Annotated in this window: 47 protein-coding genes, 1 tRNA gene and 1 pseudogene; 16 read left to right on the forward strand and 33 right to left on the reverse strand. The window is 73.0% G+C overall.

The genetic code is table 11. From position 1 onward, the window contains the following. Positions 1 to 476: 476 nt before the first annotated feature. From ACEPPI_RS20170 to rsmI, 3 genes are all read right to left on the reverse strand, one after another. Positions 477 to 1,364, reverse strand: a complete 888-nt coding sequence (locus ACEPPI_RS20170) for a TatD family hydrolase (protein ID WP_373916627.1) — start codon at positions 1,362 to 1,364, stop codon at positions 477 to 479. A gap of 10 nt (positions 1,365 to 1,374) precedes the next feature. Then, positions 1,375 to 1,764, reverse strand: coding sequence for a hypothetical protein (locus ACEPPI_RS20175; protein ID WP_373916670.1), 390 nt, complete (start codon positions 1,762 to 1,764; stop codon positions 1,375 to 1,377). Between the two features lie 265 nt (positions 1,765 to 2,029). Further along, positions 2,030 to 2,929 carry a 16S rRNA (cytidine(1402)-2'-O)-methyltransferase gene (gene rsmI / locus ACEPPI_RS20180; RefSeq protein ID WP_373916628.1) on the reverse strand — a complete coding sequence of 300 codons (900 nt, stop codon included), beginning with the start codon at positions 2,927 to 2,929 and terminating at the stop codon, positions 2,030 to 2,032. Positions 2,930 to 3,070: 141 nt separating this feature from the next. Here rsmI and ACEPPI_RS20185 point away from each other — a divergent pair, with 141 nt between their 5' ends. Beyond that, on the forward strand, positions 3,071 to 4,837 hold the full coding sequence (locus ACEPPI_RS20185; RefSeq protein ID WP_373916629.1) for a dolichyl-phosphate-mannose--protein mannosyltransferase: 1,767 nt from the start codon (positions 3,071 to 3,073) through the stop codon (positions 4,835 to 4,837). Positions 4,838 to 4,990: 153 nt separating this feature from the next. After that, positions 4,991 to 6,634, forward strand: a complete 1,644-nt coding sequence (locus tag ACEPPI_RS20190; RefSeq protein WP_373916630.1) for a penicillin-binding transpeptidase domain-containing protein — start codon at positions 4,991 to 4,993, stop codon at positions 6,632 to 6,634. A 64-nt stretch (positions 6,635 to 6,698) separates the two neighbouring features. Here the strand turns inward: ACEPPI_RS20190 and ACEPPI_RS20195 are convergent, their stop codons facing one another. Genes ACEPPI_RS20195 through ACEPPI_RS20210 form a run of 4 tightly spaced genes read right to left on the reverse strand, consistent with a single transcriptional unit; the run spans position 6,699 to position 10,500 of the window. Then, complete coding sequence (locus tag ACEPPI_RS20195; RefSeq protein WP_373916631.1) at positions 6,699 to 7,856, reverse strand: serine hydrolase domain-containing protein; 1,158 nt, start codon at positions 7,854 to 7,856, stop codon at positions 6,699 to 6,701. Between the two features lie 28 nt (positions 7,857 to 7,884). Then, positions 7,885 to 8,688 carry an energy-coupling factor ABC transporter ATP-binding protein gene (locus ACEPPI_RS20200; protein WP_373916632.1) on the reverse strand — a complete coding sequence of 268 codons (804 nt, stop codon included), beginning with the start codon at positions 8,686 to 8,688 and terminating at the stop codon, positions 7,885 to 7,887. Then, a complete protein-coding gene (gene cbiQ, locus ACEPPI_RS20205; protein WP_373916633.1) occupies positions 8,676 to 9,437 on the reverse strand; it encodes a cobalt ECF transporter T component CbiQ in 762 nt (253 codons plus the stop codon). Before cbiQ ends, ACEPPI_RS20200 begins: the two co-directional genes overlap by 13 nt. 1 nt (position 9,438) lies before the next feature. Then, positions 9,439 to 10,500, reverse strand: coding sequence for an energy-coupling factor ABC transporter permease (locus tag ACEPPI_RS20210; RefSeq protein ID WP_373916634.1), 1,062 nt, complete (start codon positions 10,498 to 10,500; stop codon positions 9,439 to 9,441). 176 nt (positions 10,501 to 10,676) lie between these two features. On the opposite strand from ACEPPI_RS20210, the gene ACEPPI_RS20215 reads away from it, so the two are divergent. Continuing rightward, positions 10,677 to 11,126 carry an SsgA family sporulation/cell division regulator gene (locus ACEPPI_RS20215; RefSeq protein WP_373916635.1) on the forward strand — a complete coding sequence of 150 codons (450 nt, stop codon included), beginning with the start codon at positions 10,677 to 10,679 and terminating at the stop codon, positions 11,124 to 11,126. 208 nt (positions 11,127 to 11,334) lie between these two features. Here the strand turns inward: ACEPPI_RS20215 and ACEPPI_RS20220 are convergent, their stop codons facing one another. Both ACEPPI_RS20220 and ACEPPI_RS20225 read right to left on the reverse strand, forming a co-directional pair. Continuing rightward, on the reverse strand, positions 11,335 to 13,533 hold the full coding sequence (locus tag ACEPPI_RS20220) for an MMPL family transporter (protein WP_373916636.1): 2,199 nt from the start codon (positions 13,531 to 13,533) through the stop codon (positions 11,335 to 11,337). Between the two features lie 158 nt (positions 13,534 to 13,691). Beyond that, complete coding sequence (locus tag ACEPPI_RS20225) at positions 13,692 to 14,300, reverse strand: TetR/AcrR family transcriptional regulator (RefSeq protein ID WP_373916637.1); 609 nt, start codon at positions 14,298 to 14,300, stop codon at positions 13,692 to 13,694. Between the two features lie 149 nt (positions 14,301 to 14,449). On the opposite strand from ACEPPI_RS20225, the gene ACEPPI_RS20230 reads away from it, so the two are divergent. Next, entirely contained in the window at positions 14,450 to 17,734 is a 3,285-nt protein-coding gene (locus ACEPPI_RS20230) for a S41 family peptidase (RefSeq protein ID WP_373916638.1), read from the forward strand. Positions 17,735 to 17,858: 124 nt separating this feature from the next. Here the strand turns inward: ACEPPI_RS20230 and ACEPPI_RS20235 are convergent, their stop codons facing one another. The 4 genes from ACEPPI_RS20235 to ACEPPI_RS20250 all read right to left on the reverse strand — a co-directional run bounded on the left by ACEPPI_RS20235 (position 17,859) and on the right by ACEPPI_RS20250 (position 21,552). Continuing rightward, complete coding sequence (locus ACEPPI_RS20235) at positions 17,859 to 18,044, reverse strand: hypothetical protein (RefSeq protein WP_373916639.1); 186 nt, start codon at positions 18,042 to 18,044, stop codon at positions 17,859 to 17,861. A 75-nt stretch (positions 18,045 to 18,119) separates the two neighbouring features. Then, positions 18,120 to 19,004 carry an SDR family oxidoreductase gene (locus ACEPPI_RS20240; protein ID WP_373916640.1) on the reverse strand — a complete coding sequence of 295 codons (885 nt, stop codon included), beginning with the start codon at positions 19,002 to 19,004 and terminating at the stop codon, positions 18,120 to 18,122. Next, the gene (locus ACEPPI_RS20245; RefSeq protein ID WP_373916641.1) at positions 19,001 to 19,927 is read right to left on the reverse strand and encodes an alpha/beta fold hydrolase; all 927 of its coding nucleotides are present in this window, start codon (positions 19,925 to 19,927) and stop codon (positions 19,001 to 19,003) included. The genes ACEPPI_RS20240 and ACEPPI_RS20245 overlap by 4 nt, the downstream gene beginning before the upstream one ends. Beyond that, the gene (locus ACEPPI_RS20250) at positions 19,924 to 21,552 is read right to left on the reverse strand and encodes a flavin-containing monooxygenase (protein WP_373916671.1); all 1,629 of its coding nucleotides are present in this window, start codon (positions 21,550 to 21,552) and stop codon (positions 19,924 to 19,926) included. Before ACEPPI_RS20250 ends, ACEPPI_RS20245 begins: the two co-directional genes overlap by 4 nt. Positions 21,553 to 21,734: 182 nt before the next feature. Between ACEPPI_RS20250 and ACEPPI_RS20255 the strand changes: the two genes are divergently transcribed. Then, complete coding sequence (locus ACEPPI_RS20255) at positions 21,735 to 22,502, forward strand: MerR family transcriptional regulator (protein ID WP_373916642.1); 768 nt, start codon at positions 21,735 to 21,737, stop codon at positions 22,500 to 22,502. Here the strand turns inward: ACEPPI_RS20255 and ACEPPI_RS20260 are convergent. Further along, positions 22,484 to 23,287, reverse strand: a complete 804-nt coding sequence (locus tag ACEPPI_RS20260; protein WP_373916643.1) for an exodeoxyribonuclease III — start codon at positions 23,285 to 23,287, stop codon at positions 22,484 to 22,486. The genes ACEPPI_RS20255 and ACEPPI_RS20260 overlap by 19 nt on opposite strands. 38 nt (positions 23,288 to 23,325) lie before the next feature. Between ACEPPI_RS20260 and ACEPPI_RS20265 the strand changes: the two genes are divergently transcribed. Continuing rightward, entirely contained in the window at positions 23,326 to 23,820 is a 495-nt protein-coding gene (locus tag ACEPPI_RS20265) for a GNAT family N-acetyltransferase (protein ID WP_373916644.1), read from the forward strand. 207 nt (positions 23,821 to 24,027) lie between these two features. On the opposite strand, the gene ACEPPI_RS20270 is transcribed toward ACEPPI_RS20265, so the two are convergent. From ACEPPI_RS20270 to galU, 8 genes are all read right to left on the reverse strand, one after another. Beyond that, a complete protein-coding gene (locus tag ACEPPI_RS20270) occupies positions 24,028 to 25,347 on the reverse strand; it encodes a CoA transferase (RefSeq protein WP_373916645.1) in 1,320 nt (439 codons plus the stop codon). Positions 25,348 to 25,538: 191 nt separating this feature from the next. Further along, positions 25,539 to 25,612, reverse strand: a tRNA-Ala gene (locus ACEPPI_RS20275). A gap of 74 nt (positions 25,613 to 25,686) precedes the next feature. Next, the gene (locus ACEPPI_RS20280; RefSeq protein ID WP_373916646.1) at positions 25,687 to 26,715 is read right to left on the reverse strand and encodes a hypothetical protein; all 1,029 of its coding nucleotides are present in this window, start codon (positions 26,713 to 26,715) and stop codon (positions 25,687 to 25,689) included. Positions 26,716 to 26,860: 145 nt separating this feature from the next. After that, positions 26,861 to 27,490: a GNAT family N-acetyltransferase gene (locus tag ACEPPI_RS20285; RefSeq protein ID WP_373916647.1), complete on the reverse strand. Its 630-nt coding sequence runs from the start codon at positions 27,488 to 27,490 to the stop codon at positions 26,861 to 26,863. Between the two features lie 17 nt (positions 27,491 to 27,507). Continuing rightward, complete coding sequence (locus tag ACEPPI_RS20290) at positions 27,508 to 27,999, reverse strand: MogA/MoaB family molybdenum cofactor biosynthesis protein (RefSeq protein WP_266841709.1); 492 nt, start codon at positions 27,997 to 27,999, stop codon at positions 27,508 to 27,510. Positions 28,000 to 28,127: 128 nt separating this feature from the next. Next, a complete protein-coding gene (gene moaC / locus ACEPPI_RS20295; protein WP_266839546.1) occupies positions 28,128 to 28,607 on the reverse strand; it encodes a cyclic pyranopterin monophosphate synthase MoaC in 480 nt (159 codons plus the stop codon). Positions 28,608 to 28,688: 81 nt separating this feature from the next. Then, a complete protein-coding gene (gene glp / locus ACEPPI_RS20300; RefSeq protein ID WP_373916648.1) occupies positions 28,689 to 30,029 on the reverse strand; it encodes a gephyrin-like molybdotransferase Glp in 1,341 nt (446 codons plus the stop codon). A gap of 4 nt (positions 30,030 to 30,033) precedes the next feature. After that, positions 30,034 to 30,936: a UTP--glucose-1-phosphate uridylyltransferase GalU gene (galU, locus tag ACEPPI_RS20305; protein ID WP_373916649.1), complete on the reverse strand. Its 903-nt coding sequence runs from the start codon at positions 30,934 to 30,936 to the stop codon at positions 30,034 to 30,036. A gap of 93 nt (positions 30,937 to 31,029) precedes the next feature. Between galU and ACEPPI_RS20310 the strand changes: the two genes are divergently transcribed. Beyond that, the gene (locus ACEPPI_RS20310; protein ID WP_373916650.1) at positions 31,030 to 31,629 is read left to right on the forward strand and encodes a 5-formyltetrahydrofolate cyclo-ligase; all 600 of its coding nucleotides are present in this window, start codon (positions 31,030 to 31,032) and stop codon (positions 31,627 to 31,629) included. Between the two features lie 65 nt (positions 31,630 to 31,694). On the opposite strand, the gene ACEPPI_RS20315 is transcribed toward ACEPPI_RS20310, so the two are convergent. Beyond that, the gene (locus tag ACEPPI_RS20315; RefSeq protein ID WP_373916651.1) at positions 31,695 to 34,592 is read right to left on the reverse strand and encodes a penicillin acylase family protein; all 2,898 of its coding nucleotides are present in this window, start codon (positions 34,590 to 34,592) and stop codon (positions 31,695 to 31,697) included. A gap of 289 nt (positions 34,593 to 34,881) precedes the next feature. Between ACEPPI_RS20315 and ACEPPI_RS20320 the strand changes: the two genes are divergently transcribed. The 4 genes from ACEPPI_RS20320 (at position 34,882) to ACEPPI_RS20335 (ending at position 39,550) form a co-directional block, all read left to right on the forward strand. Further along, positions 34,882 to 36,342 carry a potassium/proton antiporter gene (locus tag ACEPPI_RS20320; RefSeq protein ID WP_373916652.1) on the forward strand — a complete coding sequence of 487 codons (1,461 nt, stop codon included), beginning with the start codon at positions 34,882 to 34,884 and terminating at the stop codon, positions 36,340 to 36,342. Positions 36,343 to 36,899: 557 nt separating this feature from the next. Then, a complete protein-coding gene (locus ACEPPI_RS20325) occupies positions 36,900 to 38,255 on the forward strand; it encodes an MFS transporter (protein ID WP_373916653.1) in 1,356 nt (451 codons plus the stop codon). A 67-nt stretch (positions 38,256 to 38,322) separates the two neighbouring features. After that, positions 38,323 to 38,634 carry an FmdB family zinc ribbon protein gene (locus ACEPPI_RS20330; RefSeq protein WP_373916654.1) on the forward strand — a complete coding sequence of 104 codons (312 nt, stop codon included), beginning with the start codon at positions 38,323 to 38,325 and terminating at the stop codon, positions 38,632 to 38,634. 82 nt (positions 38,635 to 38,716) lie between these two features. Then, positions 38,717 to 39,550, forward strand: coding sequence for an S-methyl-5'-thioadenosine phosphorylase (locus ACEPPI_RS20335; protein ID WP_373916655.1), 834 nt, complete (start codon positions 38,717 to 38,719; stop codon positions 39,548 to 39,550). Positions 39,551 to 39,621: 71 nt separating this feature from the next. Here ACEPPI_RS20335 and ACEPPI_RS20340 read toward each other — a convergent pair whose 3' ends face one another. Then, positions 39,622 to 39,984 (reverse strand): DUF6086 family protein, encoded by a 363-nt coding sequence (locus ACEPPI_RS20340; protein ID WP_373916656.1) that lies wholly within the window; start codon positions 39,982 to 39,984, stop codon positions 39,622 to 39,624. Positions 39,985 to 40,181: 197 nt separating this feature from the next. On the opposite strand from ACEPPI_RS20340, the gene ACEPPI_RS20345 reads away from it, so the two are divergent. Then, complete coding sequence (locus tag ACEPPI_RS20345; RefSeq protein WP_373916657.1) at positions 40,182 to 40,730, forward strand: hypothetical protein; 549 nt, start codon at positions 40,182 to 40,184, stop codon at positions 40,728 to 40,730. Between the two features lie 123 nt (positions 40,731 to 40,853). Continuing rightward, on the forward strand, positions 40,854 to 41,354 hold the full coding sequence (mscL, locus tag ACEPPI_RS20350; protein ID WP_373916658.1) for a large conductance mechanosensitive channel protein MscL: 501 nt from the start codon (positions 40,854 to 40,856) through the stop codon (positions 41,352 to 41,354). A 13-nt stretch (positions 41,355 to 41,367) separates the two neighbouring features. Here mscL and ACEPPI_RS20355 read toward each other — a convergent pair whose 3' ends face one another. After that, the gene (locus ACEPPI_RS20355; RefSeq protein ID WP_373916659.1) at positions 41,368 to 41,607 is read right to left on the reverse strand and encodes a hypothetical protein; all 240 of its coding nucleotides are present in this window, start codon (positions 41,605 to 41,607) and stop codon (positions 41,368 to 41,370) included. 37 nt (positions 41,608 to 41,644) lie between these two features. Next, on the reverse strand, positions 41,645 to 41,911 hold the full coding sequence (locus tag ACEPPI_RS20360; protein ID WP_373916660.1) for a hypothetical protein: 267 nt from the start codon (positions 41,909 to 41,911) through the stop codon (positions 41,645 to 41,647). Positions 41,912 to 42,365: 454 nt separating this feature from the next. Between ACEPPI_RS20360 and ACEPPI_RS20365 the strand changes: the two genes are divergently transcribed. Both ACEPPI_RS20365 and ACEPPI_RS20370 read left to right on the forward strand, forming a co-directional pair. Further along, positions 42,366 to 43,532, forward strand: coding sequence for a low temperature requirement protein A (locus tag ACEPPI_RS20365; RefSeq protein ID WP_373916661.1), 1,167 nt, complete (start codon positions 42,366 to 42,368; stop codon positions 43,530 to 43,532). A gap of 145 nt (positions 43,533 to 43,677) precedes the next feature. Then, a complete protein-coding gene (locus ACEPPI_RS20370; RefSeq protein ID WP_373916662.1) occupies positions 43,678 to 44,943 on the forward strand; it encodes a cytochrome P450 in 1,266 nt (421 codons plus the stop codon). Between the two features lie 125 nt (positions 44,944 to 45,068). Here ACEPPI_RS20370 and ACEPPI_RS20375 read toward each other — a convergent pair whose 3' ends face one another. Continuing rightward, the gene (locus ACEPPI_RS20375) at positions 45,069 to 45,563 is read right to left on the reverse strand and encodes a DUF5949 family protein (RefSeq protein WP_373916663.1); all 495 of its coding nucleotides are present in this window, start codon (positions 45,561 to 45,563) and stop codon (positions 45,069 to 45,071) included. A 57-nt stretch (positions 45,564 to 45,620) separates the two neighbouring features. Further along, positions 45,621 to 46,232, reverse strand: a complete 612-nt coding sequence (locus ACEPPI_RS20380) for a DUF4352 domain-containing protein (RefSeq protein WP_373916664.1) — start codon at positions 46,230 to 46,232, stop codon at positions 45,621 to 45,623. 170 nt (positions 46,233 to 46,402) lie between these two features. Here ACEPPI_RS20380 and ACEPPI_RS20385 point away from each other — a divergent pair, with 170 nt between their 5' ends. Continuing rightward, positions 46,403 to 46,843, forward strand: a complete 441-nt coding sequence (locus ACEPPI_RS20385) for a DUF6299 family protein (protein WP_373916665.1) — start codon at positions 46,403 to 46,405, stop codon at positions 46,841 to 46,843. A gap of 80 nt (positions 46,844 to 46,923) precedes the next feature. Here the strand turns inward: ACEPPI_RS20385 and ACEPPI_RS20390 are convergent, their stop codons facing one another. From ACEPPI_RS20390 to ACEPPI_RS20410, 5 genes and pseudogenes are all read right to left on the reverse strand, one after another. Then, positions 46,924 to 47,091, reverse strand: a complete 168-nt coding sequence (locus ACEPPI_RS20390) for a hypothetical protein (protein ID WP_373916666.1) — start codon at positions 47,089 to 47,091, stop codon at positions 46,924 to 46,926. Positions 47,092 to 47,176: 85 nt separating this feature from the next. Continuing rightward, the gene (locus ACEPPI_RS20395) at positions 47,177 to 49,267 is read right to left on the reverse strand and encodes a SpoIIE family protein phosphatase (RefSeq protein WP_373916667.1); all 2,091 of its coding nucleotides are present in this window, start codon (positions 49,265 to 49,267) and stop codon (positions 47,177 to 47,179) included. A 12-nt stretch (positions 49,268 to 49,279) separates the two neighbouring features. Next, entirely contained in the window at positions 49,280 to 49,579 is a 300-nt protein-coding gene (locus tag ACEPPI_RS20400; RefSeq protein ID WP_373916668.1) for a hypothetical protein, read from the reverse strand. Positions 49,580 to 49,603: 24 nt separating this feature from the next. Continuing rightward, positions 49,604 to 50,884: an NAD(P)-binding domain-containing protein gene (locus tag ACEPPI_RS20405; RefSeq protein WP_373916669.1), complete on the reverse strand. Its 1,281-nt coding sequence runs from the start codon at positions 50,882 to 50,884 to the stop codon at positions 49,604 to 49,606. 31 nt (positions 50,885 to 50,915) lie between these two features. Next, positions 50,916 to 51,431, reverse strand: a pseudogene (locus ACEPPI_RS20410) (hypothetical protein); the annotation flags it as partial.

Here is a 51,431-nt window from a genome sequence, read left to right on the forward strand (position 1 = left end):
GGCGGGGACCGCGGCGGGTTCCCGGTCGGCCCCCTTGCGCCGGCGCCCGGCCCGCCGCCCCTCACCCCCACCCCGTGGAGCGGGCACCCCGGCCTCGGACCCGGGGGCGGGAGCGGGACCGGAGCCGGGACGGAGGCCGGGACCGGGGCCAGGGCTGCGGCCGTGGCCGTGGCCTGAGTTGTATCCGGAATCGGCCCCGGAGCCGGAGCCTGAGCCCGGGCCGGAGCCGGCGTCGAAGGCCCGGCCGGGCCCCGCTCCGGCCCCCGGCCCCGCCCCCGTGGACCCCCCGGGCGCGCCGGCCGGGGCGGGGTCCGGCCAGGGGGTACGGCGGTGACTGCCCTGCGTATCGCTCACGTCGCTCGCTCCACTGGTCCGGCCCCGGCTGGTTCGGGCACGGCACCCTAGCGGGAGCGGCCGTCACGCACCAAAGCCGTTCGACCACGCAGCGTGTCGAACGAACAGGCGTGTCAGTCGTGTCAGTAGTCGAAGGCGCGCGCCGTGTTGGCGGCCAGCGCGGTGGCCATCGCGTCCTCGTCGATGCCGCGGACCGCCGCCATCGCCCGTACCGTCAGCGGAATGAGGTACGGCGCGTTGGGCCGTCCGCGGTAGGGCGCCGGAGTGAGGTACGGGGCGTCGGTCTCCACCAGCACCAGCTCCAGCGGGGCCACCGCGAGGGCCTCGCGCAGCGGCGCGGCGTTCTTGAAGGTGACGGTTCCGGCGAAGGACATGTAGTACCCGGCGGCCGCGCACTCGCGGGCCATCTCGGCGTCGCCCGAGTAGCAGTGGAAGACGGTCCGCTCGGGCGCGCCCTCCTCCCGCAGCACGCGCAGCACGTCCGCGTGGGCGTCGCGGTCGTGGATGACCAGCGCCTTGCCCTGCCGCTTGGCGATCTCGATGTGGGCCCGGAAGGAACGCTCCTGCGCGGCCATCCCCTCCGGCCCGGTGCGGAAGTGGTCCAGTCCGGTCTCGCCGACCGCCTTGACGTGGTCCAGCGCGGCCAGCGCCTCGATCTCGGCCAGGGCCGCTTCGAGGGCCGCCTCGCCGCCGCCGGACCGCGCGCCCTGGCGGGACCAGCCGTCCGGATCGCCGTGGACGATCCGGGGGGCCTCGTTCGGGTGCAGGGCCACCGCCGCGTGGACGTTCGGGTGGACGGCGGCGGTCTCGGCGGCCCACCGCGAGCCCTTCACGTCGCAGCCCACCTGGATGACCGTGGTCACCCCCACCGAAGCCGCCTTGGCCAGGCCCTCCTCGACCGTGCCGGCCTGCATGTCGAGGTGGGTGTGCGAATCCGCCACCGCCACCCGGAGGGGTTCGGGCAGCGGTGGCGGCGTGTCCTTCGCCCCCGTCTTGTCATCGCGTGTCATACGGCCGATCTTATGACCGGCGCAGGCGCCCCAGCAGACGGGAGAACCAGCTCCGGCGCCGCTCCGGCGCGTCGGCCGCGACCGGCCCGGGGGCGTCGTGCAGCCGTGCGGTCCTGCGCGGCTTCGGGGTCCGCGGGACGTCTGCGCCGGCCGGCACCGGCCCGGCGATCCCGGGTGCGACGCGGTGGTGGTAGAGCTGGTCGAGCATGCCGAGCACCGAGGAGACCTGCCCCGCCCGCATGATCCGTACGACGTGCCCGCCGCAGTTCAGGCAGGTGGGATTGGACAGCGGGGAGGGCACCCGCTCGCCGTTGACCGTGTACATGATGAACGGCTGACCCGTGCCGTCGACGTGGTGTTCTATCGCGTAGGCCTGCTCCCACCCGTACCCGCACTTCATGCACGCGAAGGAGTACGCCTCGTGCACGGTCTGTACGGCAGGTGTGGATACGGCGTCCGATACGGCCAGGGGTGCGGGTACCGGGGTGTCTGCGATCTCACTCATGCCAGCTCCTCTTGTTCCACTGGTGCCATTGCCAGTGGACGCCTCTTCGGGCGGGAGCGCATCAGGCCCTGTCCAGTGTTGGACCGTCTTTGGGCCAGTCATGCCAAAAGACGCCGGTGCACGGTCTGAGCTTTGCTTTTCAGGCCGGCTCTTTACCGACCTACGGCATCTTTCGAGTCGCATTCTTTGCCGCGACGACCGCGTCGAAGACCTCGCGCTTGGGTAGCCCTGCCTCCGCCGCGACGGCGGCGATGGCCTCCTTGCGGCGCTCCCCCGCCTCCTCGCGCACCCGCACCCGCCGCACCAGCTCCTCGGCGTCCACGTCGCCCGGCACGGCCGCCGGGGCGCCCTCGACCACGATGGTGATCTCCCCGCGGACCCCGTCGGCCGCCCACAGCGCGAGGGCGCCGAGCCCGCCGCGCTTGACCTCCTCGTAGGTCTTGGTCAGCTCGCGGCAGACGGCGGCCCGCCGGTCCGCCCCGAACACCTCGGCCATCGCCGCCAGGGTGTCGTCGAGCCGGTGCGGGGCCTCGAAGTAGACGAGCGTGCGCCGCTCGCCCTCGACCTCGCGCAGCCGGCCCAGGCGTTCGCCCGCCTTGCGCGGCAGGAACCCCTCGAAGCAGAAGCGGTCCACCGGCAGCCCGGACAGCGCGAGCGCGGTGAGCACCGCCGACGGCCCGGGCACGGCCGTGACCTTGAGGTCCTTCTCCACGGCGGCGGCCACCAGCCGGTAGCCGGGGTCGGAGACCGAGGGCATCCCGGCGTCCGTCACCAGCAGCACCCGCTTGCCGGCCTCCAGGGCCTCGACGAGCTCCGGGGTCCGGGCGGACTCGTTGCCCTCGAAGTACGACAGCACCCGCCCGGTGGTGTGCACGCCGAGCCCCTGCGTCAGCCGGCGCAGCCGCCGGGTGTCCTCCGCGGCGATCACATCGGCCCGCTCCAGCTCGGCGCCGAGCCGGGGCGGGGCGTCGGCGAGGTCCCCGATGGGAGTCCCGGCGAGGACGAGCACGCCGTCGGTCGGGGAGGTGGCTTCGGTACCGCGGGCCTGTTCAGCTGTCACCCCGCCATCTTCTCATCGGTCCCGGCGCGGCTCCGGGCCCTCCCGTCCGTCCCGCGCGACGCACCCGCTCCGGACCGACTTCGCACGTCCCGACCCACGTGGGGGCTGGGGCTCCACAGGGGCGTTCCCTACGATGACCCGGTGACCAGTACCGCGACGCCGCCGCCCAGCCCCGCGGGGGCCCCGCCCGTCCCGCCGGGCGCGGGCGACTCCGCGCCCGAGCCGTCCCCCTGGCTGCGCCGCCTGCGGGGCTTCGGCTACGCGCCGACCGCGCCGCCCGCCGATGTCCGCACCCGCCTGGTGCCCCCGTACGCCCGCCCGTCCGGGCAGCTCTGGACGGCGCTCGGGGTCCCGGAGGCGAGCCGGCACAGCTGGCAGCGGTTCATGGCGTGGGCCGGGCCGCTGCTGGTGACGCTGGTGGCCGGGGTGCTGCGGTTCGTCCACCTGGGCAGCCCGAAGGCGGTGATATTCGACGAGACGTACTACGCCAAGGACGCCTGGGCGACGATCCGCCAGGGCTACGAAGCCAGTTGGCCCAAGGATGTCGACAAGTCGATTCTTGCGAATCCCGACGCCGTGCCGCTTCCTCTGGACCCCGGCTACGTCGTGCACCCGCCGGTCGGCAAATGGGTGATCGGGCTCGGCGAGTGGATGTTCGGCTTCGATCCCTTCGGCTGGCGGTTCATGACGGCCCTGCTCGGCACCCTGTCGGTGCTGATGCTGTGCCGGATCGGCCGCCGGCTGTTCCGCTCCACGTTCCTCGGCTGCCTGGCCGGCGCGCTGCTCGCGGTGGACGGCCTGCACCTGGTGATGAGCCGCACGGCCCTCCTCGACCTGGTCCTCATGTTCTTCGTACTGGCGGCCTTCGGGGCGCTGGTCATCGACCGCGACAAGGCCCGCGCCCGGCTCGCGGCGGCGCTCCCGCTCGACGAGGAGGGCCGGGCCCGCCCCGACCGGGACATCGCGCAGAACCTGCGGCTGGGCCTGCGCCCGTACCGGCTGCTGGCCGGCGTCTGCCTGGGACTGGCCTTCGGCACCAAGTGGAACGGCCTGGTGGTGCTGGCCTTCTTCGGCGTGCTGACCGTGCTGTGGGACGCGGCCGCCCGCCGCACCGCCGGCGCGGGCACCCCGTACGCGGCGATGCTGCGCCGGGACGCGCTGCCGGCCTTCCTGTCGACGGTGCCGGTGGCGATCGGCGTGTACCTGGCCTCCTGGGCGGGCTGGATCCTGAGCCCGGACAACGGCAAGGGCGGCTACTTCCGCGACTGGGCCGCCAAGTACGACCAGAACAGCCCGCTGTCCTTCCTCCCGGAGTGGCTGCGCAGCCTGTGGCACTACGAGACCGAGGTCTACAAGTTCCACGTGGGCCTGACCTCGGGCCACACCTACGAGTCGAACCCGTGGAGCTGGCTGATCCTGGGCCGGCCCGTCTCCTACTTCTACGAGTCCCCCTCCCCCGGCACCGACGGCTGCCCGGCGACCGAGGCGGGCAAGTGCGCCCGCGAGGTCCTGGCCCTGGGCACCCCGCTGCTGTGGTGGGCGGGCTGCTTCGCGCTGCTGTACGTGCTGTGGCGGTGGTTCTTCCGCCGCGACTGGCGGGCGGGCGCCATCGCGTGCGCGCTGGGCGCCGGCCTGCTGCCCTGGTTCAACTACCAGGAGCGGACCATCTTCTACTTCTACGCGGTGGTCTTCGTCCCGTACCTGTGCCTGGCGGTGGCGATGATGATCGGCGCCCTGCTGGGCCCGGCGGGCTCCACCGAACGCCGCCGCGCCCTGGGCGCGATCGGAGCGGGCGTCCTGGTCCTGCTGATCGTCTGGAACTTCATTTACTTCTGGCCCATCTACACCGGCCAGACCCTCCCGATGGACTCCTGGCGCGGCCGCATGTGGCTGGACACCTGGATCTAGCGCGTTCGCCGTGTTCGCCGTGTTCGCCGTGTGACGCGTGCGACATTCCGTTCCGGTAAACAACAGCGTGGCGACACGCTCGCACAGCGTAAGGTCCACACCAGGAGTTCTTTGAACATGTTCAGAGAACGGGGGTTCCTGGGGAGGGGACGTATGAACGGGGCAGCGAAGGGTGCCATCGTCGGCGGGGTGTTTCTCGCCATGGTCGGCGGCACCGCGTACGGGGTCTACAGCCTGGTCGGAGACGAAGGGGCCGGGGGCGGCGACGCCAAGGGGTCGATGAGCGGCAGCGCCTCCGCCGGGGAGAAGGCGAGCGGGCCCGTCACCGAGAAGGAGACCGCGGAGACCGCGCGGGCCTTCCTGGCCGCGTGGGCGGCCGGCGACGACCAGGCGGCGGCCGCCCTCACGAACAACACGCAGGCCGCGCAGTCGGCGGTGGCCGGCTACAAGACAGCGGCGTACGTCTCCAAGGCCGTCATCACCCCCGGCACCGCCGACGGCGCCACCGTGCCGTTCAAGGTCGAGGCCGAGGTCTCCTACCAGGGCGCGGCCAAGCCCCTCGTCTACGACTCCCGGCTGACCGTCGTACGCGGCGCGACCACCGGCAAGCCGCTCGTCGACTGGCAGCCCTCGGTGATCCACCCGCAGCTCCAGCGCGACGAGCGGCTGCGCGCGGGCACCCCGGCGAGCCCGCCGGTGAAGGCCGTTGACCGGCACGGCAAGGAACTCACGGCGGAGCGCTACCCGTCGCTGGGCCCGGTCCTGGACGCGCTGCGCAAGACGTACGGGGAGAAGACCGGCGGCACCCCCGGCGTCGAGCTGTGGATCGAACCCGCCACCCCCGACGCCCCCAAGCGGACCCTCGTGACGCTGGTCGAGGGGAAGCCCGGACAGATCGAGACCGCCCTGGACGCCGACGTGCAGGCGGCGGCCGAGAAGGCGGTCGCCGCCCACGCCGAGGCCTCGGTCGTCGCGGTCCAGCCGAGCACCGGCGACATCCTGGCGGTGGCCAACCACCGCCGGGACGGCTTCAACGCGGCGATGCTGGGCAAGCGGGCGCCCGGCTCCACCATGAAGATCGTGACGGCGGCAATGCTGCTGGAGAAGGGCCTGGTGGCCGCGGACAGGCCCGCGGCCTGCCCGGCCACGGCCTCCTGGGACGGCAAGGTCTTCCGCAACCAGGGCGGCTTCTCCTCGCAGGGGCAGACCTTCTCGAACAGCTTCGCCCGATCCTGCAACACCGCCTTCATCAGCCTGATCGACGACGTGAAGGACAACGGCGCCCTGCCGGGCGTGGCCCGGGAGGCCTTCGGCATCGGGCTGGACTGGAAGACGGGCGTCCCCTCGCAGGACGGCACGGTGCCGGTGACCTCCGGTCCCGCGGCGGCGGCCGAGTACATCGGCCAGGGCGCGGTCCAGATGAACCCGCTGAACATCGCCTCCATCACGGCCACCGCCCGCACCGGCGTGTTCCGCCAGCCGGTGCTCGTCAAGGCCTCCCTGGACGGACGCACCCTGGCCACGGCCTCCCGCCGGCTGGCGCCCGGGGTCTCGGCGCAGCTGGTCCAGATGATGCGGCAGACCGCCACCGGCGGCACCGCCGCCGGGGCGATGTCCTCGGTCCACGGCTCCGACAAGGGCGCGAAGACCGGCTCGGCGGAGGTCGACGGCGCGGCCGCACCCGACAGCTGGTTCACCGGCTTCAGCGGCGACGTGGCAGCCGCGGCGATGGTCGAGGGCGGCGGCCACGGCGCCGACGCGGCGGGCCCGATCGTCGCCCAGGTGCTCAACTCCTGACGCGCGACCCCGCCCGGGGCAGACGCGGGCGCCCGCGAAGGACAAGCGCGGGCGTCCGCGGAGGTCAGAGGCAGGTGCGCAGCGCGCGGACCAGGGACTGGGCGCGGGGGTCGGCGGTGACCGACTTGGCGTGGGAGTTCGTCACGTAGCCGAAGCCGATGCCCGCCTCCGGGTCCGCGAACGCCAGTGAGCCGCCCCGTCCCGGGTGTCCGAAGGAGGCCGGGGACAGCAGCGGCGAGGCCGGGCCGTGCAGCATGTACCCCGGGCCGAAGCGGGTGCCCACGACCAGCACCCGGTCGGCGCCGGACGCGAACTCCGTACCGGCGAGCGCGGTCGTCGCCGGGGTGAAGACCCTGGCGCCGTCCTCGACCACCCCGATGGTGGCCCCGTAGAAGCGGGCCAGTGCACGGGCCGTGCCGATGCCCGCGGAACCGGGCAGTTCGGCGGCCCGGTACACGGGGTCGTTCTCGTCGGGCTGGGGGTCGATGGCGGCGAAGGCGCGGCGGGTGAGGGACTCCGGGTCCGCGTAGGCCTCCGAAACGTTTCTCCTCGGCCGGGTCTTCAGCAGGCCCGCACTCGCCGGGGGCTCGACCGGGGCCACCCGGCCCACCCGGTGCTCCTGGTCCTCCGGCAGGCCGATCCAGAAGTCCAGTCCCAGCGGCTCGGCGATCTCCTCGGCGAGGATCCCGCCCACCGTGCGGCCGGTCGCCCGCAGCACCAGCTCGGACACCAGCCAGCTGAAGGTCTGGGCGTGGTAGCCGTGCGCGGTGCCGGGTTCCCAGTGGGCCCGCTGCGCGGCGACGGCGCGCGCCCCGGTGACCCCGTCCACCGCCTGCGCGACGGTGAGTCCGCGGTCCAGCGCGGGCACCCCGGCCTGGTGGGCGAGCAGGTGGCGGACCAGGGTCCGCTCCTTGCCGCCCGCCTTGAACTCCGGCCAGTACGAGCCCACGGGCGCGTCCAGGTCCAGCAGTCCGCGCTGGTGCAGGAGCAGTGGCACGGCGGCGGCCACGCCCTTGGTGGCGGAGCGCACGATCTGCGCGGTGTCCTCGGTCCAGGGCTCGGTGCCGTCGGCGTCCTTGGTGCCGCCCCACAGGTCGACGACCTTGTGGCCGTCGCGGTAGACGGCGACGGCCGCGCCCCGGTCCCCCAGCACCTCGAAATTGCGCGCGAAGGCGTCTCTGACGGGCTCGAAGCCCTCGGTCACCACACCCTGGATGTTCACGTCCGGGGCAACAACCGCAGGCCGGCGCTTATGCCACGGTCACCGAGCGCGGGTCGAAGCCGAAGGGCAGCTCCAGCCGGTGGGCGCCCATCAGGGCCTCGTCGCACAGCAGGTCGCGGGTGCGGCCGTCGGCGGCGATGACGCCCTCACTGAGGATCACCGAGCGCGGGCAGAGTTCCAGCGCGTACGGCAGGTCGTGCGTGACCATCAGCACGGTCACGTCCAGCGAGCGCAGGATGTCGGCGAGCTCGCGGCGCGAGGCGGGGTCGAGGTTGGAGGAGGGCTCGTCCAGGACGAGGATCTCGGGGCGCATCGCCAGTACGGTCGCCACCGCCACCCGGCGGCGCTGCCCGAAGGAGAGGTGGTGCGGCGGGCGGTCGGCGAAGTCGGCCATGCCGACCAGTTCGAGGGCCTCGCGGACCCGCTCCTCCAGCTCGGCGCCGCGCAGGCCGGCCGCCGCCGGGCCGAAGGCCACGTCCTCGCGGACGGTCGGCATGAAGAGCTGGTCGTCGGGGTCCTGGAAGACGATGCCGACCCGGCGGCGGATCTCGGCGAGGTTGCGCTTTTCCACGGGCAGCCCGGCGACCGTCACGGTGCCGACCCCGCCCCCGAGGATGCCGTTGAGGTGGAGCACGAGGGTGGTCTTGCCGGCGCCGTTGGGGCCGAGCAGGGCGACCCGCTCCCCGGCGGCGACGGTGAGGTCGACCCCGAAGAGGGCCTGGTGCCCGTCGGGGTAGGCGTAGGCGACGCCGGCCACCTCCAGGGAGGGCGCGGGCGACGCGGGGGCGGCGGAGGAAGCGGAGGGAGCGGAGGGAGCGGTCACAGCGTCCATCCCATCAGACAGACGGCGAGGGCCGTCACCGGGAGCACGGCCGCGTACGCCCACTGGGCGCGGCTGGCCGTGACGTCGTCGATCACCGGCATCGAGCCGGTGTAGCCGCGACTGACCATCGCGAGGTAGACCCGCTCGCCGCGCTCGTAGGAGCGGATGAAGAGGGCGCCCGCCGTTTTGGCGAGGACGCCCCAGTGGCGCACGCCCCGGGCCTCGAAGCCGCGCGAGCGGCGGGCGATGGACATCCGGCGCAGTTCTCCGGTGATCACGTCGCCGTACCGGATCATGAAGGAGGCGATCTGGACCAGCAGCGGCGGGAGCTTCAGGCGCTGGAGGCCCAGCAGCAGGGCGCGCAGTTCGGTCGTCGAGGCGAGCAGGACGGAGGCGGCCACGCCGAGGGTGCCCTTGGCCAGGACGTTCCAGGCGCCCCACAGGCCGGAGACGCTCAGCGAGAGGCCGAGGACGTGGACCTGCTCTCCCTCGGCGACGAAGGGCATGAGGACGGCGAAGGCCACGAAGGGGACCTCGATCAGCAGTCGTCGCAGCAGGAAGCCGGCGGGGACCCGGGCCGCCGCCGCGACGACCGCGAGCAGGACGGCGTAGAGGCCGAAGGCCCACATCGCCTCGCGCGGGGTGGAGACGACGACGACCACGAACGCGAAGGTCGCGGCGATCTTGCAGTGCGGCGGCAGCCCGTGGACGGGCGAGTGCCCGTGCCGGTACAGCCTGTGCGCGTGGCCGGCCCCCATCTCAGTGGGCCGAGGGGGCGGCCGTGGCGGTGGCGGTGAGGTCTTCCGCGCGGCGCCGGCGCACGGACCAGAAGATGCCGGTGCCGACGACGACGGTCACGCCGACGCCGATGATCCCGGCGAGGCCGCCGGAGAGGCGGGCGTCGGAGACGTCCTTGACGCTGTAGTCGGCGAGCGGAGAGTCGGCGGTGGCGTGTTCGCGGGCCTTGGCGTCGATGCCCTGGTCGGCGGCCACCTTCTCCAGGCCGTCGGGGCTGGAGGAGGCGTAGTAGGAGACGAACCCGGCGAGGACGAGGGCGGTGACCAGGCCGCTGATCCACAGCGGGCGGGTGGAACGGGCGGCGGCGGGCACGGGTGCGGCGGCCGCCGCGGGCGCGTCGACAAGTCGACCGTCGACGCGCAGCTTCAGCGGGGCGGCCAGTCCGCGCGCCCCGTGCACCAGGTCGGGCCGTACGGCGATGACGGCGCCCACTGTCGCGGCGGTGATGACGGCCTCGCCGATGCCGATGAGGACGTGCACGCCCACCATCGCGGTGAACACCTTGCCGATCGGGACGTCGGTGGTGCCGCCGAGGGCGTAGAAGAGGGTGAACATGACGGCCGCGCCGGGCACCGAGAGCAGGGCTCCGGCGAAGGCGGCGGCGGTGACCGAGCGGCGGCCGGCCGGCAGCACCTTGAGCAGCCCGCGGAAGACGGCGTAGGCGACGACCACGGTGACGACGGCCATGGTGGAGATGTTGACGCCGAGGGCGGTCAGGCCGCCGTCGGCGAAGAGGATGCCCTGCATGAGCAGGACGACGGAGACGCACAGCACGCCCGTGTAGGGGCCGACGAGTATGGCGGCAAGCGCCCCTCCCAGCAGGTGGCCGCTGGTGCCGGCGGCGACGGGGAAGTTCAGCATCTGCACGGCGAAGATGAAGGCGGCGACGAGGCCGGCGAGCGGGGCGGTGCGTTCGTCGAGCTCGCGGCGGGCGCCGCGCAGGCTGACGGCGACGGCGGTGGCCGCCACTGCTCCGGCGGCCACCGAGACGGGTGCGTTGATGAATCCGTCGGGCACATGCATGGAGCGGCTCCGCTTCCTCTTCCTCACTAAGTCTTTAACCGTTCAAGAATAGTGCCCAGTTGCAAAGCATTGGCAAGAGCGGCTCCGTCACAAATGGACCCGCGCGCTTTCGTGGGAATGTGCGACGCTGGACGGACAAACGGACTCATTTGCTCCGATTTTGAGGAGTCTTGTCGATGTCAGCCACCGCCGAGAATCCACCGGGCCGCACCGCCGGGGCCGCCGGGGCCGCCACCGCGACGGCGACCGCACCCCCGGCCCCGCCCGCTTCCGCGCAGACCGTCGAGATGCGCGTGCGCGCCCGCGTCATCAGCGACGACCCCCTCTACCGCGCCATCCCCGTGGCCCTGCGCTTCACCTCAGCCGAGCCGCTCGCCGTCCGCGTCGTCTTCCCCGCCGAGCTGTCCCCGGAGGACACCGACAACGAGTGGGTCTTCCCCCGAGCCCTCCTGGAGGCGGGCCTGCTGGCCCCGACCGGGACCGGGGACGTCCGCGTGTGGCCCTGCGGCCGGGTGCAGGCCGTGGTCGAGTTTCACTCCCCCGAGGGAGTGGCCGTCATCCAGTTCGACATCGCGGCACTGCGCCGCTTCCTGCGCCGCACGTACGCCGCCACCGCCACCCGGTAGGCCCAACGCCGCCCGGCGCCGCCCGCCGCGACGACGGCCGCGACGACGGCCGCGACGACGGCCGCGACGACGGCGCGCGACCGGACGGCCGGACGGTTCAGGCGGTTCAGACGGTTCAGACGGCGCGACACGAACGCGACCGGCCCCGCACCTGGAGTCCAGGTACGGGGCCGGGTTCGGCGGCGTCGGGTTCGACGGCGCCGGCAGGTCAGGCGTTGACCAGCTCGCGGTCCTTGTCCGGACCCTCCGCGGAGCCGGCGTCACCGAGGTGCTTGCGCAGGCTCTCGCCCTCCACGTCCACGTTCGGCAGGATCCGGTCGAGCCACTTCGGCAGCCACCAGGCCTTGTGGCCGAGCAGCGCCAGCACCGCCGGGACGATGGCCATCCGGACCACGAAGGCGTCGAAGAGGACGGCGACGGCCAGGCCGAAGCCGATCATCTTGACCATCGCGTCGCTGGCCCCCAGGAAGCCGGAGAAGACGGCGATCATGATCACGGCGGCGGCCACGACCACGCGGGCGCTGTACTGGAAGCCGGTCACCACGGCCTGGCCGGGACGCTCGCCGTGGACGTACGCCTCACGCATGCGGGTGACCAGGAAGACCTCGTAGTCCATGGCCAGGCCGAAGACCACGCCCACCATGAAGATCGGCATCATCGACATGATCGGGCCGGTCTGCTCCACCCCGAACAGCGAGCCGAGCCAGCCCCACTGGAAGACCGCGACGACCGCGCCGAGGGCCGCGACGACCGACAGCAGGAAGCCGAGGGCCGCCTTGAGCGGGACCAGGATCGAGCGGAAGACCAGCATCAGCAGCAGGAAGGCCAGGCCGACCACGAGCGCCAGGTAGGGCAGCAGCGCGTCGTTCATCTTCTGCGAGAAGTCGATGTTCATCGCGGTCTGGCCGCTGACGTACACGCCCTCGGGGGCGCCCTCGCGGATCGAGTGGACCAGGTCCTCGGTCTCGACGGAGGACGGCCGGTCCTTCGGGATGACGCTGACGATCGCCGCGTCCTTGGCCTCGTTCTGGACCGGCGGCATCACGACCGCCACCCCGTCCAGGCCCTTGATCCGGTCGGCGGTCTTGTCGGCGAGCGCCTTGTCGCCGTCGACGACCACCATCAGCGGACCGTTGAAGCCGGGGCCGAAGCCCTCGGAGAGCAGGTCGTACGCCTTGCGCTGGCTGGTGGAGACCGGCTTGGAACCGTCGTCCGGCAGGCCCATCTCCAGCTTGCTCGCCGGGATCGCGACCGCGCCGAGGCCGATCACACCGACCAGCAGGACCATGATCGGGCGGCGCAGCACGAAGCGGGCCCAGCGGGTGCCGCCGTTGGCCTTGGGCTCGGTGCCGGCCGGCTTGCCCTTGCCGAAGAGCTTGCTCTTCGTCCCGGCGGGCAGCACCTTCCTGCCCGCGAAGCCCAGGATGGCGGGGACCAGCGTCAGGGCGACGAGCACCGCGATGACCACCGTTCCGGCGGCCGCGACACCCATCTTCGTCAGCATCGGGATGTTGACGACGGCCAGGCCCACCAGGGCGATGACCACGGTCAGACCGGCGAACACCACGGCGGAACCGGCAGTTCCGGTGGCCCGGCCGGCGGCCTCGTCGCGCTCACGGCCCTCGGCGAGCTCCGCGCGGTAGCGGGAGACGATGAAGAGGGCGTAGTCGATGCCGACCGCGAGGCCGATCATCATCGCGAGGGTGGAGGTGGTGTTGCCCAGGTCCAGCACGTTGGCGAGCGCGGTGATGGAGGAGACGCCGATGCCCACGCCGATCAGCGCGGTCAGCAGCGGCAGCCCGGCCGCGATCAGCGAACCGAAGGTGATGACGAGGACGACCGCGGCGATCAGGATGCCGATGACCTCGCCGGAGCCCGTCTCGGGGGCCTCCATCAGCGCGTCGCCGCCGATCTCGACCTGGAGTCCGGCCTTCTGCGCGGCGTGGCCGGAGTCCTTGAGGGCGTCGCGGGTGTCGTCCTTCAGCTCCATCCCGCTGACCTTGTACTTCACGCTGACGTAGGTGGTGGAGCCGTCCTGGCTCACCGCCTTCGTCTGGTACGGGTCCTCGACACTGGCGATCTGGGCGGCGCCGGCGCCGCCCTTCAGGCCCGAGATGAGCTTCTCGACCTCGGCCTTGGGTGCCGGGTCGGTGACCTTGGCGCCGGCCGGGGCCTTGACGACGATGCGGGCGGTCGCGCCGTCGGCGGACATGCCCGGGAACTTCTTGTCCAGCAGGTCGAAGGCCTTCTGGGCCTCCGTCCCGGGTATCGAGAAGGAGCCGGAGGTGGGCGCCGAAGCGGTCGCGGCGCCGAAGACGGCCGCGAACAGCAGCGCCACCCAGACGAGGGCGACGAGGCCGCGGCGCCTGAAGGCACCTCGGCCGAGCCGGTAGAGGAAGGTGGCCACGTCGTGGTTCTCCCGTTTCAGGTCGTGGGATGGATCCGGGACGGATCAGGGCGTCGAAAGCCGGCCCGACGACGAGAGCGGCGTGTCAGGAGCAGCGGTAAGTGCGTGTACGGGGAAGGGCGGAACGGGCGGAACGGGTGGGCGCGCGGAGCGGGGACTCAGACGCCGAGGGCGGGGAAGACCACGGCGTCGACGAACTCGCCGAGGAAGGCCCGGTCGACGGACCGGTCCTCGATCAGCGGGAGGGCGATGAACGCCCCGATGAGCATGTGCGGTACGAAATCCAGCGCCGGACAGTCCGGCCGGATCTCGCCCCGCGCCACCGCGCGCCGGAGCATCTCCTGGAGACCGTTGATCTCCGGGTCCACCAGCAGGTCGCGCAGCGCCCTGTGGAGCTCCGGGCTCTCGTGCACGGCATGGGCCAGACCCCGCATGAGCGCGGTGTCCTTGGCCATCTGCGCGTCGTCCGAGCGCTCGACCATGAGCGCGAAGTCGCCGCGCAGGGTGCCCGTGTCGATCTCCCGCAGGGAGACCGGCTGGGTGCACCGCAGTGCCTGGGCGACCAGCTCCGGCTTGCTCCCCCACTGGCGGTAGAGGGTGGCCTTGCTGGACTTCGTACGGGCTGCGACCGCGTCCATGGTCAGCGCCTCGTAGCCGACCTCGCGCAGGAGGTCGAGGACCGCCCCGTGGAGTTCGGCCTCGCGTTCGGGGGTGATCCGGCTGCGCCGAACCGACATGGCGTCGGCCACCCGGCAGCTTCCCTTCATCACGACCACCCATCCGAACGAAACCGTTTCGTACTCCACGAAGAGTACCCCCCTCCCTAACGAAACGAAACCGTTCCGTTTCGATCGGGGAGTGAGGTGGATCACCTGTACGAGTTGCCGCACCCCCCTGCCGCGGAAAGCATTGGGGGGTGAGTCACGACGTCGCGTACCTCCGCTTCCCGCACCTGCACGACGACCTGCTGTGTTTCGCCACCGAGGACGACCTCTGGGTCGCCCCCCTGGTCCCCGACGGCCAGAGCCCCGGCCGCGCCTGGCGGATCACCGTCGACCGGACCAGGGTCGGCCATCCCCGCTTCTCCCCGGACGGACGGCACATCGCCTTCACGACCTGGCGCAGCCTCGACCCCGAGATCCACCTCGCCCCCGTCGGCGGCGGACCCGCCCGGCGCCTCACCCACTGGGGTGCCACCGACACCCGCGTCTGCGGCTGGACGCCGCCCGACGAGGAGGGCCGCAGCGACATCCTCGCCGTGTCCTCCCACGGCCAGCCCTTCTCCTACTTCGCCTGGGCCTACAGCCTGCCCACCGACGGCAGCCCCGGCGGCCGCCTCCCCTGGGGCCCCGTCTCGGACATCGCCGTCCACGCCCCCGACGGCCCCGGCGGCGAACGCCGCAGCCTGCTCCTCACCGGGAAGCCCCCGCACGAGCCCGCCGCCTGGAAGCGCTACCGCGGCGGCGCCACCGGCCGCCTGTGGCTGCACGGACAACGGCTGCTGGAGGAGATCGAGGGCCACCTCGACTCACCCATGTTCGTCAACGGCCGCATCGCCTTCCTCTCCGACCACGAGGGCATCGGCAACCTCTACTCCTGCCTCCCCGACGGCACCGGCCTGCGCCGCCACACCGACCACGACGCGTTCTACGCCCGGCACGCCTCCAGCGACGGCACCCGCGTCGTCTACCAGTGCGCGGGCGACCTCTGGCTCGTCGACTCCCTCGACGCCGGCAGCGCGCCCCGCCGGCTGGACGTCCGCCTCGGCGGCCCGCGCGCCGGCCGGCGCGTCTACCAGGTGCCGGCCGCCAGCAACGTCGACTCCCTCTCCGTCGACGCCACCGGCCGGGCCAGCGCCGTCGTCGTGCGCGGCAGCCTGTACTGGCTCACCCACCGCGACGGCCCGGCCCGCACCATCGCCGACACCCCGGGCGTACGGGTCCGGCTGCCCGAGATGCTCGGCAGCGGCGGACAGGTCGCCTACGTCACCGACGCCGAGGGCGAGGACGCGATCGAGATCGCCTACCTCCCCCGCGCCTCCGGGGAACGCGAACCCCGCCGGCTGGCCTCCGGCGAGCTGGGCCGCGTACTGGAACTGCTGTCCGACCCGGACGGCGAGCGCCTCGCCATCGCCTCGAACGACGGACGGCTGCTGCTCCTCGACGCGACGGAGGAGTCCAACGGGGAGGTCACCGAACTCATCCGGTCCATCAACGGACCCGTCACCGACCTCGCCTTCTCCCCCGACGGCTGCTGGCTGACCTGGTCGCACCCGGGCATCGGCCGCTCCCTGCGGCAGATCAAGATGGCCAAGATCGCCGGACCCGGCCCGCGCGCGATCGTCGACGTCACCAACGGCCGCTTCGAGGACGAGAACCCGGTCTTCACCCGCGACGGCCGCTACCTCGCCTTCCTGTCCTGGCGCGGGTTCGACCCCGTCTACGACGTCCACACCGGCGACCTGTCCTTCCCCCTGGGCTGCCGCCCCTACCTGGTGCCGCTCTCCTCGGCCACCCCCTCCCCCTTCGCCCTCTCCGCCGACGGCCGCCCCGCCGCGGGCGGGCTCGACCCCGTCGAGGGGGAGAGCGGCGAGGGCGACGGCTCGGTGACCGTGGAGGTCGAGGGCCTGGAGAGCCGGGTCACCCCCTTCCCCGTGAGCGCGTCGAAGTACTCGGCCCTCCACCCGGTGCACGGCGGCGGACTGGTCTGGCTGCGCTGGCCCATCTCGGGCGCGCTCGGCGAGACCTTCGCCAACCCGGCCGACACCAGCGGCAAGCCGACCCTGGAGCACTTCGACATCACCAAGGCGCGCAAGAGCGAACTGGCCTCCGGACTGGACTGGTTCGCGGCCAGCGGCGACGGCACCCGCCTCGTCGTCAACGACGACGGCGACCTGCGCGCGGTCCCCGCCACCGAGTCCGGGGACAGCGACTCCACCGTCTACCTCGACCTGCGGCGCATCCTGCACGAGGTGGACCCGGCCGCCGAGTGGCGCCAGGCCTTCGAGGAGGCCGGCCGGCTCATCCGCGCCTACTTCTGGGAACCGGACATGTGCGGCATCGACTGGGACGGCGTACTGCGCCAGTACCGTCCCCTGGTCGAACGGGTCGCCTCCCCCGACGAGTTCGCCGACCTGATGCGCGAGGTCCTCGGCGAACTCGGCACCTCCCACGCCTACGTCTCCCCCGCCCGCCGCAACGAGGGCCCGCCCCACTACCAGCGGCCCATCGGACTCCTCGGCGCCAACCTGGTCTGCCGGGACGGGACCTGGGCCGTCTCCCGGATCCTGCCGGGCGAGTCCTCCGACTCCAAGGCCCGCTCCCCGCTCGCCGGAACGGGCATCCGCGAGGGCGCCGTCCTCACCCACATCGACGGCCGGCCCGTGGACCCCGTGGCCGGCCCCTACCCGCTGCTCGCGGCGGCCGGGGGCACCACCGTCGAACTCACCTTCCAGCCCGACGGGGGCGAGGGCCGGGCCCGCCGGGTCGCGATCGTCCCCCTCGTCGACGAACGGCCGCTGCGCTACCAGGACTGGGTCTCCAAACGGCGCGCCGTGGTCCGCGAGATCAGCGGCGGCCGCTGCGGCTACCTGCACATCCCCGACATGGGCGGCTCCGGCTGGGCCCAGTTCAACCGGGACCTGCGCCTGGAGGTCTCCCGGCCCGCCCTGATCGTCGACGTCCGCGGCAACGCGGGCGGGCACATCAGCGAACTGGTGGTGGAGAAGCTCACCCGCTCCATCCTCGGCTGGGACCTGACCCGCAACGCCCAGCCCGTCTCCTACGCCTCCAACGCGCCCCGCGGCCCGATCGTCGCCCTCGCCGACGAGGCGACCTCCTCCGACGGGGACATGATCACCGCCGCCTTCAAACTGCTGGGCCTGGGCCCGGTGGTGGGCCAGCGCACCTGGGGCGGGGTCGTCGGGATGACCGGCCGGCACACCCTGGGCGACGGCACCGTCATCACCGTGCCGATGAACGCCGCGTGGTTCCCGGAGTACGGCTGGTCGGTGGAGAACCACGGCGTGGAGCCGGACCTGGCGATCCTGCGCACCCCGCTCGACTGGGCGGAGGGGCGGTACGCACAGCTGGACGACGCGGTGCACCTGGCACTGGAACTGCTGGAGCAGGACCCGGCCGCGGTACCGCCCGGGTACGCGGACGTACCGGACCTGCGGCGCCCGAAACTGCCGCCCCGCTAGGCCGCGGGACGCACGGCACACGGCACACGGCACACGGCACACGAAGGAGGGGCGCGACCGGCGGCGTTGCCGGGTCGCGCCCCTTCGTGCGTCCTACGTCGTACGCCAGGTCACGTACGTCGGTTCAGATGTCCCAGTCGTCGTCGAGCTCGTCGTGCACCTTGGGCGCCTTCTGCTTGGCACCGGGCTTCTTCTCGCCGGGCTGCTGCCCGCGCTCGGGCGACGGGTCCTTCGCACCCGGCCGGGCGGCCTTCTGCGCCCTGCTATCGAGCTCGTCCGCCTTGTCCTGGAACTGGTCCTTGATAGCCATGCTCTTCACTCCATGAGGGGTGTCGGTGGTGGGCCTCGACCAGACTTTCACGGGCGGACATCACTCGCATTTCGATCAGTGACGCTGTGTGCGCGCCTGCTCGTCGGCGGCCCCGCCCGCACCCACGAGCCCCTTGGAGACCGTGGCGAGCCTCGGTGCGAACCGCCTCATCTCGCGCTGTCCGGACGCCGCGATGATCCCGGGCAGGTAGCCGCGCACGCCCTGCATCCCGCGCAGCCACCCCTGCGCGTACACGTGCGGCGAGCGGCGCTCGATGCCGGCCACGATCCGGTCGACGGCCGGCCCCAGCGGGTAGGTGCGGTTGGCGGGCCACGGCAGCCGTCGGCGCAGTTCCCGCATGACCTCGTTCTGGTCGGCGCCGCGGACCATGTCGGTGTCGGTCCAGGAGAGGTAGCCGACACCCACCTTGACGCCCTGGTAGCCGACTTCGGCGCGCAGGCAGTGGGCGAAGGCCTCGACCCCGGACTTGGAGGCGCAGTACGCCGTCATCATCGGCGCGGGGGTGATCGCGGCGAGCGAGGCGATCTGGAGGAAGTAGCCGCGGCTCTCCACGAGTACGGGGAGGAAGGCGCGGGCGGTGACGGCCCCGCCGATCAGGTTGACCTCGATCACCCGGCGCCAGGCCTCGGGGTCGGAGTCGGCGAACGGCCCGCCGGCGGCGACGCCCGCGTTGGCGACGACGACGTCCACCTTCCCGAAGCGCTCCTTGACCTCCCGCGCCACCCGGGCCATTGCCTCGTGGTCGGTGACGTCGGCGTACCAGTGGTCGCTGTCGGTGTGCAGCCGCTCGGAGACCTCCTTGAGCGCCTCCGGCTCCAGCCCGACCAGCGCCACCTTCGCCCCGCGCGCGGACAGCTTGTGCGCGAGCAGCTCACCGACGCCGCGGGCGGCTCCGGTGACGACGGCGACCTGGCCTTCCAGACTCCTGTGAGCGCTCACGCGGTCTTCTCCTTCTCGGTTTCGAGGTAGCGGGACGTCAGTTCGCGGATGGCACCGGTCACGGCCTCGGGCGCCTCGACCGGGGTCATGTGGCCCATGCCGGTGAGTTCGGTGAGGCCGACGCACCGCGGCAGTGCGGCCGCCAGCCCGCGGGCGTGCGCCACCGGGGTGAGCCGGTCGTCGCGGCCGGCGAGCACGGCGGTGGGCAGGGTCAGCCGGGCGAGTCCCTCGTCCAGGTCCAGTCCGGCCAACACCACCGACCAGGCGTGGCGCACGGCCGTGGGGCAGCCGTGGACGATACGGGCACAGGCCTCGACCCGGTCCGGCGCGGAGCCGGGGCCCATGGTCGCGTACCGGAGCACGGCGCGCGCGGCGGGCGTGACGGGCCCGAGGGGGGCGCGTGAGCCCAGCACCGCGCGGGTCAGCCGGGTCCGCAGGCGCCCGGGGGGCAGCGGCAGCACGGTGGACCCCTCGACCAGCCCGGAGCTCCCGGTGCTGCACAGCAGGGCGGCCGCGGCGTGCTCGGCGAACTCGGGACGCCCGGCGGAGGCCATCACGGTCATGCCGCCCATGGAGTGTCCCGCGACGACGGCCCGCTCGCCGGGGGCGAGGGTGGCCTTCAGCACGGCGGCGAGGTCGTCGGCGAGGGCGGTGGTGCTGTACGTCTTCGCGCCGGCCGGGCTGCGGCCGTGGCCGCGCTGGTCGTAGGCGACGACCCGGTGGTCCCGGGCGAGTTCGCGTATCTGGGCGGCCCAGAAGGCGGTGGAGCAGGTCCAGCCGTGGGACAGCACCACGGCCGGGGCCCCTTCGGCGCCGTGCACCTCGACGTGCAGGCGGGCCCCGTCGGCGGAGACGGCGGTCAGGGTGCGGGCCGGGGCGGGGGGCGCGTACCGCCCGGCGGTGACGTGCGCGGGCCCGCTCATGCCGCCGCCTCCCCGGCGCCGGCCTTCGCGGCGGCGGTCTTCGCGGCGGCGGTCTTCGCGGCGGCGGCATCCCCGGGTCCGGCCTTCGCGGACGCCCGTTCCGCCGCCGGCCCCCTCGCTCCGTCCCTCTCCCGGTCCCTCTCCCGGTCCCTCTCCCGGCCGCGGATGACCTCGTACTCGGACAGATCGACGCTCCGCGTCTCCTTGCGGAACTCGCCCGTCGTCCCCGGCCAGACGGTGGTGTTGCGGCCCTGCGCGTCCAGGTACCAGCTCGTGCAGCCGCCGGTGTTCCACACCGTCCGCTCCATCCGTGCCTGGACGCGCCGGTTCCACTGGTTGACGGCGGACGGCCGGGCCGCGAGCGCGGTCCGCCCGCCCAGGACGCCGAGCTGGCGCATGTAGTCCGCCATGTAGTTCAGCTGCGACTCGATCATCAGGATCATCGAACTGTTCCCGAGGCCGGTGTTGGGTCCGATGATCGTCATCCAGTTCGGGAAGCCGGCGGCGGTCGCCCCGCGCAGCGCCTGCATCCCGTCCTTCCAGGCGTCGGCCAGCGTCTTCCCGTCGGCGCCCACCACCCGGTCGGCGATCGGCATGTCCGTCACGTGGAAACCGGTGCCGAAGATGATCGCGTCGACCTCGGTCTCGGTCCCGTCGGCGGCGACGAGCACCGAGCCCCGGATCTCCTTCAGCCCGGAGGCGACCAGGTCCACGTCCGGCCGGGCGAGCGCCGGATAGTACTCGCTGGAGAGCAGGATCCGCTTGCAGCCGATCCGGTACGAGGGCGTCAGCCTGGCCCGCAGCTGCGGGTCCTTGATCGAGCGCGCCATGTTGGCCTTGGCCAGGGACTCGATCAGCCCGAGCTGATCGGGCCGCTTGGTGAACGCGCTGACCTGGAGTTCACGGATCCCCCACAGCAGCCCCCGCCGCGCCGCCCGGGTGAAGGGGAGCTGCCGGTGGAGCCAGCGCTCCACCGCGGTGATCGCCCGGTCGGTGCGCGGCATCACCCACGGCGGGGTCCGCTGGAAGAGGGTGAGCCGTTCCACCTCGGGCGCGATGGCGGGCACGATCTGGATGGCCGAGGCGCCGGTCCCGATCATGGCGACGCGCTTGCCCCGCAGGTCGTAGTCGTGGTCCCAGCGGGCCGAGTGGAAGACCTTGCCGGGGAACTCCGCGAGTCCCGGTATCTCCGGCATCTTCGGGTCGGACAGCGGCCCGGTGGCCGAGACGACGACGTCGGCCGTCAGGTCCCCGCCGGCCGTCTCGATCTCCCAGCGCAGTTCGTCCGCGTCCCAGCGCATCATCCGGACCTCGTGGTTGAGCCGGATGTGCCGGCGCAGCCCGAAGACGTCCGCGACGTGCTCCAGGTACTCCCGGATCGCCGACTGCCCGGAGAAGGTCCGCGGCCAGTCGGGATTGGGCGCGAAGGAGAAGGAGTACAGGTGGGACGGGACGTCGCAGGCGCATCCCGGATAGCTGTTGTCGCGCCAGGTGCCGCCGACGGAGTCGGCCCGCTCCAGGACGACGAAGTCCGTGATCCCCTCGCGCCGCAGCCGTACGGCGGCCCCGAGCCCTCCGAAACCGGACCCGATCACCGCCACCCGTACGTGCTCGCGTCCGCCCATGCCGTCGATGCCGCCCATGCCCGCCGCCTTCCGCTTCCGCAGTACCAGCCACCACACCGCAACACTGCCAGCAATCACTGGCACAATCGGGAGGGTAGAGCAGCCCCGTACCCATGGGTAGGGGTCGCACCCGGAAAGTTACTGCGGGTACGCCCTAGGCTGCGCGTGTGGCGGAGAACCCTATGGCCGAGTCAGGGAGCACAGTGCGCGAATACCGGACGGAGGAACTGGCCGAGGCGGCCGGCATACCCGTCCGCACCCTGCGCTTCTACCGCGAGCGCAAACTGCTCCCGCCCCCGCGCCGCGAGGGCCGGATCGCCTGGTACGACGACCAGCACCTGGCCCGGCTGCGCACCATCGCCGCCCTGCTGGAGCGCGGCCACACCCTCGGCGGCATAGCGGAGCTGACCGCCGCCTTCGAACAGGGCCGCGACGTCGGCCAGCTCGGCGAGCTGCTCGGCATCGGCTGGTCGGAGGAGACCCCCGTCCGGCTGACCCCCGAGGCCCTGGCCGACTACTTCGAGGGCGAGGTCACCCCGGAGAACCTCGCCGCCTCCCTGGACCTCGGCTACGTCGCCGCCGACGGCGAGGAGATCGTGCACGTCAGCCGCCGCCTGCTGGACGTCTCCTCGGCGCTGGTCCGCGAGGGCGTCCCGCTCGCGGCGGTCCTGGAGACGGGCCGCCGGGTGCGCGAGCACGCGGACGCCCTGGCGGCCCTGTTCACCGACCTGATCTCCACCCACCTCGGCGACGGCGACGGCGCCGACTCCACCGACACCGACACCGCCACCGCCACCGACCCGGTCACGCGCCTGCGCCCGCTGGCGAAGAGCGTGGTGGAGGCGGAACTCACGATGGCGATGGACCGCCTGCACCAGCGCCACTCCCACCCGCCGGCCCTTCGGACACCGGATCCCCGGCCGGCGGCCCCTCAGACGCCGAGCTCGTAGACCACGGTCACGGGCGCGTGGTCGGACCAGCGCTCGGGGTGCGTCTCGGCCCGCTCGACGAAGCCCTTCACGGCCTTGCCGGCCAGCCCCGGGGTCGCGACCTGCAGGTCGATCCGCCAGCCGGCGTCGTTGTCGAAGGCCCGCCCGCGGTAGGACCACCAGGAGTACGGCCCCTCGGCGTCCGGGTGCAGCGCGCGCACCACGTCCACGTAACCGGCCTCCGCGTACACCTTCCCGAGCCACTCCCGCTCCTCGGGCAGGAAGCCCGCGTTCTTCCGGTTCGTCTTCCAGTTCTTGAGGTCGGCCTCCCGGTGGCAGATGTTCCAGTCACCGCAGACCACGACCTCCCGCCCGTCGGCGGCCGCCCGCTCCCTCAGCCCCCGGAGGTAGGGGAGGAACTCCTCCATGAACCGGTACTTCTCGTCCTGCTTCTCGGTCCCGGCCTCCCCGGAGGGCAGGTACAGGCTCGCCACGGTCACGCCGGGGAGATCGATTTCCAGGTACCGGCCGCTGCCGTCGAACTCGTCGCTCCCGAAGCCGACCCGCACCCGCTCCGGCGCCCGCCGCGTGTACAGCGCGACCCCGGCCCGCCCCTTGGCGGCGGCCGGCGCGAACACCGTGTGCCAGCCCTCGGGCTCCCTGGCCTCGGCCGGAATCTGCCCCTCCTCGGCGCGTACCTCCTGAAGGCACACGACGTCGGCGTCGGATCCGGCGAGCCACTCCACGAAGCCCTTCTTGGCGGCGGCGCGGATCCCATTCACATTCACGGAGGTCACAGTGAGCATCCCTGCACCATAGCGGGATGGTTCCGTACGATATTCAAATGTCTCACGGTATAAACCTCCGCGCCGTACCGTACGACCACCCGGACGCGGTCAAACTCGATGCCCAGGTCCAGGTCGAGTACCGGACGCGCTACGAGGGCGAGGGCGACGCCACCTTCCTCGACCCGGCGATGTTCGTCCCGCCGATCGGCCTGTACCTCCTCGCCTACGACGCCTCGGACGCCCCGGTGGCGAGCGGTGGCTGGCGCCGCCAGGACCACAGTGACGAGGGTTACTCGGACGGCGACGCCGAGATCAAGCGCATGTACGTGGTCCCGCAGGCCAGGGGCACGGGCCTGGCCCGCCGCATCCTGGCGGAACTCGAAGCGGACGCCCGCGCGGCGGGCCGCACCCGCATGGTCCTCGAAACGGGCGACCAGCAGCCGGAGGCGATCGCCCTGTACCTCTCGTCGGGGTACTCCCTGTCGGAGAAGTTCGGCTACTACCGCTTCCACGAGAACAGCCGCTGCATGACGAAGCCGCTGCATCCCTGACGGGGATACCCCCCTCCGGCCCCGTCGGCGCTTGAAGCGCGGGGGCTCGGGGGGCCGGGGTCCGGGGGCGGAGCCCCCGAACCGGGGAAAGGGCGGGGCGGGGACCGGCTCCGCGCAGCGGCACCCCCACGCCACCCGCACCCGCACCCGCACCCGCACCCGCACCCGCACCACCCTCAACCCGCCTCAGCCCGGCCCGGACTCCCCCTACCGGCGGAGCCATTCGGCCGTGTCGGTCCCCCACCGCGACGGCCCCCGCCCCCACTCCCCGAAGGGACTGGCGGCGTGCCGCAGCGCCCCGTACCCGGACGCCGTCTCCCGCAGCCACGGCTCCGCCGTGTACCCCGCGGCCCCGCCCCCGCCCTCGCCCCTCGGCACGTCCCGGACCAGCCACGACGCCGTCCCCGCGAGGGAGAACCGCAGCAGCCGCCCGCCGCCCTCCGCGAGCGCCCGCAGCACGCCGGCCGCCATCAGGTATCCCGTCCCGTGGTCCAGCGCCTGCGCCGGCAGCACCCCCGGCCGGCCGTCCTCACCGCACGCGGTGGCGATCCCGTACCCGGCCTGCACCAGCGAGTCGAAGCCGCGCCGCCCCGCCCACGGCCCGTTCCACCCCCACGCGCACAGCTCCGCCACCACCAGGCCGGGCCACCGGGCGAGCAGCTCCGCGCCGCCCAGCCCGTACCGTTCCAGCGCCCCCGGCCGGTACCCGGACACCACCACGTCGGCCTCGCCGAGCAGCCCCTCCAGCACGGCCCGGCCGTCCGCCCGCGCGAGGTCCAGCAGCGCGGACCGCTTCCCGAACCCGGTGTCGGCGTACGCGTCGTCGGACTCGGGCAACCCGGGCGGGTCGATCCGCAGCACGTCCGCTCCGAGCACCCCGAGGGTCCGGGTGGCGACCGGTCCGGCGATGACCCGGGTCAGGTCGAGCACCCGTACCCCGGCCGCCGGCAGCGCCGCCGGCTCCAGCACCCGCCCCCGCCCGGAACCCCGTACGGTCTCCACCAGCGGCAGCGGATCCCCGTACTCCCGCGCCACGGCGACGGCCAGCCCGCCCTCGGCGTGGACCAGTTCCTGCACCTCCACGGCGCTCCGCGCCGCGAGCACCCCGCGCACCGCCTCCGGGGTGCCGGGCACGCCCAGGGCCCGGACGAGGGCGGCTTTGTGGTGGGGGTAGTTGGCATGGGTCCGCACCCACCCGTCGGCGGTCGGCCAGAACCCGGACAACGGCGCGAAGGAGACCGGCGCCCGGCCGTCCACCCGCAGGTGCCTCTCACTGACGAACGCGGTCGCCACGGCCCCCTCGTCCACCACCACCGGCTCCGCGTCCCGGACCGTGCCCCCGGCCCGTACGGCGCCGAGCTCCGCCGCCGCGAGCCCGCACACCCCCACGCAGGCCCGCGCCAACTCCCGTACCGGCAAGGGCCCCTCCCAGCCGCCGGCCCCCCGGTACCGCACCCGCTCCGCCTCGTCGGCCACGCCGCCGAGCGCCGCCCACGCCTGCCCTGTCGCACCGTCAAAACTCCGCATCCGGCCATTGTGGGCCCGGCACGGGACGGAAGATCCGGGAAGCCGCGTCCGAACGCCATCGCCGCCCCCGGCCGGAACGCGGGCGTCACCCTCACGGCCAACGGGCCCCACAAACGCCGAGATCCCGCCCGGTCTTCCGACCGGACGGGATCTCGTGACGTTCACGGGAGCAACCCGCGAACTGTCGTCTGTGGACCTGTGGGGATTTGAACCCCAGACCCCCTCGATGCGAACGAGGTGCGCTACCAGACTGCGCCACAGGCCCTTGCGACGTGTGAAACATTAGCATCCCCGGGCGGGTGCTCCAAAATGCGTTCCGCGCAGGTCACCCGCACCCCGTCACTCGTTGGCGGCGCGGGGCCGGTCCTCGCCCTCGTACTGGTCGAAGAGCGGGGTGCGACCCCGGCCCTGGCCCCGGGGGCGGGGGGTGGACGGCGTCTTCTGGTCCGGGCCCGGGGCCGGCTTCGGGAGGGCCGGCTGAGCGCGCAGGCGCGGGTCGGTCGGCTCCGCGGTGCTGGAGCGGGTGGCGCTCCAGCCGTCGGGGGCCGTCGGGCCGGTGGCGCGGGGGGCGACGGGGGCGGTCACGTAGGTCGGCAGCGGGACCGGTACCGGTTCCCAGCTGTCCCCGCGCGCCGGTCCGCGCTCCCGCTCGCGCTGCTGGTCCACCCACTCGGCGTGGTCGGTCTGCTCGACGAGCGCACGCCGCCCGGCCTCCTGCGGGGAGAGCGGCGGCGCGGGGTCCGGTTCGGCTCCGGCCTCGGGGAGCTCCTCGGCGGGCCGGCGGCGCAGGCGGCTCTCGCGCAGCTGGCGCGCGGCCGCCTCGGCGCGGCGCCGGTCCATCGTGAACTCGTAGCGCCGTCGCTCCTGGATCCGCAGGTGCACGATGTACGCGCTCAGCAGCAGGGCGGGCACGGCCGGGACCCACAGGTACCGCAGGCCGCCGACGGCGGCGGCGATCGCCCCGCCGCTGAAGACGAGGAAGAGGAGCGCGGTGGTGCGCCGACGGCGTGCGAGCACCTGGAGGCGCTGCTGCCGGCGGACCCGCTCGGCCTCGCTCGTTCTCGGCTCGGTCCTGGTCGGGGACATGCCGAAGGCCCGGGCGTCGGCGTCCACGGAATTCACCGTTTCCGTCGCCGCTTCCGGGTCCGCGTCGGGCTCGGGCTCCGCCTGTTCCTCACCGCGCTCACGCAGCCCCTTGGCATAACGGCGCTCCATTCCCGCCCGGCCGGAAAGAAGCCGGATGGCAGTGGAGAAGCGTTCCGTCGGACGGGCTTCGTTCAGCTCGTCCTGCCTGCGGAGCCACATGGGCACCAAGTAGGCGGCCCAGGCCCCGACAATGACTGCGTAGATGAGGCCGCTGCTGCTCACACCCCACACCGTAGAGGGGCGCGGCCGAGGGGATCGGCCAATTGAGCCGGTGTGTCGCACGATCCGGCTGATATCACGGACTTTTTTTGTGATTCTTCGGATCAGGTTATGGGCGAATCGGCCAGAAATTCGAACGCTTTTGCGATTACCTGATTTCGGGCGGCCCGGACGACGATCCCTGCGGCGGCTTCCGCCTGCGGTGCCAGCGGCCCACCAGCCCCTCCGGCACCTCCTCCACCGTCAGCGCGAAGACCAGATGGTCCCGCCACGCGCCGTCGATGTGCAGGTAGCGCGGCCTCATCCCCTCCTCGCGGAAGCCGAGCTTCTCCACGACCCGCCGGCTCGGCACGTTCTCCGGCCGGATGCACACCTCGATCCGGTGCAGCCCGACCTTCCCGAAGCAGTGGTCGACGGCCAGCGCGACCGCCGTCGGCATGACCCCGCGGCCCGCCACGTCCCGGTCCACCCAGTAGCCCACGTGGGCGGCGCACATCGACCCCCAGGTGATCCCGGCGACCGTCAGCTGTCCGGCCAGCCGTCCCTGGTACTCGATGACGAACGGCAGCATCCGGCCCGCGTTGGCCTCCGCCCGCAGGTGGCGGACCATCTGCCGGTACGTCGGCCGCTGGATGACCGGCCCCCACGGCGCGGGCGGCGGGATCGTGGCCTCCCAGGGGCGCAGCCAGTCGCGGTTGCGCCGGTTGACCTCGCGCCAGGCGCGCTGGTCCCGCAGCTTTATCGGCCGGAGCGTGACATCGCCGTCCGCCAGTACCACCGGCCAGGTGGGGCCGTTCAGCTCGGGCTCCCGGGCGTCGGCGCGGGTCTGGGGTGGTCGCCGCCGCGGAGCTGGTCCACGGCGTGCGGCAGGATCCGGGCCAGGACCGCGAGGCCGTCGCGCACCCCGCCCGTGGAGCCGGGCAGGTTGACGATCAGGGTGTGGCCCGCCACGCCCGCCAGGCCCCGCGACAGGGCGGCGGTCGGCACCTTCTCCAGGCCCTCGGCACGGATGGCCTGCGGGATCCCCGGGACCTCGTAGTCCAGCACGCGCGCGGTGGCGTCCGGGGTCCGGTCGGTCGGGGAGATGCCGGTGCCGCCGGTGGTCAGGATGACGTCGTACCCGGCGGCCACGCCCTCGCGCAGCGCCAGCTCCACCGGGTCGCCGTCCGGGACGACGCGCGGGCCGTCCACGGCGAAGCCGAGCCGCTCCAGGGCTTCGGCCAGCAGGGGGCCGCCCCGGTCCTCGTAGACGCCCCGGGAGGCGCGGTTCGAGGCGGTGACGACCAGCCCGCGCGGTGCGGGGGTCCCGGCGGCGGACGGGGCCGCCGCCCCGGGAGCCCCGGACGTCTCGCCGTGACCGTGGCTGTGGCTGTGGCTGTGGCTGTGGCTGTGGACCTCGCCGCCGCGGGGGGCGTTCACGCGCGGGTCCAGTCGCCGGACTTGCCGCCGGTCTTCTCCTCCACCCGGACGTCGGTGATGACCGCGCCCTTGTCGACGGCCTTCACCATGTCGATCACGGTGAGCCCGGCGACCGCGACCGCGGTCAGCGCCTCCATCTCGACGCCCGTACGGTCGGTGGTCTTGACGGTGGCGAGGATCTCCACGGCGTCGTCGGCGACCCTCAGGTCCACCGTCACCCCGGACACCGCCAGCGGATGGCACAGCGGGATCAGGTCCGGGGTCTTCTTGGCACCCATGATCCCCGCGATCCGCGCGGTGGCGAGGGCGTCGCCCTTCGGCACGCCCTCGCCGCGCAGCAGCTCGATCACCCGGGGCGATACGAGGACGCGTCCGCTGGCCCGGGCCGTCCGGGTGGTCACGTCCTTCGCCGAAACGTCCACCATCCGGGCCGCGCCGGCCTCGTCGATGTGCGTCAGCCTGCTCTGCGTACTCATGTCTGCGTGCCACTCCCGCTCCGGGCCCCCTGGAGCCCTGGGGCCTGTGTGGTGCAACACGCTACCCGCACCGGGCGGTGCTCAGCCGAGCAGGATGACTTCCAGCTCGGCCCCCGGCTCCACCGAGGTGACGTCCTCCGGCACCACCATCAGCGAGTCGGCGTGCGCCAGTGCGGCGATCAGGTGGGAGCCCGATCCGCCGACCGGGCTGACCGTCCCGCTCTCGGGGTCGTAGGTGCCGCGCAGGAACTGGCGGCGGGCGGCCGGCGAGCCGATCGGCCGGTCGGCCTTGAGCACGGCGCGCACGCTCGGCCGGCTGACCTCGGACGCGGGCAGGCCCATCAGCGTCCGGATGGCGGGACGCACGAACAGTTCGAAGGAGACGTAGGAGGACACCGGGTTGCCGGGGAGGGCCAGCAGCGGGGTGTGGTCGGGGCCGACCGTGCCGAAGCCCTGCGGCTTCCCGGGCTGCATGGCGAGCTTGCGGAAGTCGACGCGTCCCGCCTCCACGGCCTCGTCGCCCGCCGAGACGGAGGTCAGCGCCTCCTTGACCACGTCGTACGCGCCGACGCTGACCCCGCCCGTGGTGACGAGGAGATCGGCCCGGATCAGCTGGTCCTCGATGACGGCGCGCAGGGTCTCGGCGTCGTCGGCGACCGCGCCGACCCGGTAGGCGATGGCGCCGGCGTCGCGGGCGGCGGCGGCGAGGGCGAAGCTGTTGGAGTCGTAGATGGTCCCGGCGGCCAGCGCCTCACCCGGTTGGACCAGCTCGCTGCCGGTGGACAGGACCACCACCCGGGGGCGCGGCCGCACCCGTACGGTGCCGCGGCCGATGGCGGCCAGCAGGGCGATCTGCGGCGGGCCGAGGACGGTGCCGGCGGCCAGGGCCAGGTCGCCGGCCTGTACGTCGCTCCCGCGCGAGCGCACGTGCGCCCGCGCCTCTGCGGCCCGGTGGACCCGTACCTCGCCGCCCGCGCCCTCGGGCGCGGCGCTGGCCGGGGTCATCCCGGCGGCTGCGCCGCCGCCCGTGCCGCCGTCGGTCCACTCGACCGGCACGACGGCCTCGGCGCCGGGCGGCAGCGGGGCTCCGGTCATGATGCGGGCCGCTTGTCCGGGGCCGACGGTGGGCAGTTCACCGCTGCCCGCCGCGACGTCGCCGATGACGGCGAGCACCGCGGGGAACTCCTCGCTCGCACCCTGGACGTCGGCCACACGGACGGCGTACCCGTCCATGGAGCTGTTGTCGAAGGGCGGGAGGGCGACGGGCACGGTGACGTCCTCGACCAGGACGCAGCCCTGGGCGTCGAGCAGCTGGAGTTCGAGGGGCTCCAGCGGCCGGACGGTGGCGAGGACGTCCGCGAGGTGCTCGTCCACCGACCACAGACGGTGCGGCGCGGTGTCCTGCGGTGCGGAACTGCTCACGTTCCTACATCTCCTCCGTGACGTAACGGTGAAGCCAGGTGCGGAACTCCGGGCCCAGGTCCTCACGTTCGCACGCGAGTCGCACGATGGCCCGCAGGTAGTCCCCGCGGTCCCCGGTGTCGTAGCGGCGGCCGCGGAAGACCACGCCGTGCACCGGGCCGCCCACGCTCTCGTCGGCGGCCAGCTTCTGCAGGGCGTCGGTGAGCTGGATCTCCCCGCCGCGGCCCGGCTCGGTCTCCCGCAGTATGCCGAAGATCGCGGGGTTGAGGACATACCGTCCGATGACCGCGAAGTTGCTGGGGGCCTCGGAGGCGTCCGGCTTCTCGACGAGTCCGGTGACGCGGACGACGTCCGGCTCGCCGGTCGGCTCGACGGCGGCGCAGCCGTAGAGGTGCACGCTGGACGGGTCGACCTCCATCAGCGCGATGACGGTGCCGCCGGTGCGCGCGTGGATGTCGACCATCTGGCGCAGGAGGGGGTCGCGCGGGTCGATGAGGTCGTCGCCGAGCAGGACGGCGAAGGGCTCGCTGCCGACGTGCGGCTCGGCGCAGAGGACGGCGTGTCCCAGGCCGCGCGGGTCGCCCTGGCGGACGTAGTGCATGGTGGCCAGGTCGCTGGACTCCTGGACCTTCTTCAGCCGGTCGTCGTCGCCCTTGGCGATGAGGGCCGACTCCAGCTCGTAGTTGCGGTCGAAGTGGTCTTCGAGGGGCCGCTTGTTACGTCCTGTGATCATGAGGACGTCGTCCAGGCCGGCCGAGACGGCCTCCTCGACCACGTACTGGATGGCCGGCTTGTCCACGACCGGGAGCATTTCCTTCGGGGTCGCCTTGGTCGCCGGGAGGAACCGAGTGCCGAGGCCCGCGGCCGGGATGACGGCCTTCTTGATCACGGGGTGCGACTGAGTCATGGGCAGAACGATAGTGGGTCGCGCCGAACACCCGCCCAGATTCCGGTAATTATGTCCTGATATACACCTATAGCAAAGGTATGTGACCTCATAGTGACGGAGCACCCGGCCGAGAAGGCCGCCCTCCGGCGGCAACTGCTCGCCGCCCGCCGCACCCTGTCCCCCGAGGCGCGCGGCACGGCCGCCCGCGCGCTCGCCCGCTCCGCCCTCACCCTGCCCGAGCTGGCCGGTGCGCGCACGGTGGCCGCGTACGTCTCGGTCGGCGCGGAACCCGGCACCCACGAGCTGCTCGACGCGCTGCGGGCGGCCGGCAAGCGGGTGCTGCTGCCCCTGCTGCTGCCCGACAACGACCTCGACTGGGCCGCCTACGAGGGGCCCGGGAGCCTCGCCGAGGCCGCGCACCCCGGGAAGATGCGCCTGCTGGAACCCTCCGGGCCGGCGCTCGGCCCCGAGGCCGTCACGGCCGCCGACGCCGTCCTGCTGCCCGGCCTGGCGGTCGACGGACGCGGGATGCGGCTCGGGCGCGGCGGGGGCTCCTACGACCGGGTGCTGGCCCGGCTGGAACGCGCCGGGACGCACCCGGCGCTGGTGGTGCTCCTCTACGACGAAGAGGTGGTCGCGCGGGTCCCGGAGGAACCGCACGACCACCCCGTCCGGGCGGTCGCCACCCCGTCGGGGGTGGTGCGCTTCTGAGGCCTCGGCCCCGGGGCTCCGGCTCTCGGCCTTCCGCCCCGGGCTTCGGCGTTACCGCCTCGGCGTCACGGCTTCAGCGTCAGCGTGTCGACCGTCGACTTGTCGACAGCCTCCTTGCCGAAGGGCCAGTCCAGCAGTTCACCCTTGGCCCACATCGTCGTCTGGTCCGTGTACGTGGAGGCGTACGCGTGCCCCGAGGCGCCGGTCAGGTTGATCCAGCGGGACTTGTCCAGGTCGTTGAGGTTCACGACCATCCGCATCGACGGCACCCAGGTGACCCCGTACCCGCTGGAGGCGTTCCAGCCGGTCGCGTTGACGGTGGCCTCGCCGCCGCCCAGGTTCCACGGGCCGCGGTTGAGGAGCCACCGCATGAAGCCGGGGCCCTCGGTACCGATCGTCTGGTTCTTCAGGTTCAGCTGGTGCAGCCGGCCCCAGCTCCAGGTCGACTGGTCCTTGCCGAGCTTGGCCGTCAGCTCCCAGCGCGCGTCGTTCATGGCGCGGGCGAAGAGCTGGTCACGGGTGGTCGTCGCCGGCTTGGTGAGCGTCTTGGGCGAGGACCACCAGGGCGACTTCTCGTCCTTGACCAAGCGGCGCACCACCTCGAACCACCGGTCGCCGCCGTCCGGCTGCGCCGAGTCGGGGCCGCGGGTGCCGCACTCGCGGACCGTCTTGGTGAGGTCGTCGTTGGGACCGCCGCTCTCCTGGACGTTGGCGCAGCTGCCCTCGATCCGCAGCTCCTTGGGCATCTTGTCGCCGAAGGACAGCTTGAGGATGTTGCGCCAGACCGCGTTGAAGTACGCGGCCGCCGCCGAGTCGTTCTCCTGCGTGTAGTTCCAGCCTTCGAGCAGCTTCTGCGCCGAGCGCACGTCCGGGTCCGAGACCTGGATCTTGGCCAGCATCGGGGTCAGCAGCGCGGCGATCTCGCTGCTGTTGTCCATCTGCATGGCGCGCATGTCGTCGGTCGAGATCTTGCCGCTGTCCTTGATCTTCGCCTCGATGAGGTCGTTGATCCGCTGGCTGCGGGCGCCGTAGCCCCAGTCCGTGGTCAGCACGTACGGGTACTTGCCGGCGCCGGTCTCGGTGACGGCCTGGTTGGCGGTGACGATGTAGCCGCGGGCCGGGTTGAGCTCCCAGGGCATCTCGTTCTGCGGGATGTAGCCCGCGTTGCCGTCCTTGCCGCCCTTCCAGGCGAACTTCGGGTCCCAGCCGGGGGCCGGCATGCGGCCGTCGCCCTGGCCCCGCATCGGGATGCGGCCCGGGGCCTGGTAGCCGATGTTGCCGTTGGCGCCCTTGTTGTCGGCGTAGATCAGGTTCTGCGAGGGGACCTCGAAGTCGGCCGCGGCTGCCCGGAAGCTGGCGAAGTCCTTGGCGCGGTCGATCTTGAACACCGCGTCCATCGACTTGCCGGGGTCCAGGGCGGTCCAGCGCAGGGCGACGGCGTAGCCGTTGCCGCGGTCGGGGGCGGAGGTGGGGACGGGGGCGCGGACGCCCACGGTCTCCAGCTCGTCGCTGCGGTCGGAGATCAGCGGTCCGTTGTTGGTGGTCCGGACGGTGATCTTCTTGCTCTTGCCGCCCGCGACCTTGATGACCTCTTCACGGGTGGTGAAGGGGAGCACCTTGTTGTCGTAGACGTAGCCGTCGGGCTTGACCTGCTCCAGGTAGAGGTCGGTCACGTCGGCGCCGAGGTTGGTCATGCCCCAGGCGATGTCGGCGTTGTGGCCGATGACCACGCCGGGCATGCCCGAGAAGGTGTAGCCGGCCACGTCGTACTGGCACTGGGGCGAGACGGCGCGGCAGTGCAGGCCCATCTGGTACCAGACCGAGGGCAGCTGCGGGGAGAGGTGCGGGTCGTTCGCGAGGAGCGGCTTGCCGGTCGTCGTGTACTTGCCACCGATGACCCAGGAGTTGGATCCGATGCCGCTGCCGTTGGGGCCGAGGATGGCCGGGATCTCGTCCAGGGTCTTGGAGAGCGAGGTCAGCTGCGTGCGCAGGCCGACCGTGGCGCCCTGGGCGGTGGCGTTGCCGGCGAGGCCGGTGCTGCCGCCGTTGGGGGTGGCCTGCGAGCCGGTGCCGGTGCCCGTGCCCGTGCCGGTACCCGTACCGGTGCCCGTCGTACCCGTACCCGTACCCGTACCCGTGCCGGTCGATCCGGTGCCGGTGCCGGTGCCGGTACCTGTTCCGGTGCCGGTGCCCGGGGTCCCCTGGGGGACGTACTTGCCGCCCGCGACCGTGCCGCCCTCGACTATCGGCTTGTTCCGGTCGAAGGGGTACGGCGGGTAGAGCTCGTCGATCTGGGCCTGCGAGAGCGTGTTCGCCATCAGCGAGCGGTCGATCTCGTCCTGCATGTTGCCGCGCAGGTCCCAGGCCATGGCCTTGAGCCAGGCCACCGAGTCCACCGGCGTCCACTGCTCCGGCTTGTAGTCGTCGGTCAGCTTGAGGGCGGCGTGCTCGACGGAGAGGTCCTTGCCGGACTTCCCCTTCAGGTACGCGTTGACCCCGTCGGCGTAGGCCTGGAGGTACTTTTTGGTCTCCGGCGAGAGCTTGGTGTCGTACTCGGCCTGGGCGACCTGGCGCCAGCCCAGCGTGCGCAGGAAGGCGTCGGTCTCCACCTGGCCGGCCCCGAACATCTCGGAGAGCCGGCCGGAGGTCATGTGACGGCGTACGTCCATCTCCCAGAACCGGTCCTGCGCGTGGACGAAGCCCTGTGCGCGGAAGAGGTCCTCGTCGTTGTCGGCGTAGAGCTGCGGAATCCCGTGCTCGTCGCGCTTGACGTCGACGGTCCCGGTCAGACCGGGGACCTTGAGGGAGCCGGTGGTCTGCGGGAAGGAGGCGCGCACGGTGTCCACGCTCCAGTACGCGCCGTAGCCGATTGCCGCCAAGAGCACCAGGACCAAGACGAGCACGAGCAGGCGTGCGCGTCGTCCCTTCTTCTTGACGGAAGGTCCGGATTCATTGGCGGGCATCGCTGTCCTTAGAGGGGCAGGGTGGTCCTGGGATTGCTGGGAGCAACCATAGGCGCAGGACCATGTCCGTTGATCCGCCAGGGGTCGAGGTCATGAGGACAGGGCCGAACAGGCGTTTCACAATGTGACTATCGCGTCAAGGAATCGTCAAATATTAGGTAAGGTAACGAAGTAACTTGCCGGACGCGCCTCCGGAAGGAACGATCCGCCGCTCCGTCAGGCGCACTGAGGAAAGGGCCGCCCGCTGACTGTCCACACGCTCAACGAGCTCCTGCTGGTCTGCTCGCTCGTGCTGCTCGTCGCGGTAGCGGCGGTACGCATCTCCTCACGCAGCGGCCTCCCCAGCCTGCTCATCTACCTCGGCATAGGCATAGCGATAGGCCAGGACGGCATAGGCAACGTCGTATTCGACAATGCCGAGCTGACGCAGGTCATCGGCTACGCCGCACTCGTCGTGATCCTCGCCGAGGGTGGTCTGGGCACCAAGTGGAAAGAGATCAGACCCGCGCTGCCGGCCGCGATCGTGCTGTCGCTGGTCGGCGTCGCGGTCAGCGTGGGCGTCACGGCGGCGGGCGCGCACTATCTGGTCGGGCTGGAGTGGCGCCAGGCCCTGCTGATCGGCGCGGTCGTCTCCTCGACCGACGCGGCGGCCGTCTTCTCCGTCCTGCGGAAGGTCCCGCTCCCCTCGCGGGTGACGGGCGTGCTGGAGGCCGAGTCCGGATTCAACGACGCTCCCGTCGTGATCCTGGTGGTGGCCTTCGCGACGGTCGGACCGGTGGACGACTGGTACGTCCTGATCGGCAAGATCGCGCTGGAGCTGGCGATCGGCGCCGCGATCGGCCTGACGGTGGGCTTCCTGGGGGCGTACGGCCTGCGGCACGTGGCACTGCCCGCCTCCGGCCTGTACCCGATCGCGGTGATGGCGATAGCCGTGGCGGCGTACGCCGCCGGCGCGATGGCGCACGGCTCCGGCTTCCTGGCGGTGTACCTGGCGGCCATGGTGCTCGGGAACGCGAAGCTGCCGCACTGGCCGGCCACCCGCGGGTTCGCGGACGGGCTCGGCTGGATCGCGCAGATCGGCATGTTCGTGCTGCTGGGCCTGCTGGTCACCCCGCACGAGCTGGCGAGCGACTTCTGGCCCGCTGTGATCATCGGACTGGTGCTGACGATGGTGGCGCGGCCCCTGGAGGTGTTCGTCAGCCTCCTGCCCTTCCGGATCCCGTGGCAGGAGCAGGCCCTGATGTCATGGGCGGGCCTGCGCGGCGCCGTCCCCATCATCCTGGCGACCATCCCGATGGTGACCGGCATCGAGGGCAGCGACCGGGTCTTCAACATCGTCTTCGTGCTCGTCGTCGTCTACACCCTGGTCCAGGGCCCGACCCTGCCGTGGCTGGCGCGCAAGCTGGAGCTCGGCGACACGGACGAGGCGGCGGCCGACCTCGGGATCGAGTCGGCACCGCTGGAGAAGCTGCGCGGGCACCTGCTGTCCTTCGCGATCCCGCCCGCCTCGCGCATGCACGGGGTCGAGGTCGGCGAGCTGCGACTGCCGGCGGGGGCGTCGGTGACGCTGGTGGTCCGGGACGCGAAGAGCTTCGTACCGGCGCCGTCGACCGTACTGCGGCGCGGGGACGAGCTGCTGGTGGTGGCCACGGATCCGGTTCGCGACGCGGCGGAGGCCCGGCTGCGGGCGGTGGCGCGCGGCGGCAAGCTGGCGGGGTGGCTGGGCACCGGGGGCGGAACGTCGTTGTGACGGCGGCCGGCGGACGGCGGCGTCCGCCGGCACTCCCGGCACTCCCGGCACCGCCGGCGCTCTTCGACGCTCGTCCGCGTTTGTCGACATTCTCCGACCGCCGCCCGCACGGTCACCCGCGGTGGGCCGGCGGCGATTTTCGGTGACGGAGGGTGACGCAGGGGTGGTCGAGGTGAACACTCCGCTATAGAGCGCTGCTCTAAACTGGCCAGTTTCAGTGGCGTATGACCTTCTTCGCCCCCATTTCACGGGCGCTGGAATGCGAAGCTCCAGTTAATCGCAGGTGAAGACACGAGTTGCCAGAGAAATCACAGGGTGTGGTAGCGGATTCCCCTGTACGATGAAGGCACACCAGATCGAACCAACTCTGCCTGACGCAGAGCTGGCGCGACCGCAAAGCGGCCGTGGCACCCTCTCGCAGTGGGCGCCCAGGTATCACTCGGTTCTGCGCAAGAGGACAGCTCTCGGGGCTCCCACATGTACGGGTGCGGTCGCTCACAAGGCGGCACACCGTCCGCAGACGGGGACGCTCTACCAGGCAGCGGAAAGGCCAGGCCGTGACATCCGCGGTCACGACCGACAAGTCCGCCACGTCCACCCGCCCCGGCTACGGGCAGCTGCTGCGCACGCCCGGCGCCCTCGGCTTCGTCCTCCCCGGCTTCGCCGCCCGTCTGCCGTTCGGCATGCTGACGATCAGCATCCTGCTGCTCGTCCGGCACGCCACCGGCTCCTACGGCGACGCCGGCATCGTCGCCGCCGTCACCGGCGTCTCCATGGCCCTCTCCGCGCCGGTCATGGGCAAGTTCACCGACCGCCGCGGCCAGAGCGCCGTCCTCGTGCCGGTCGTCCTCGTTCACGCCGCCGCGGTCTCCGCTCTGACCGCGCTGGCCCTCCTCGGCGCCCCGCTGTGGGCGCTCGCGCTGGCCGCCGTCCCGGCCGGCGCATCCGTCCCGCAGGTCGGGCCCATGGTCCGCTCCCGCTGGGCGGCCAAGCTCGAAGGATCCCCACTGCTGCCGACCGCGGCCGCGTTCGAGTCCGTCACCGACGAGTTCACCTTCGTCGTCGGACCCGTGCTCGCCACCGCCCTGTGCACCGGCATCCACCCGGCGGCCGGCCTGGCCACCGAGGCGGCCCTGACCCTGCTCGGCGGCCTCTTCTTCGCCGCGCAGCGCGCCACGGAGCCGAAGCCGGCCCCGGTCCCGGCCGGCGGCCACAAGCACGCCTCCGCGCTGTCCTTCCCGGGCCTGCGCGTCCTGATCGTCGCCTTCATCGGCATCGGCGCCGTCTTCGGCGGCATGCAGGTCTCGCTCGCCGCCTTCTCCAACGAGATCGGCAACCCGGGCGCCAACGGCCTGCTGTACGGCATCTTCGCGGCCGGCAACATGACCGCCGGCATCGCGATGGGCGCCATCGCCTGGAAGATCGGCCCGCGCCGCCGCCTGATCCTCGGCTACATCGGCCTCACCGCCGCCGCGTCCGTCCTGTGGGCCGCCCACTCGATGATCCTGCTGGGCGCCCTCGGCCTGGTCGTCGGCCTGTGCATCGCCCCTGCGCTGATCACCGGCTACACCATGATCGAGCAGCTGATCCCGGCCGCCTCGCGCACCGAGGCCTTCACCTGGCTGACCGGCGCGGTCGCCTTCGGCCAGGCCGGCGCCGTGACCCTGGCCGGCCGTCTGACGGACGCGCACGGGTCCTCGTACGGCTTCCTGGTGCCGCTGGTGGCCACCGCGCTCGCACTGGTCACCCTGCTGGCCCTGCGGGCGAAGCTGGCGCCCCCGGCCGCGAGCCGGATCGTGAACGCGTCCGCTCCCGCCGCCCCGGTGACCCCTGCTGCAACCCCCGCGCCGGCCGCCCGTGACCGGGTGAACGAGCGTGGCATCGGTCACCGCCAGCCTGTGACGGTGGACTGATCCGCCGGAATACGTCACCATGGAGCGTCGTTAGCACTCATTGAGTCAGAGTGCCAGGAGGAAATTCGTGCCGACCTACCAGTACCAGTGCACCGAGTGCGGTGAGGGCCTTGAGGCCGTGCAGAAGTTCACCGATGACGCACTGACCGTGTGCCCGAGCTGCGACGGACGCCTGAAGAAGGTGTTCTCCGCGGTCGGCATCGTCTTCAAGGGTTCCGGTTTCTACCGGAACGACAGCCGTGGCGCTTCGTCGAGCAGCACGCCCGCCTCGAAGCCGTCGTCCTCGACGACGACCACCGCCGCGCCTGCCGCCGCTTCGTCCTCCTCGACGTCGTCGTCCGGCACCGGCAGCAGCGCCGGCTCCACGTCCGCCGCCTGACCCGTACGCCTTTCTTTTTCCGTAAGGCCCCGTCGCCCTCCTGGGCGGCGGGGCCTTACGCGTGCCCGGTTAGGGTGGCGCCATGGTCAACGCAGAGATCGGTGTCATCGGCGGCTCGGGCTTCTACTCCTTCCTGGACGACGTCTCGGAAATCCAGGTGGAGACCCCGTACGGGCCCCCCAGCGACTCCCTGTACCTGGGCGAGCTGGCCGGGCGGCAGGTCGCCTTCCTGCCCCGGCACGGGCGCAGCCACACCGTGCCCCCGCACAAGATCAACTACCGGGCCAACCTGTGGGCACTGCGCTCGGTCGGCGTCCGCCAGGTGCTGGGCCCGTGCGCGGTGGGCGGCCTGCGGGCCGAGTACGGGCCGGGCACGCTGCTCGTCCCGGACCAGCTGGTCGACCGTACGAAGTCGCGCGCCCAGACCTTCTTCGACGGGGAGCCGCTGCCCGACGGCAGCGTCCCCAACGTCGTGCACACGACCTTCGCCGACCCGTACTGCCCCGCCGGTCGCACGGTGGCGCTCGAAGCGGCGCGGGGGCGCGGCTGGGAGCCGGTGGACGGCGGCACGATGGCCGTCATAGAGGGACCCCGCTTCTCCACGCGGGCGGAATCACGCTGGCACGCGGCGGCGGGCTGGTCGGTGGTCGGCATGACCGGGCACCCGGAGGCGGTCCTCGCCCGCGAGCTGGGACTCTGCTACACCTCGATGGCCCTGGTCACCGACCTGGACGCGGGTGCCGAGACGGGCGAGGGCGTCTCCCACACGGAGGTCCTCAAGGTGTTCGGCGAGAACGTCGGCCGGCTGCGCGAGGTCCTCTTCGACGCCGTCGCGGCCCTCCCGCCGACCGCGTCCCGCTCCTGCCTGTGCACCCACGCCCACGACGGCTGGGACCTCGGCATCGAGCTCCCGTAGCCGCTCTCACCCCGACCGCGACCGCACGTTCCTCCGGCCGCCTTCGCCCGCCCGGCTCAGCCGTGCCCGGCTCAGCCGCACACGGCCGGCCGCACCCCGCGGACGAGCTCGCGGAGCCGGTCCGCCCGGTCCCCCTCCCCGAGGGGGAGGGGGATCCGGGCACGCGCGGCCAAGGCCGCGACGACAGCGGCGAACCCTTCGGACAGCGCGGCGGCGACGGGATGGCTGCCGCGCAGGTACCGGTCCACGAGTTCCTCGGCGAACCGGGCGAGCCCCACGGGGTCGACCTCGCTGTCGTCGGCCTCCATGGGCCCGATCCCGGAGGGGATCCCCAGTTCCCGCTCGAAGGCGGCCACCTGCGCGAGGAAGAGCCGGGACACTCCTGTCGCCGGGTTCCAGAGCACCTCGTCGCCCATGTTGTAGTACTGGCTCATGCCTCGATGATCGCGTACGGGGGGTTGCCGCCCCGGCGTCGGGGCGGCAGCCCGGGCCGCCCGTGAGGGTGACGGGGTTGTCCACAACCTGGGGACCGTCCACAGGCCGGCGCGGGATCGGGCGGAACGGCGGATCGTGAGGGGGTCCGGGCGCTGGACCCGGACACCGGATCCCGATCGGCTCGGCGGTGCCCACCATGTCCAGGACCTCTTCCCGTCCTCCTTGTCCTCCCTGTTCACCCTCCTCCCCTCCCCGCGTCCCCTCGTCCTCCACGTGTCCCCCCGCACGCCCTGTTCCCCCCTTCCCCCCGCTCCGTGTGGGCCGGGCCGGGGGCCGGCTGCGTCGTGCGGTGCGGCGGCGCAGGCGGGCCACCGCGGCCGGGCTGGCCGTCGTGGCGGCGGCCCTGGCGGTGGGCGGGGCGCAGGCCCGTGCCTCCCGGGGCGCGGCCCCGCCCGTGGTGAAACCGCCGGCGGCGGTGGTACGCCTGGTGTCGGCGCCCGTGCGCATCGCGGACGCGGCGACGGTGCGGCTGCTGCGCCCCGGGGACCGGGTGGACGTGGTCGCGGCCGAGCGCACCGGCCCGCCCCGTGTGGTGGCGGCCGGAGCCCGGGTCACCGAGGTGCCCGAGCCGGAGAAGGGCGTCGGGGACGGCGGCGCGCTCGTGGTGCTGTCCGTCCCCCGGGACACCGCTCGGGCCCTGGTGGGGGCGGGCGCGGTGGCGCGGCTGGCGGTGACGTTGTGCTGATTCGCACGTACGCCCAGTCAAGTCACCTTGATGTGGAGCTCGATTGGACACTGCGGGTCCGGACTGCCGTAACTTTCGGAACAGTTGACTCCGAATTCAGCGGTTCCAGAGAAAGGCTCAGTGGTGGGCGAGAAGAAAAAGGAGAGCGTGCTGGTGGGCTTCAAGGCCTTCCTGATGCGCGGCAACGTGGTGGACCTGGCGGTGGCCGTGGTCATCGGCGCCGCGTTCACGAACATCGTGAACTCGATCGTGAAGGGCATCATCAGCCCGCTCGTGGGCGCCATCGGCACCAAAAGCCTGGATGTCTACACCTCGTGCCTGAAGGGTCCCTGTGGCATCGACGCGAAGGGCGATCCGATCGGCGTCAACATCCTGTGGGGATCGGTCCTCAACGCCGCACTGACCTTCCTGATCACCGCGGCGGTCGTCTACTTCCTGATGGTCCTGCCGATGGCGAAGTACCTCGCCCGGCAGGAGGCGCGCCGCAAGGCCAAGGAGGGGGTGCAGGAGACCATGGAGATCACCGAGCTGGAAGTCCTCAAGGAGATCCGCGACACCCTGGTGGCGCAGCGGGGCTCGAACGGCGGCAGCGGCCAGGCTCCGGGAGCACGGGACGCCTTCTGACCGCTCGGGCGGATCAGATGTGGTGCGGGGGCTTCTCGTCGAGGAAGCGGGCCAGGTCGGCCGCGCTTCCGCCGGCGGGCGGTCGCTCGCCCCAGCCACGGTCGGTGTCGTCGGACGACTGCTGGTCCAGCGGGTCGTCGAAGATCAGCCGGGGGCGCGGCCTGGGAGCCGGTGTCGACGACGCCGGTGCCGGGGCCGGCGGAGGCGTCGCGGCGGACTCGGGCAGCGGGTCGGGGGCGGCGGAGGTGCTCATGCGTCCAGGGTACGGCGGACCCCGCCGCCCGCCCGGTTCAGCCGGGAGCCTCGGCGCCCTTGCGGGCGTGGAACCACCGGCACACGGCGAGGCAGGTCGGGTGGAAGCCGATGAAGATCCACAGCGCGGTGGTGACGGCCATGACGGCGAACATCGCGGGGATGAGGAAGAAGCCGTAGGCGGCGGTGGCGGAGGAGAAGCCGGTGACGGCGCCCGCCTCCGTCCCGGACTGCTTCTGCGCGGCCGCCTGCGCCTCGGTGCCCTGGCCCTCGGCTTGGCGCGTGTGCTGATCCCGGAAGATCACCGGGATCCGCCGGTCAGGGCGCCGGAGCCCCCGTACGGCCTGCGAGTGGGGGCCGAGGCGGTCACCGCGGCCGGGGCGGGGTCCTCCCGTCCCGGGTCCGCCGGTGGGGAGGCGGACCGTGCGGGCCGGCCGGGGCGCCGGACCGGCGGGCCGGCGGGACGGCGAGGGCCCGGGCCGGCGGGCCGCAGGGGTGCTGGGCCGCCGGACCGGCACGCCGACGGGTGCCGGGCCGCCGGACCGGCACGCCGACGGGGTGGCGGGCTGCCGGGTTGCCGGAGTGCGACCGTGAGCCCGGCCTCGGGGCTCGGGCCGGCGGCGGCGTACCCGGCGTCGGCCGGGCGCCGTCGGATCGTTCGGATGGTGCTGGGCCGCTACGAGTCCGCCCGGGGTACCCGGGAGGTGCGGGCCGCGCGCCTCGCCTGTCAGGCCGCCGGGCACTGCTGTGCTGGGCGGTATGACGTACGTACCGATGACCGCGCGCAGCCGCGACGAGGACCACCGGGCGGCGACCCCGCTGGAGCTGTTCTTCGATCTCTGTTTCGTCGTCGCGATCGCCCAGGCCGGTCAGTGTCTGGTGCACTCGCTGGCGGAGGGCCATCCGGGGAGCGGGGTGATCGGGTACTTCTTCGTCTTCTTCGGGGTGTGGTGGGCGTGGATGAACTTCACGTGGTTCGCGTCGGCCTACGACTGTGACGACGTGCCGTACCGGATCGCGACGCTCGTGCAGATCGCCGGTGTGCTGGTCTACGCGGCGGGGGTGAGCCGTGCCTTCAACGAGAACGACTGGACGGTGGCCGTCATCGGCTACCTGATCATGCGGGTGGCGTTGACGGCTCAGTGGCTGCGGGCGGCGTCCGGGGAGAGCGGTCCGGCCCGTACGGCGGCGCTGAAGTACGCGGCGGGGCTGGTGTTGTGCCAGGCGGGGTGGGTGGCGCTGCTGTTCGCCCCGGACGCGTCCAAGCGGTGGCTGTTCCTGGTGCTGGTGGCGGCGGAACTGTTGGTTCCGGTGCTGGCCGAGCGCGGGCACCAGACGCCGTGGCACGCGCACCACATCGCGGAGCGGTACGGGCTGTTCACCATCATCGTGCTCGGCGAGACGATCGCCGCGAGCACGGTGGCAGTGAAGTCGGCGCTCGACGAACACGAGGCCCTGGGCGAGCTGCTGCCGATCGCCGCGGGCGGGCTGTTGATCGTGTTCGCCGCGTGGTGGATCTACTTCGCGGTGCCGATGCACGAGCGGCTGACGTCCAACCGTCAGGCGATCCCGTGGGGTTACGGCCATCTGCTGATCTTCGCGTCGGGTGCGGCGATCGGTGCGGGCATCGAGGTCGCGGTGGAGCACGCGGTGGGCCAGGCCCACATTTCACAGGTGGCCGCGAACGCCGCCGTCACCGTCCCGACGGCGCTGTTCCTGATGATGGTGTGGTTGCTGCACTCCCGGCACTTCAAGCGAGGTCTCGCCCAGCAGCTGGTGCTGCCGGTGTCCGCCGTGGTGATCCTCGCGTGCACATGGACGGGTGAGTACGCGGTGTTCTACGCGGGACTGGTCGCGACGGCGACCGTGGCGGTGGGCCAGACCCTCTCGGTCCGGGGCGGGTCGCGGGCGGCCGTCACAGTCTGAGGTCCGGGGCTCCCGGGAGGCGCCGGCCGTGGGGCCGTCACTCCCGTGCCCGTGGATCCGTTCTGCAGCACGGCGCACCGCGTACGGCACGCCACGCATCACGCGGTGCACGTCACCCATCACGGCGACAGGAAGAGACGGCCCCATGACACTCCCCCCGCAACGGCACAGCAGCGCGACCGGTCCCGGAGCGGAACTGGCCGAGCCGGGTTTCTGGCAGCTTCCACCGGACCGGCGCCTGGCCGCCTTCGCGCGCCTGCGCGCGCTGCCGTCCCCGGTGTTCGTCCCGGAGGGGGCCGGCCATTGGGCGCTCGTCCGGCACGCGGACGTGCAGGAGGCGAGCCGGCTGCCCAAGGTGTTCGCCAGCGCGCCCGGGGTCACCACGCCGGAGCCGGCCCGGTGGGTGCGGGCGCTGTTCGGGGACTCGATGGTCAACCTGGACGGTCCGGACCACGCGCAGCTGCGCAAGATCGTGCAGCGGGCCTTCACGCCCCGTCTGCTGGCCGCCGCCGAGGAGGACATCCACGCGGTGGCGGCGCGGATCGTGGACGACGTGCTGGAGGGGCGGCCGGACGAGTTCGTGTCGGCGGTGGCCTCCCGGCTGCCGCTGGAGGTCATCTGCAACACGATGGGCATCCCGGAGCGCTACCGGGCGGAGATCGCGGACCGGGTCAACCACGCTTCGGAGAACATCGGGGTGGAGCGGGGCCTGGCGTCGCGGCTGCGGATGCCGGGGCGTGGGCTGCGGGCGCTGGCGCGGATGCAGCGGATGGTCGCCGGGATCGGGCGGGAGCGGCGCAGGCACCCCACCGACGACCTGATCTCGGCGCTGGTCTGCGCGAACGTCGACGGTCAGGCGCTCGGGGCCCGTCAACTGGGGGCGTTCTTCAGTCTGCTGATGGTGGCGGGGGTGGAGACGACCCGCAACGCCATCACCCACGGGCTGACGCTGCTGACCGACTTCCCGGAACAACGGGACCTGTTGCTCTCGGACTTCGAGAAGTACGCGGACGGCGCGGTGGACGAGATGATCCGGCACTCGACTCCGATCATCCAGTTCCGCCGGACGGTGGCGGCCGAACACACCCTGGGCGGGCACCTGTTCCGGCCCGGCGACAAGGTGGTGCTGTACTACGCATCCGCCAACCGTGACGAGGCGGTCTTCCCCGATCCGGACGCCTTCGACATCACCCGCTCCCCCAACCCCCATCTGGGTTTCGGGGGCGGCGGTCCGCACTTCTGCCTGGGCGCGCACCTGGCCCGGGTGGAGATGAAGGCGCTCTTCCGCGAGCTGCTGACGCGTCCGGTGGGGCTGCGCGCGGTGGGGCTGCCCGATCTGGCGGGGTCCAGCTTCGACAACCGGGTGCGTTCACTGCGGTTCGCCTTCGAGTGTCCCCGCACCGGGGTGTGACGGCGGGCCGGGAGGACCGGCCACCGGGCGGCGGGGGGACCGGCCGCGAGGCGGGGGGACCGGCCGCCAAGGGGGGACCGGCCGCCGGGCGGGCTGGGGGCCCGGCGGCCGGAGCGCGGCCCCGCCTACTGCTGGAGGCTCTGCACCGTCAGGACGCAGTGGGCGCTGCTGGTCAGCACTTCCTCGTCGCCGGCGAAGGCCTGCAGGAGCTCGGGGGTGACCGGCTTGCCGGGGACGGCCTCGGGCCAGGCGCGCGTGGCGAAGAGGAAGTACGCCTGCCCGCTCTCGCCGGCGGCGGCGACCCATTCGTCGGGGGCGGTGCAGGTCGCGTTCAGGCCCGGCAGGGTCAGGGCGACCTGGTTGCCCGCGAGGAGGATCTGCACGGCGAAGGTGCGCGGGTTGCGGGTGCCGTCCATGACGACGTCGCCGATGGGCAGGCCGATCTCCTCCAGCAGTCCGCGCGCGGCCCTCTCGCCCGCCTCCCGGCCCTGCGGGCCGTCGCCGAGGGTGTAGGCGAGGAGGTACGGGATGTCGTGCCCTTCGGAGGGGTCACCGATCCAGGCGAGCACGGACAGGGTGCCGAGGTGGGACCGGTCGATTTCGGCTTGCGTTGAAGTCATGCGCCGCACCTTAGTGCTCTGGAACCGGGCCCTTTCACGGCCTTTCACCCGGGCGGGCTAGACCGACCAGAAACCCCCTCCGGAATTCGCCCGGATGTTCGCGTCCTGATACTGCAGCCGCACAATGCGCGTGTTTTCCGGGATTTCGAACACCACCCATCCCTCGGCCCGCTCACCGACCGCGAGGGAATCGAAGACGAGTGGTTTGCCGGTGGTCAGTTCACCGGTGCGCACGGTCGGGTAGCGCTTTCCCGCGCCGTCGTACGCCCACATGCGCCCGAGGGGACCGTACGAGGCGCCGCCGACGTTGACGAACGACATCGAGGCGGCCGCCCAGCGCTTCCCGGCGGGGGGCGCGTAGTTCGGCTCCACGCTGAGCGCGGGGTCCACGTAGGCGGCGAGCACGGCCTGGAGGTGCCGCCCCACCTCGCGCCCCTGCACCCGTACGGAGTCACCCACATGGGCATCCTTCGCGGCGGCCCCGTCCGCGCCGCGGGCCGGCGCCCCGGGCTCCTCGTCGGTACCGGGCGCCCCGTCGTCGACCGGGACGGCGGGCGCGGCGGCGGGGGCGAGTGCGGCACCCTCGGGGGCGCTCTGGCAGGCGGTGGCGCCGAACAGCAGGACGGGCAGGAGGGTGGCGGCGGCGAGGACGACGGTGGGCTGGCGCATACGGGGACCCCTTCGGGGATCTTCGGTGCGGGGATGTATTTCGGCCAGTCTCACGCGCCCGAGCGGGCAATTGCACACACCGACACGGGTATGCGGTGCGCGTTTGCCCCCGACTGCCAGCACAATGCGTTCCGGCGGAATCCCGTCATCCACCCCCACCTGGAGGAAGAATGCGTACGCCTGCCCGCCGAATGGCCTTCTCCGCCTTCTCCGCACTGGCCGCGACCGCTTTGTTCGCGGCGCCCGCCGCCGCCACCGTCTTTCAGCAGGCCGTCGTCGTCAGCGCGGACGCGCAGATCGCCCGGGACGGTGCGATCACCCTTCACGGGGCCTACCGGTGCGAGACCGCGTCCCCCGGCGGGGCCACGCAGGTCAGGGTGACCGTCGCCCAGAAGGACTCGGGCAGGCTCAGCATCGGGACCGGTGTCGTCTGCGACGGTGCGCCGCACGAGTGGAAGGTGCGGGCGCCGCAGTTCGGCGCCGGCCTGCACCCGGGTCGCGCGGTGGCGACGGCGGAGCTCCAGGAGGTGCACCTGCACGGCCTGATGCCGAAGGCGGTCGACACGGTCGCCGTGGACAGCCGGGACATCGAGATCCACGAGCAGCACTGAGAACGCGGCCACCCGCCGCCGGCCGGCGGCATCCGGCTCCGGCGCGGCCGACGCCCGGAACCCGCGGGCGCGGCGGCGGGTCAGCGGCATTCGGGTGCGACGCCCGTCATCGACATGAACGCGACCGTCTGGCACCCCGGGTCCGCGTGGGGCCGTCCCGTCGTCCAGTCCACGGCCTTCGGCACCCCGGCCGCCAGCAGCAGCACCGCGAGGAGGCCCGTGACGGCGCCCCTGCTCAGGCGGCGCACGGCACGGCCCGAAGCAAAACCTTCCGTTTCATGGCCGCATCATCACCCCGCACCCGGCATCCCACAACCCGGAGTGAGCGTCCGCTCACGGCGTGCCGCGCGGGGTGGCACGGGCGTCGAACTCGCACCAGACGGCCTTCCCGTCGCCCCGGGACTCGACCCCCCAGTGCGTGGCCAGGGCGTCGACCAGCAGCAGCCCGCGCCCCGTGGTGGCCGCCTCGCCCGGGGTGCGGCGGCGGGGCCAGACGCTGGAGCGGTCCTTGACCCACAGCCGGATCCGCCGCACGGGTTCGGGCAGCACCTCCATGGTCAGCACCGCCCCGCCGTCGGTGTGCAGGAGGGCGTTGACCAGCAGCTCCCCCGCCGCCAGCTCGACGTCGTCGGCCAGCTCGGCCATGCCCCAGTCGCGCAGGGCCTGCCGCAGGGCGTAGCGGGCCTCGGAGAGCCCCTCCGGGTCGGCCTGGTGGATGTACTGGTGGATGCGCGGGGCCCGGTGGGTGCCGGGGTCGGGGGCGCGGCGCAGCACGAGCAGGGCCACGTCGTCGCCGGAGCCCCAGCGTTCCCAGAGCCGGTCGGAGAGGTGGTCGGCGAGGGCTCCGGCGTCCTGGGGTCCGCTGCGCACGGCGTGGGCGAGGGCTTCCATGCCCTGGGTGATGGCGGTGCCGGGTTCCTCGACGAGCCCGTCGGTGCACAGGACGAGGATCTCGCCGGGCACCAGGTCGAGGCGGGTCTCGGGGAACTCCTCCTGTTCGAAGGCGGAGGCCAGCCCCAGCGGCAGGCCGCCGCGTACGTTGGGCCAGCCGGTGCGGCCGTCGGTGTGCCGGATGAGCGGGCCGAGGTGGCCTGCGCGGGCCGCCCGTACACCGCCGGTTTCCAGGTCCACCTGTGCGTACATGCAGGTGGCGAAGCGTTCGGTGTCGAGTTCGGCGAGGAAGCGGGAGGCGCGGGCCAGGACGGTGGAGGGGGAGTGTCCCTCGCCGGCGTAGGCGCGCAGGGCGATGCGCAGCTGGCCCATGATGGCCGCGGCGTGCGTGTCGTGGCCCTGGACGTCGCCGACGACGATCCCGACCCGGTCGCGGGGCAGGGAGATCACGTCGTACCAGTCGCCGCCGACCTCGCGTCCGCTCCAGGCGGAGTGGTAGCGCACGGCGATCTCCCCGCCGGTGATGTCGGGGATCCGGCGCGGCAGCATGGCGGCCTGGAGGCCGGTGGCGAATTCGCGTTCCTGGTCGAAGAGGAGGGCCCGTTGCAGGGACTGGGCGACGATGCCGGCGAGGCCGAGGCAGAGGTTCTGTTCCTCCGGGCTGAACTCGTTGCGCCGCCGGTAGAAGAGCACGAGTCCGCCGATGGCCTTGGCCTGGGCGATGAGCGGGAGGTAGGCGGCGGCGTCGTAGCGGATCCGGTTGAGGTAGTCGGCGAGCAGCGGGAACTCGGCGGCCAGCTCGGTGAGCGAGGTGACGAATCGTGCCTGCCTGGTGAGCACGGCCTGCGACAGCGGCAGCGATCCGTCCAGGCGGGTGAACCTGCGTTCGCTGAGGATCTCCAGGGACTCCCCGCTCAGCGCGATGATCTTGATGGTGCCGTTCTCGACGAGGCCCAGCGCGAGCCCGTCGGCGCCGAGCCGTTCCAGGGCGCCGGCGCCGGTCAGGGCGGCCGTCACGTCGTCGACGGTGACGGCGCGCGACAGTGCCTCGGTGGTGCGCTGCACGATGGCGGCCTGCTGGATGCGGGCGTTCTCCAGTTTGCGCAGCACGGTGGCGTGGGCGAGCTCGGCGGTGGCGTCGCGCACGATGGCGACGATGCGCAGCGGATGCCCGTCGGGGTCGCGCAGCACCCGGCCCTGGATGTGGGTCCACTGGTCGCGGCCGTCGCGCCGGCGCACCGTGAAGTACGAGCCGTAGGTCTCGCCGCCGCCGTCCAGGACGCCTGCCACGGTGTCCTGGAGCCGTGCCGAGTCGTCGGCGGGGATCCGCAGCCCGAGGCCGTCGGGGGTGTGGTCGAACTCCTGCGGCTCCAGGTCGAAGACGGCCAGGCCGGCCTCGTCGATGGTGACGGTCCCGGCGTCGAGGTGCCATTCGAAGCTGCCCATGCCGTTGAGCGCGAGCCGCTCGCCGGGGCCCGTCAGCGGGCCGGGGGTGCCGTCCCGTCCGGGTCTGTCACGCTCCGCCGCTGCCACGGGTCACACCACCTAACGGCCGGGCCAGCACGGCTGGGAGATGAGTCGCTCCCACTCCTCGTCAGGATGCCCCGGGAGGGTGCGTCCGGCCTCCCGCCAGCGCTTGAGGAGGGCGAGGTAGATGGCGGCCGGATCGGCGGGGGCGAAGCCCCCGGGGGGGCCGGGGGGGCCGGAGGGGCCCGGTGGTCTGCCGGCGGCGGACGCGTGCCGGCCGTACGGTGTGCCGGCGGCGGCTCCGGCCGGGGAGTGTTCCCCGCGGCTGGCGGGGATGCGCACCCAGCCACGGCCGCCCTGTGCTCGCTCCGCGCCCATCGCGGGACCCCTCTCCGGTGGATCTCAGCGTAGATACGTTTTCGGATGCCCGGCGGTGGCCCGGTCCGGGCCGGCGCCGTCGGTGGTGCCGGTGAGCGGGCCCCGGGCGCCGAGGCGGCCCAGGACTCCCTTCACCAGTCTCCCCGCCGTGAAGCCCGCGCCGTGTACGAATCGCATGGAAGGTCCGAACGAGGGAGCGGTCAGCAGCCCCGCGAAGAACAGTCCGGGCCAGGATGACTCGAAGCCGGGGCTGAGCTCGGGGGTCCCGCCGTCGCCGACGGTCGCCAGGGCCGCGCGCAGTCCCGCGTCGAGCAGTTCCAGCCGGGCCAGGTCGGGGGCGAAGCCGGTGGCGGCGATGACGTGCGCGGTGTCCAGTACGACGGACTCCCCGGCCGCCGTGGTCAGCCCGAGCCGGGTCCGGCCGCCGGCCACGGGCACGGCCCGGTGCAGCCGGTGTCCCAGCAGCGTCGGCACCCGCCGTTCGAAGCGCTCCCGCAGCCACCAGGCCCCGGCGGGCCCCAGGGCGGTGGCGGCGATCCGCTCCCGGGTGGGGCCGGGCAGCCGCCGCACCGCCCAGGGCAGCTCCGACCACACCCAGCTGCGCCAGCCGGTGCCGAGGCCGCTGTGCGGGTCGCGCAGGGCGCGCAGCAGGGGCCGGTCCAGGGGCTGCGGGACGGTGTTCCAGTTCAGCCGGGAGCGCCGGGCCACCAGGCAGGGCCGGGCACCCGCCTCCGCGAGGAGCGCGGCGGTCTCCAGGGCTGCCTGCCCGGCGCCGAGGACGGCCACCTCCCGTCCGGCGAAGCGGGACAGGTCGCTGTGGCCGGTGCTGTGCGAGCAGTGGCCCTGGGGCAGGTCGCGCAGTGCTCGCGGGTACCGGGTGAAGGGCATCACCCCGACCGCGAGGGCCACGGTGCGGGCGGGGCGGGGCGGGCCGCCGGCGGTGTGGACGAGGAAGCCGTCGCCGTGCGGGGTGACCTCGGTGACGGTGTCCTCCTCCACCTCGGGCAGCCCCGCGTGGCGGGCGAACCAGAGCCCGTAGGCGCTGAAGGTGCCGATGGGCAGCGGGCTGCCGTGTTCCGCGGTCAGACCGCGGGTGGCGCAGTACTCGGCGAGGGTGTGGCGGCCTCCGGGCGCGGAGAGGTTGGAGGACCAGGGCTCCGACTTGAGGTACATGCCCTCGGGCATGTGGTCCCGCCAGGACGCCATGGGGCGTCCCACGACGCGCACCCCGAGTCCGGCCGCAGCCGCGTGCGCGGCGATCGACAGCCCGTACGGGCCCGCGCCGATCACCACGAGATCGTCCATCCGCCTCACGGCCGTTCCTCCAGCTCCTCGGTTACCGGGTGACCAGTTCGTCCGGCTCCGCCGGGGCCTCCGGCGGGGTCCGGCGGGCCGGGGGCGCCGGCCGTTCGCCCCCGCGCTGCCGGGGCGCCCGCACCGCGCGGGCTCCGCGGCGCCCCTGTTCGGGTACGCCGCGCAGGGCGCGGGCCCCCTTGCCGAGGCCGCGGCCCAGGAAGGCCCCGAGCATCGCCAGGAACGGCCCGAGGTCGTCGGCGGCGAACCAGGCCGCCTCCACTCGGCCCCGCCGTTCCCGCGGGGGCGCCACCCGGACCGGACCGGGCCGCCGCCCGGCGGGCGGGGCGGCGGGCGGGGCGGCGGACGGGGTGGGCGGGGTGGGCGGGTCCTGGGCCCCGTCGGGCGGACCCGCCGCAGGGGCCGGGCCCCCGCCGTGCGGGGTCCGCGCCACCGGGTCCGGTTCCGGTTCCGGGCGGCGGACGGCGGGCAGGACGGGGCCCGCCTCCGCCGTGCGCCGGCCGCCGGGCGGGACGGGGCCGGGCACCCCGGGCAGAGA

This window comes from Streptomyces sp. AB3(2024) (assembly GCF_041862025.1).
Taxonomy (GTDB): domain Bacteria; phylum Actinomycetota; class Actinomycetes; order Streptomycetales; family Streptomycetaceae; genus Streptomyces.

Bases quoted from the DNA above. Each gene is read 5' to 3' on its own strand.
- ACEPPI_RS20170 (WP_373916627.1), bottom strand. From the start codon at position 1,364: ATGACACGCGATGACAAGACGGGGGCGAAGGACACGCCGCCACCGCTG.
- ACEPPI_RS20175 (WP_373916670.1), bottom strand. From the start codon at position 1,764: ATGAAGTGCGGGTACGGGTGGGAGCAGGCCTACGCGATAGAACACCAC.
- ACEPPI_RS20190 (WP_373916630.1), top strand. From the start codon at position 4,991: ATGAACGGGGCAGCGAAGGGTGCCATCGTCGGCGGGGTGTTTCTCGCC.
- ACEPPI_RS20200 (WP_373916632.1), bottom strand. From the start codon at position 8,688: ATGGACGCTGTGACCGCTCCCTCCGCTCCCTCCGCTTCCTCCGCCGCC.
- cbiQ (WP_373916633.1), bottom strand. From the start codon at position 9,437: ATGGGGGCCGGCCACGCGCACAGGCTGTACCGGCACGGGCACTCGCCC.
- ACEPPI_RS20210 (WP_373916634.1), bottom strand. From the start codon at position 10,500: ATGCATGTGCCCGACGGATTCATCAACGCACCCGTCTCGGTGGCCGCC.
- ACEPPI_RS20215 (WP_373916635.1), top strand. From the start codon at position 10,677: ATGTCAGCCACCGCCGAGAATCCACCGGGCCGCACCGCCGGGGCCGCC.
- ACEPPI_RS20225 (WP_373916637.1), bottom strand. From the start codon at position 14,300: ATGAAGGGAAGCTGCCGGGTGGCCGACGCCATGTCGGTTCGGCGCAGC.
- ACEPPI_RS20235 (WP_373916639.1), bottom strand. From the start codon at position 18,044: ATGGCTATCAAGGACCAGTTCCAGGACAAGGCGGACGAGCTCGATAGC.
- ACEPPI_RS20245 (WP_373916641.1), bottom strand. From the start codon at position 19,927: ATGAGCGGGCCCGCGCACGTCACCGCCGGGCGGTACGCGCCCCCCGCC.
- ACEPPI_RS20250 (WP_373916671.1), bottom strand. From the start codon at position 21,552: ATGGGCGGACGCGAGCACGTACGGGTGGCGGTGATCGGGTCCGGTTTC.
- ACEPPI_RS20255 (WP_373916642.1), top strand. From the start codon at position 21,735: ATGGCCGAGTCAGGGAGCACAGTGCGCGAATACCGGACGGAGGAACTG.
- ACEPPI_RS20260 (WP_373916643.1), bottom strand. From the start codon at position 23,287: ATGCTCACTGTGACCTCCGTGAATGTGAATGGGATCCGCGCCGCCGCC.
- ACEPPI_RS20265 (WP_373916644.1), top strand. From the start codon at position 23,326: ATGTCTCACGGTATAAACCTCCGCGCCGTACCGTACGACCACCCGGAC.
- ACEPPI_RS20270 (WP_373916645.1), bottom strand. From the start codon at position 25,347: ATGCGGAGTTTTGACGGTGCGACAGGGCAGGCGTGGGCGGCGCTCGGC.
- moaC (WP_266839546.1), bottom strand. From the start codon at position 28,607: ATGAGTACGCAGAGCAGGCTGACGCACATCGACGAGGCCGGCGCGGCC.
- galU (WP_373916649.1), bottom strand. From the start codon at position 30,936: ATGACTCAGTCGCACCCCGTGATCAAGAAGGCCGTCATCCCGGCCGCG.
- ACEPPI_RS20315 (WP_373916651.1), bottom strand. From the start codon at position 34,592: ATGCCCGCCAATGAATCCGGACCTTCCGTCAAGAAGAAGGGACGACGC.
- ACEPPI_RS20335 (WP_373916655.1), top strand. From the start codon at position 38,717: ATGGTCAACGCAGAGATCGGTGTCATCGGCGGCTCGGGCTTCTACTCC.
- ACEPPI_RS20340 (WP_373916656.1), bottom strand. From the start codon at position 39,984: ATGAGCCAGTACTACAACATGGGCGACGAGGTGCTCTGGAACCCGGCG.
- ACEPPI_RS20345 (WP_373916657.1), top strand. From the start codon at position 40,182: ATGTCCAGGACCTCTTCCCGTCCTCCTTGTCCTCCCTGTTCACCCTCC.
- ACEPPI_RS20355 (WP_373916659.1), bottom strand. From the start codon at position 41,607: ATGAGCACCTCCGCCGCCCCCGACCCGCTGCCCGAGTCCGCCGCGACG.
- ACEPPI_RS20365 (WP_373916661.1), top strand. From the start codon at position 42,366: ATGACGTACGTACCGATGACCGCGCGCAGCCGCGACGAGGACCACCGG.
- ACEPPI_RS20370 (WP_373916662.1), top strand. From the start codon at position 43,678: ATGACACTCCCCCCGCAACGGCACAGCAGCGCGACCGGTCCCGGAGCG.
- ACEPPI_RS20375 (WP_373916663.1), bottom strand. From the start codon at position 45,563: ATGACTTCAACGCAAGCCGAAATCGACCGGTCCCACCTCGGCACCCTG.
- ACEPPI_RS20380 (WP_373916664.1), bottom strand. From the start codon at position 46,232: ATGCGCCAGCCCACCGTCGTCCTCGCCGCCGCCACCCTCCTGCCCGTC.
- ACEPPI_RS20385 (WP_373916665.1), top strand. From the start codon at position 46,403: ATGCGTACGCCTGCCCGCCGAATGGCCTTCTCCGCCTTCTCCGCACTG.
- ACEPPI_RS20400 (WP_373916668.1), bottom strand. From the start codon at position 49,579: ATGGGCGCGGAGCGAGCACAGGGCGGCCGTGGCTGGGTGCGCATCCCC.
- ACEPPI_RS20405 (WP_373916669.1), bottom strand. From the start codon at position 50,884: ATGGACGATCTCGTGGTGATCGGCGCGGGCCCGTACGGGCTGTCGATC.